Source organism: Planotetraspora sp. GP83 (genome assembly GCF_041262585.1).
In the GTDB taxonomy this organism is placed as follows: Bacteria; Actinomycetota; Actinomycetes; order Streptosporangiales; family Streptosporangiaceae; genus JAOEGB01.
In genome coordinates this window covers 57672-112755 of record NZ_JBGCBZ010000009.1, presented here as the reverse complement: position 1 = coordinate 112755, position 55084 = coordinate 57672, and the positions used below count along the sequence as shown (strand labels likewise).

The 55084-nt window shown below is 69.3% G+C and carries 65 protein-coding genes and 1 tRNA gene (1 of these 66 running past the window's edge); 22 read left to right on the top strand and 44 right to left on the bottom strand.

Annotated elements, in window-relative coordinates:
* Nucleotides 1-53, top strand: partial view of a hypothetical protein gene (locus tag ABH927_RS15035; protein WP_370021878.1) — the 3' end only. Its footprint begins 118 nt before the window's first position; the window shows 53 of its 171 coding nt (coding positions 119-171); the start codon falls outside the window, past its left edge; the stop codon is at nt 51-53.
* 70 nt (nt 54-123) lie between these two features.
* Here ABH927_RS15035 and ABH927_RS15030 read toward each other — a convergent pair whose 3' ends face one another.
* Nucleotides 124-1566, bottom strand: coding sequence for an MFS transporter (locus ABH927_RS15030; RefSeq protein WP_370021876.1), 1443 nt, complete (start codon nt 1564-1566; stop codon nt 124-126).
* Nucleotides 1567-1662: 96 nt separating this feature from the next.
* On the opposite strand from ABH927_RS15030, the gene ABH927_RS15025 reads away from it, so the two are divergent.
* The 4 genes from ABH927_RS15025 (at nt 1663) to ABH927_RS15010 (ending at nt 5246) form a co-directional block, all read left to right on the top strand.
* Nucleotides 1663-2109, top strand: coding sequence for a MarR family winged helix-turn-helix transcriptional regulator (locus ABH927_RS15025; RefSeq protein WP_370021874.1), 447 nt, complete (start codon nt 1663-1665; stop codon nt 2107-2109).
* Nucleotides 2110-2380: 271 nt separating this feature from the next.
* On the top strand, nt 2381-3742 hold the full coding sequence (locus ABH927_RS15020) for a transaminase (RefSeq protein ID WP_370021872.1): 1362 nt from the start codon (nt 2381-2383) through the stop codon (nt 3740-3742).
* A gap of 31 nt (nt 3743-3773) precedes the next feature.
* A complete protein-coding gene (locus ABH927_RS15015) occupies nt 3774-4220 on the top strand; it encodes an Lrp/AsnC family transcriptional regulator (protein ID WP_370021870.1) in 447 nt (148 codons plus the stop codon).
* Between the two features lie 177 nt (nt 4221-4397).
* The gene (locus ABH927_RS15010) at nt 4398-5246 is read left to right on the top strand and encodes an MBL fold metallo-hydrolase (RefSeq protein WP_370021868.1); all 849 of its coding nucleotides are present in this window, start codon (nt 4398-4400) and stop codon (nt 5244-5246) included.
* Between the two features lie 31 nt (nt 5247-5277).
* On the opposite strand, the gene ABH927_RS15005 is transcribed toward ABH927_RS15010, so the two are convergent.
* Together ABH927_RS15005 and ABH927_RS15000 are read right to left on the bottom strand one after the other, a co-directional pair.
* Complete coding sequence (locus ABH927_RS15005) at nt 5278-6369, bottom strand: MFS transporter (RefSeq protein WP_370021867.1); 1092 nt, start codon at nt 6367-6369, stop codon at nt 5278-5280.
* A gap of 137 nt (nt 6370-6506) precedes the next feature.
* A complete protein-coding gene (locus ABH927_RS15000) occupies nt 6507-7382 on the bottom strand; it encodes an NUDIX domain-containing protein (protein ID WP_370021865.1) in 876 nt (291 codons plus the stop codon).
* 726 nt (nt 7383-8108) lie between these two features.
* On the opposite strand from ABH927_RS15000, the gene ABH927_RS14995 reads away from it, so the two are divergent.
* The gene (locus ABH927_RS14995; protein ID WP_370021863.1) at nt 8109-8672 is read left to right on the top strand and encodes a hypothetical protein; all 564 of its coding nucleotides are present in this window, start codon (nt 8109-8111) and stop codon (nt 8670-8672) included.
* Between the two features lie 440 nt (nt 8673-9112).
* Here the strand turns inward: ABH927_RS14995 and ABH927_RS14990 are convergent, their stop codons facing one another.
* Entirely contained in the window at nt 9113-9724 is a 612-nt protein-coding gene (locus tag ABH927_RS14990; protein WP_370021861.1) for a M15 family metallopeptidase, read from the bottom strand.
* 470 nt (nt 9725-10194) lie between these two features.
* On the opposite strand from ABH927_RS14990, the gene ABH927_RS14985 reads away from it, so the two are divergent.
* From ABH927_RS14985 to ABH927_RS14965, 5 genes are all read left to right on the top strand, one after another.
* Nucleotides 10195-11058, top strand: a complete 864-nt coding sequence (locus tag ABH927_RS14985) for a prolipoprotein diacylglyceryl transferase (RefSeq protein ID WP_370021860.1) — start codon at nt 10195-10197, stop codon at nt 11056-11058.
* Nucleotides 11055-11633 carry a hypothetical protein gene (locus ABH927_RS14980; RefSeq protein ID WP_370021858.1) on the top strand — a complete coding sequence of 193 codons (579 nt, stop codon included), beginning with the start codon at nt 11055-11057 and terminating at the stop codon, nt 11631-11633. The genes ABH927_RS14985 and ABH927_RS14980 overlap by 4 nt, the downstream gene beginning before the upstream one ends.
* A gap of 5 nt (nt 11634-11638) precedes the next feature.
* Nucleotides 11639-13195: a radical SAM protein gene (locus tag ABH927_RS14975; protein WP_370021856.1), complete on the top strand. Its 1557-nt coding sequence runs from the start codon at nt 11639-11641 to the stop codon at nt 13193-13195.
* Complete coding sequence (locus tag ABH927_RS14970) at nt 13192-13590, top strand: hypothetical protein (protein WP_370021854.1); 399 nt, start codon at nt 13192-13194, stop codon at nt 13588-13590. The genes ABH927_RS14975 and ABH927_RS14970 overlap by 4 nt, the downstream gene beginning before the upstream one ends.
* A gap of 594 nt (nt 13591-14184) precedes the next feature.
* On the top strand, nt 14185-15366 hold the full coding sequence (locus tag ABH927_RS14965) for an ATP-binding protein (RefSeq protein ID WP_261584582.1): 1182 nt from the start codon (nt 14185-14187) through the stop codon (nt 15364-15366).
* 101 nt (nt 15367-15467) lie between these two features.
* Here ABH927_RS14965 and ABH927_RS14960 read toward each other — a convergent pair whose 3' ends face one another.
* Nucleotides 15468-16316, bottom strand: coding sequence for a MauE/DoxX family redox-associated membrane protein (locus tag ABH927_RS14960; RefSeq protein WP_370021852.1), 849 nt, complete (start codon nt 16314-16316; stop codon nt 15468-15470).
* A gap of 6 nt (nt 16317-16322) precedes the next feature.
* On the bottom strand, nt 16323-17261 hold the full coding sequence (locus ABH927_RS14955) for a hypothetical protein (RefSeq protein WP_370021851.1): 939 nt from the start codon (nt 17259-17261) through the stop codon (nt 16323-16325).
* A 498-nt stretch (nt 17262-17759) separates the two neighbouring features.
* Here ABH927_RS14955 and ABH927_RS14950 point away from each other — a divergent pair, with 498 nt between their 5' ends.
* Entirely contained in the window at nt 17760-18305 is a 546-nt protein-coding gene (locus tag ABH927_RS14950; protein ID WP_370021849.1) for a SigE family RNA polymerase sigma factor, read from the top strand.
* A gap of 53 nt (nt 18306-18358) precedes the next feature.
* Here ABH927_RS14950 and ABH927_RS14945 read toward each other — a convergent pair whose 3' ends face one another.
* Both ABH927_RS14945 and ABH927_RS14940 read right to left on the bottom strand, forming a co-directional pair.
* Nucleotides 18359-19309: a thermonuclease family protein gene (locus tag ABH927_RS14945; protein WP_370021847.1), complete on the bottom strand. Its 951-nt coding sequence runs from the start codon at nt 19307-19309 to the stop codon at nt 18359-18361.
* A gap of 227 nt (nt 19310-19536) precedes the next feature.
* Nucleotides 19537-20016, bottom strand: coding sequence for a MarR family winged helix-turn-helix transcriptional regulator (locus tag ABH927_RS14940; RefSeq protein ID WP_370021845.1), 480 nt, complete (start codon nt 20014-20016; stop codon nt 19537-19539).
* A gap of 104 nt (nt 20017-20120) precedes the next feature.
* On the opposite strand from ABH927_RS14940, the gene ABH927_RS14935 reads away from it, so the two are divergent.
* Nucleotides 20121-20684, top strand: coding sequence for a YceI family protein (locus tag ABH927_RS14935; protein WP_370021844.1), 564 nt, complete (start codon nt 20121-20123; stop codon nt 20682-20684).
* Between the two features lie 238 nt (nt 20685-20922).
* Nucleotides 20923-21012 (top strand) — tRNA-Ser (locus tag ABH927_RS14930).
* A 653-nt stretch (nt 21013-21665) separates the two neighbouring features.
* Here ABH927_RS14930 and ABH927_RS14925 read toward each other — a convergent pair.
* Both ABH927_RS14925 and ABH927_RS14920 read right to left on the bottom strand, forming a co-directional pair.
* Entirely contained in the window at nt 21666-22391 is a 726-nt protein-coding gene (locus tag ABH927_RS14925; protein WP_370021842.1) for a hypothetical protein, read from the bottom strand.
* 152 nt (nt 22392-22543) lie between these two features.
* A complete protein-coding gene (locus ABH927_RS14920; protein ID WP_370021840.1) occupies nt 22544-22906 on the bottom strand; it encodes a replication initiator in 363 nt (120 codons plus the stop codon).
* Between the two features lie 55 nt (nt 22907-22961).
* Between ABH927_RS14920 and ABH927_RS14915 the strand changes: the two genes are divergently transcribed.
* Complete coding sequence (locus ABH927_RS14915) at nt 22962-23297, top strand: EamA family transporter (protein ID WP_370021838.1); 336 nt, start codon at nt 22962-22964, stop codon at nt 23295-23297.
* Nucleotides 23298-23896: 599 nt separating this feature from the next.
* On the opposite strand, the gene ABH927_RS14910 is transcribed toward ABH927_RS14915, so the two are convergent.
* On the bottom strand, nt 23897-24877 hold the full coding sequence (locus ABH927_RS14910) for a helix-turn-helix domain-containing protein (RefSeq protein WP_370021836.1): 981 nt from the start codon (nt 24875-24877) through the stop codon (nt 23897-23899).
* Between the two features lie 1984 nt (nt 24878-26861).
* Between ABH927_RS14910 and ABH927_RS14905 the strand changes: the two genes are divergently transcribed.
* Both ABH927_RS14905 and ABH927_RS14900 read left to right on the top strand, forming a co-directional pair.
* Nucleotides 26862-27077 carry a hypothetical protein gene (locus ABH927_RS14905; protein ID WP_370021834.1) on the top strand — a complete coding sequence of 72 codons (216 nt, stop codon included), beginning with the start codon at nt 26862-26864 and terminating at the stop codon, nt 27075-27077.
* Nucleotides 27078-27238: 161 nt separating this feature from the next.
* Complete coding sequence (locus ABH927_RS14900) at nt 27239-27376, top strand: hypothetical protein (RefSeq protein ID WP_370021832.1); 138 nt, start codon at nt 27239-27241, stop codon at nt 27374-27376.
* A 193-nt stretch (nt 27377-27569) separates the two neighbouring features.
* Here the strand turns inward: ABH927_RS14900 and ABH927_RS14895 are convergent, their stop codons facing one another.
* The gene (locus ABH927_RS14895; RefSeq protein WP_370021831.1) at nt 27570-27791 is read right to left on the bottom strand and encodes a winged helix-turn-helix transcriptional regulator; all 222 of its coding nucleotides are present in this window, start codon (nt 27789-27791) and stop codon (nt 27570-27572) included.
* Nucleotides 27792-27886: 95 nt separating this feature from the next.
* Here ABH927_RS14895 and ABH927_RS14890 point away from each other — a divergent pair, with 95 nt between their 5' ends.
* Nucleotides 27887-28234 (top strand): MFS transporter, encoded by a 348-nt coding sequence (locus ABH927_RS14890; protein WP_370021830.1) that lies wholly within the window; start codon nt 27887-27889, stop codon nt 28232-28234.
* Between the two features lie 298 nt (nt 28235-28532).
* Here ABH927_RS14890 and ABH927_RS14885 read toward each other — a convergent pair whose 3' ends face one another.
* Nucleotides 28533-28943 carry a hypothetical protein gene (locus tag ABH927_RS14885; protein ID WP_370021829.1) on the bottom strand — a complete coding sequence of 137 codons (411 nt, stop codon included), beginning with the start codon at nt 28941-28943 and terminating at the stop codon, nt 28533-28535.
* Between the two features lie 78 nt (nt 28944-29021).
* Here ABH927_RS14885 and ABH927_RS14880 point away from each other — a divergent pair, with 78 nt between their 5' ends.
* Complete coding sequence (locus ABH927_RS14880) at nt 29022-29651, top strand: hypothetical protein (RefSeq protein WP_370021828.1); 630 nt, start codon at nt 29022-29024, stop codon at nt 29649-29651.
* A gap of 258 nt (nt 29652-29909) precedes the next feature.
* Nucleotides 29910-30422 carry a DUF4142 domain-containing protein gene (locus ABH927_RS14875; RefSeq protein WP_370021827.1) on the top strand — a complete coding sequence of 171 codons (513 nt, stop codon included), beginning with the start codon at nt 29910-29912 and terminating at the stop codon, nt 30420-30422.
* 112 nt (nt 30423-30534) lie between these two features.
* Here the strand turns inward: ABH927_RS14875 and ABH927_RS14870 are convergent, their stop codons facing one another.
* Together ABH927_RS14870 and ABH927_RS14865 are read right to left on the bottom strand one after the other, a co-directional pair.
* Complete coding sequence (locus ABH927_RS14870; protein WP_370021826.1) at nt 30535-30657, bottom strand: hypothetical protein; 123 nt, start codon at nt 30655-30657, stop codon at nt 30535-30537.
* Between the two features lie 245 nt (nt 30658-30902).
* Nucleotides 30903-32099, bottom strand: a complete 1197-nt coding sequence (locus ABH927_RS14865) for an esterase-like activity of phytase family protein (protein WP_370021824.1) — start codon at nt 32097-32099, stop codon at nt 30903-30905.
* Nucleotides 32100-32197: 98 nt separating this feature from the next.
* On the opposite strand from ABH927_RS14865, the gene ABH927_RS14860 reads away from it, so the two are divergent.
* The gene (locus tag ABH927_RS14860) at nt 32198-32383 is read left to right on the top strand and encodes a MaoC/PaaZ C-terminal domain-containing protein (RefSeq protein WP_370021822.1); all 186 of its coding nucleotides are present in this window, start codon (nt 32198-32200) and stop codon (nt 32381-32383) included.
* Nucleotides 32384-32511: 128 nt separating this feature from the next.
* On the opposite strand, the gene ABH927_RS14855 is transcribed toward ABH927_RS14860, so the two are convergent.
* The 29 genes from ABH927_RS14855 to ABH927_RS14715 all read right to left on the bottom strand — a co-directional run bounded on the left by ABH927_RS14855 (nt 32512) and on the right by ABH927_RS14715 (nt 54451).
* Nucleotides 32512-32766, bottom strand: a complete 255-nt coding sequence (locus tag ABH927_RS14855) for a hypothetical protein (RefSeq protein WP_370021820.1) — start codon at nt 32764-32766, stop codon at nt 32512-32514.
* Between the two features lie 71 nt (nt 32767-32837).
* A complete protein-coding gene (locus ABH927_RS14850) occupies nt 32838-33206 on the bottom strand; it encodes a hypothetical protein (protein ID WP_370021819.1) in 369 nt (122 codons plus the stop codon).
* Nucleotides 33203-33550 (bottom strand): hypothetical protein, encoded by a 348-nt coding sequence (locus tag ABH927_RS14845; RefSeq protein ID WP_370021817.1) that lies wholly within the window; start codon nt 33548-33550, stop codon nt 33203-33205. Before ABH927_RS14845 ends, ABH927_RS14850 begins: the two co-directional genes overlap by 4 nt.
* Nucleotides 33547-34623: a hypothetical protein gene (locus tag ABH927_RS14840; protein ID WP_370021815.1), complete on the bottom strand. Its 1077-nt coding sequence runs from the start codon at nt 34621-34623 to the stop codon at nt 33547-33549. Before ABH927_RS14840 ends, ABH927_RS14845 begins: the two co-directional genes overlap by 4 nt.
* 588 nt (nt 34624-35211) lie before the next feature.
* On the bottom strand, nt 35212-35379 hold the full coding sequence (locus tag ABH927_RS14835; RefSeq protein WP_370021814.1) for a hypothetical protein: 168 nt from the start codon (nt 35377-35379) through the stop codon (nt 35212-35214).
* Between the two features lie 102 nt (nt 35380-35481).
* Nucleotides 35482-35736 (bottom strand): hypothetical protein, encoded by a 255-nt coding sequence (locus ABH927_RS14830; protein ID WP_370021813.1) that lies wholly within the window; start codon nt 35734-35736, stop codon nt 35482-35484.
* 81 nt (nt 35737-35817) lie between these two features.
* The gene (locus tag ABH927_RS14825; protein WP_370021811.1) at nt 35818-36297 is read right to left on the bottom strand and encodes a hypothetical protein; all 480 of its coding nucleotides are present in this window, start codon (nt 36295-36297) and stop codon (nt 35818-35820) included.
* Nucleotides 36284-37300: a hypothetical protein gene (locus tag ABH927_RS14820; protein WP_370021810.1), complete on the bottom strand. Its 1017-nt coding sequence runs from the start codon at nt 37298-37300 to the stop codon at nt 36284-36286. Before ABH927_RS14820 ends, ABH927_RS14825 begins: the two co-directional genes overlap by 14 nt.
* Entirely contained in the window at nt 37297-38670 is a 1374-nt protein-coding gene (locus ABH927_RS14815; RefSeq protein WP_370021808.1) for a hypothetical protein, read from the bottom strand. The genes ABH927_RS14820 and ABH927_RS14815 overlap by 4 nt, the downstream gene beginning before the upstream one ends.
* 97 nt (nt 38671-38767) lie before the next feature.
* A complete protein-coding gene (locus tag ABH927_RS14810; RefSeq protein WP_370021806.1) occupies nt 38768-39241 on the bottom strand; it encodes a hypothetical protein in 474 nt (157 codons plus the stop codon).
* Between the two features lie 232 nt (nt 39242-39473).
* Nucleotides 39474-39758, bottom strand: a complete 285-nt coding sequence (locus ABH927_RS14805) for a hypothetical protein (protein WP_370021804.1) — start codon at nt 39756-39758, stop codon at nt 39474-39476.
* Between the two features lie 82 nt (nt 39759-39840).
* The gene (locus ABH927_RS14800; protein ID WP_370021802.1) at nt 39841-40137 is read right to left on the bottom strand and encodes a holin; all 297 of its coding nucleotides are present in this window, start codon (nt 40135-40137) and stop codon (nt 39841-39843) included.
* The gene (locus tag ABH927_RS14795; RefSeq protein ID WP_370021800.1) at nt 40116-40895 is read right to left on the bottom strand and encodes an N-acetylmuramoyl-L-alanine amidase; all 780 of its coding nucleotides are present in this window, start codon (nt 40893-40895) and stop codon (nt 40116-40118) included. Before ABH927_RS14795 ends, ABH927_RS14800 begins: the two co-directional genes overlap by 22 nt.
* Nucleotides 40896-40984: 89 nt before the next feature.
* Complete coding sequence (locus tag ABH927_RS14790) at nt 40985-41536, bottom strand: hypothetical protein (RefSeq protein ID WP_370021798.1); 552 nt, start codon at nt 41534-41536, stop codon at nt 40985-40987.
* Nucleotides 41533-41898, bottom strand: coding sequence for a hypothetical protein (locus ABH927_RS14785; protein WP_370021796.1), 366 nt, complete (start codon nt 41896-41898; stop codon nt 41533-41535). The genes ABH927_RS14790 and ABH927_RS14785 overlap by 4 nt, the downstream gene beginning before the upstream one ends.
* A 212-nt stretch (nt 41899-42110) precedes the next feature.
* Nucleotides 42111-42428 (bottom strand): hypothetical protein, encoded by a 318-nt coding sequence (locus tag ABH927_RS14780; protein WP_370021795.1) that lies wholly within the window; start codon nt 42426-42428, stop codon nt 42111-42113.
* 11 nt (nt 42429-42439) lie between these two features.
* Nucleotides 42440-43582, bottom strand: coding sequence for a hypothetical protein (locus ABH927_RS14775; RefSeq protein ID WP_370021793.1), 1143 nt, complete (start codon nt 43580-43582; stop codon nt 42440-42442).
* A gap of 191 nt (nt 43583-43773) precedes the next feature.
* A complete protein-coding gene (locus tag ABH927_RS14770; protein ID WP_370021791.1) occupies nt 43774-44493 on the bottom strand; it encodes a hypothetical protein in 720 nt (239 codons plus the stop codon).
* A 66-nt stretch (nt 44494-44559) separates the two neighbouring features.
* Nucleotides 44560-45072 (bottom strand): hypothetical protein, encoded by a 513-nt coding sequence (locus ABH927_RS14765; protein WP_370021789.1) that lies wholly within the window; start codon nt 45070-45072, stop codon nt 44560-44562.
* 2 nt (nt 45073-45074) lie between these two features.
* A complete protein-coding gene (locus ABH927_RS14760) occupies nt 45075-46079 on the bottom strand; it encodes a hypothetical protein (RefSeq protein WP_370021788.1) in 1005 nt (334 codons plus the stop codon).
* On the bottom strand, nt 46079-47413 hold the full coding sequence (locus ABH927_RS14755; RefSeq protein WP_370021786.1) for a hypothetical protein: 1335 nt from the start codon (nt 47411-47413) through the stop codon (nt 46079-46081). Before ABH927_RS14755 ends, ABH927_RS14760 begins: the two co-directional genes overlap by 1 nt.
* Nucleotides 47414-47416: 3 nt before the next feature.
* The gene (locus ABH927_RS14750) at nt 47417-50428 is read right to left on the bottom strand and encodes a hypothetical protein (protein ID WP_370021784.1); all 3012 of its coding nucleotides are present in this window, start codon (nt 50426-50428) and stop codon (nt 47417-47419) included.
* Nucleotides 50429-50485: 57 nt separating this feature from the next.
* A complete protein-coding gene (locus tag ABH927_RS14745; protein ID WP_370021783.1) occupies nt 50486-50680 on the bottom strand; it encodes a hypothetical protein in 195 nt (64 codons plus the stop codon).
* 35 nt (nt 50681-50715) lie between these two features.
* Nucleotides 50716-51309, bottom strand: coding sequence for a hypothetical protein (locus ABH927_RS14740; protein WP_370021782.1), 594 nt, complete (start codon nt 51307-51309; stop codon nt 50716-50718).
* Nucleotides 51310-51318: 9 nt separating this feature from the next.
* Nucleotides 51319-51663, bottom strand: coding sequence for a hypothetical protein (locus ABH927_RS14735; RefSeq protein WP_370021781.1), 345 nt, complete (start codon nt 51661-51663; stop codon nt 51319-51321).
* On the bottom strand, nt 51660-52241 hold the full coding sequence (locus ABH927_RS14730; protein ID WP_370021779.1) for a hypothetical protein: 582 nt from the start codon (nt 52239-52241) through the stop codon (nt 51660-51662). Before ABH927_RS14730 ends, ABH927_RS14735 begins: the two co-directional genes overlap by 4 nt.
* Nucleotides 52232-53053: a hypothetical protein gene (locus ABH927_RS14725; RefSeq protein WP_370021778.1), complete on the bottom strand. Its 822-nt coding sequence runs from the start codon at nt 53051-53053 to the stop codon at nt 52232-52234. The genes ABH927_RS14730 and ABH927_RS14725 overlap by 10 nt, the downstream gene beginning before the upstream one ends.
* Nucleotides 53050-53754: a hypothetical protein gene (locus ABH927_RS14720; protein ID WP_370021777.1), complete on the bottom strand. Its 705-nt coding sequence runs from the start codon at nt 53752-53754 to the stop codon at nt 53050-53052. Before ABH927_RS14720 ends, ABH927_RS14725 begins: the two co-directional genes overlap by 4 nt.
* Nucleotide 53755: 1 nt before the next feature.
* Entirely contained in the window at nt 53756-54451 is a 696-nt protein-coding gene (locus ABH927_RS14715) for a hypothetical protein (RefSeq protein ID WP_370021776.1), read from the bottom strand.
* Nucleotides 54452-54552: 101 nt separating this feature from the next.
* On the opposite strand from ABH927_RS14715, the gene ABH927_RS14710 reads away from it, so the two are divergent.
* Entirely contained in the window at nt 54553-55035 is a 483-nt protein-coding gene (locus ABH927_RS14710) for a hypothetical protein (protein ID WP_370021775.1), read from the top strand.
* Nucleotides 55036-55084 lie beyond the last annotated feature (49 nt).

The following is a 55084-nucleotide window of genomic DNA, read 5'->3' as shown; positions in this document are numbered from 1 at the left end:
GGATCGTCTGCTGGGCTGTGATCATCGGCCTGGCCCTGTGGCTGCTGGCGTAACACCGCGTCGCTGCGGTGCCTGGACCCCGCGTCGTGGGGCGGTGCCTGGAACCCGCATCGCCGCCACGACCTAACGCTGAGAGTTGTCCCGGCCGGTGACGAGGAAGACCGCGAGCGCGGCCAGGCAGAGGAACCCGGCCGCGCCGAGGCTCGCCACGTTGAAGCCGTGGACGGCCGCCTGGGGGGCTGATGCGGGATGCGTGCGGAGGTACGCGGCGGCGGCGGTCCCGGCGATCGTGCTGAGCAGCGCGGTGCCGAGAGACGCGCCGATCTGCTGCGAGGTCATGACCATGGCGCCGGCCACGGCGGTGTCGGCCCCGGCGCCGAGGGTCGCGGTGCTGTTGGCGGTGACCAGCACCCATCCGCTGCCGAGTCCTATCAGCAAGAACACGGGGAACACATGCGGCCAGTAGCCGCTGTCGGTCCGTACGAGACCGAGCAGCGCGAGCCCGGCCGCGATCGTCAGCAGTCCGGGGACGAGCAGCGACCGCACCGGCGCGCGCATCAGGAGCGGGCTCACCGCCCGCACGCCCACCATGAGCCCGGCGGTGAGGGACAGGAAGGCCAGGCCGGACCGGACCGGCGAATAGCCGAGCACGTTCTGCAGATAGAAGGTGAGGAAGAACAGCGCGGCGAACATGCCCACCGCCAGGCTCAGCACCGCGAGATAGGACCCGCCCCGGCGCCGGTCGAGGACCACGCGCAGTGGCAGCAGCGGCCCGGCGACCCGGCTCTGCACCCACACGAAGACGACCACTGCCAGGACGCCGACGGCCAGCGGCCCGACGGTGATCGCCGCGCCCCAGCCGTCGAGCTCGGCCCGGGCGAAGCCGAAGACCAGGGCCATCAGGCCGATGGTCGCGAGCAGCGCCCCGGCGAAGTCGACCCGCACCCCGGTCGCGCGGGGCGCGGGACGGACGGCGTAGAGCACTCCGGCTCCGGCGGCGACCGCGATGGGCAGGTTCACGTACATGCACCAGCGCCAGTCGAGGTAGTCGGTGAGGAGCCCGCCGAGCACGACGCCCAGACCGGACGAGCTGCCCATGACGGTGCCGTAGATCCCGAACGCCTTCCCGCGCTCGGCGGGTGTGGGGAAGGTGGCGGCGAGGGTCGCCAGCACGGACGGCGTGAGCAGCGCCCCGAAGACGCCCTGAAGGGCCCGGGAAGTGAGCAGCATCGCCGGGGTGACCGCCGCACCGCCGAGCGCGGAGGCCAGGGCGAACCCGGTCAGCCCGATCATCATGCTGCGCCTGCGGCCGATGAGGTCCGACAGGCGGCCGCCCAGGAGCAGCAGGCCGCCGTAGCCGAGAGCGAAGAGCGTGATCACCCATTGACGGTCGGGGTCCGACAGGTCCAGTGATCTCTGCATGGACGGCAGCGCGATGTTCACGATCGTCAGATCGATGCCGATCATCAACTGGGCCGTCGCGACCGCGGTGAGCGCCCACCAACGCCGGGGGTCGGGAGCGGCGTGGTCGGAGGAGAGCCGGGCGGAGCCGACTGTTGTGGTCATGTCCATCCTCGAAATTGATTGGCCGAGCCAACGTTGGCTCGACCAACGGTATATCGAAATCATTGGCCATGCCAATGGATTGCTAGACTTTCCCCCATGGAGATAGGGGCCACCCGCCTGCGCGCGAAGGCCAGCTGGCTGATCAACAAGACCTCACTGCACGCGCATCGGCTGGTGGCCGAGGGGTTGGGCTCCGTTGACGCCCGTGGCTACCACTTCGCGATCCTCGCCGCGCTCGATGAGTACGGCCCGGCGAGCCAGGCGGCCCTCAGCCAGCGCACGGGGATCGACCGCAGCGACACCGTGGCGATGGTGAACGAGCTCGTCGATCAGCACCTGGTCGTCCGGGAGCCTGATCCGGACGACCGCCGCCGCAACGTCATCACCATCACTCCCGCGGGCCGGCGACGGCTCGAGCGACTCGAGACCGTGCTGTCCGAGGTGCAGGACGAACTGCTCGCCCCGCTGTCAGCGGCCGAACGCCGGCAACTGGTCGGCTTGCTTGCCCGCGTCCTCGACCACCACACCTCGCAGGCCGGCTAATCGCGAAGCAGGCGGCCATCGGCTCCAGCAGTGAACTGCCGAGCAGGGTGAGTTCGTATTCCACCCTCAGGTGGCGCTGATCGACGAGATCGAGGCCCCCAGGCACCACCGCACGCAGGTCGCCGTCGCGCCCTGACCCCCGCCCAGCACCACCACCCACACCCACGCACCCTCCGATCGCTGACGCCCGGGGTGAAGGATCGAACGCGGTGGTGTACGTTGACTTCAGATTTCGTCATAAAGACGGATTTGTGCGATCTTTTCTGAGGCAGTGAACGTGATCGACCGTACCCATCTCGCCGGCCTCCTCGACCGCGAACGCCGCACGTTCCGGGAGCGCAACCCGCGCTCGGCCGCCGCCTACGAGCAGGCGCGGGCCCACCTGTTCGGCGGCGTGCCGATGACCTGGATGAACAAGACCGCCGCCGGCTTCCCGCTCTACCTCGCCGAGGCGCGCGGCGCGCGGGTCACCGACGTGGACGGCCACGAGTACGTCGACCTCTGCCTGGGCGACACCGGCGCCATGGCGGGGCACTCCCCGCAGGCCACCGTGGACGCGGTCGCCGAGCGGTTCGCCCGCCTCGGCGGCGCGACGGTGATGATGCCGACCGAGGACGCGACCTGGGTCGGCGCCGAGCTCGGCCGCCGCTTCGGCCTGCCGTACTGGAGCTTCTCGCTCACCGCGACCGACGCCAACCGGTGGGCCATCCGCCTGGCCCGGGCGATCACCGGGCGGCCCAAGATCCTCGTCAACAGCTACTGCTACCACGGCAGCGTCGACGAGGTCCTTCTCGTGGTCGGCCCGGACGGCGAGCAGGTCTCCCGCGAGGGCAACGTCGGCGCTCCCGTCGACCCGACCGTGACCTCGCGCGTCGTGGAGTTCAACGACCTGCCGTCCCTTGAGCGCGAGCTGGCCTACGGCGACATCGCGGCCGTGCTCATGGAGCCCGCCCTCACCAACATCGGCATCGTGCTGCCCGAGCCCGGTTACCTCGACGGGGTGCGCGAGCTGACCAGGCGGCACGGCACACTGCTGATCAACGACGAGACCCACACGTTCTCCGCCGGCCCGGGCGGCTGCACGGGGGCGTGGGGGCTGGAGCCCGACATCGTCACGATCGGCAAGGCCGTCGGCGGGGGCATCCCCAGCGGCGGGTACGGCCTGTCCGCCGAGGTGGCGGCCCGGATCGAAGGCATGAGCGGCCTCGACCTGATCGACATGGGCGGCGTCGGCGGCACGCTCGCCGGCAACGCGCTCTCCGTCGCCGCCATGCGGGCCACCCTGGAGCATGTGCTGACCGATGACGCCTTCGCCGGCATGACCGAGCTGGCGACCCGCTTCACCAAGGGCGTCCAGGCCGTCATCGACTCCCGCGCGCTGCCGTGGTCGGTCACCCAGCTCGGGGCGCGGGCGGAGTATCGCTTCACGAACCCGGCGCCGCGCGACGGCGGGGAGTCGAACGCGGCGGGCGACCCCGACCTGGACGACTACCTGCACGTCTATCTGGCCAACCGGGGCGTGCTGCTGACGCCGTTCCACAACATGGCGCTGATGTGCCCCGCCACCAGCGCGGCCGACGTGGACCGCCACCACGAGGTCTTCGCGGCGGCCGTGTCGGACCTCGTCGGATGAGCCGTACGGTGGCGCGGAGCGTGGTCGGCCGATGAACCTCGACGAGATCGATCGGATCGTGCTCCGCGAGCTGCAGCAGGACGGCCGGATCTCCTACACCGCCCTGGCCGAGGCGACCGGGCTCTCCGCGCCCGCCGTACGGCAGCGCGTGCAACGGCTGAGGGACGAGGGCGTCGTGCAGATCGTCGGGGTGACCGACCCGATGGCGCTGGGCCTGCCGGTCATGGCCCTGATCGGTGTGCGCGTCCACGACGACGTGCACACCGCGGCGGACCGGATCAGCGAGCTGCCCGGCGTCATCTACGTGGTGCTGACCTCCGGCTCGTTCGACATGTTCGTGGAGGTGGTGTGCAAGGAGCCCGCCGAGCTCCTCGCCGTGCTCAACGACCACCTCAGGCGGGTCCCGGGGGTCACCCGCGCCGAGGCGTTCACGTACTTCGGGATCCACACCCACCGCTTCGCGTGGCCCGGCACATGAACGGATCCGGAGCCGGGCGGGAGACGATCTGCTTTCTCCCAGATGAGCCGCCTTCGTGCCGGGCCGGGTTTACCCCGGAACGGAAATCCGGCGGGGGGCGTTGGTGGACGGCCACCCCCCACTGATGGGGGATTTGTCCGTTTATGCGTAGCCTGATGGTAAGGGGAGGGGGACGCCATGCGCGATCAAGCAGACGCGACCGTGTTCTTCGTCGGAAACGCCACCATGATCATCAGGTCTCACGGCTTCACCCTGCTGACCGATCCGAACTTCCTCCATCGCGGCCAGCGGGCGTACCTGGGCTGGGGCATCACCACCCGGCGCCGCACCGATCCCGCGATGGACGTCAGCGAGTTGCCTCCGGTGGACGCCGTGGTCCTGTCGCACATACACGGCGACCACTGGGACCGGATCGCCCGGCGCGGCCTGGACAAGGGCGTGCCGATCATCACCACGCCCCACGCCGCCCAGCGGCTCAGGCATCAGGGGTTCCACAACGCCCTCGGCCTGGAGACCTGGGACGATCATCATCTGCGTCACGGCGATCGCACGCTGACGATCATCGCCACGCCGGCGCGGCACGCGCCGGGCCCGGCGCAGATGCTGCTTCCACCGGTCATGGGCAGCGTCCTGGAGTTCGGCGAGAGCGGCCAGATCAACCTCCGCATGCACATCAGCGGAGACACGATCATGGATCCGTGCCTGTCCGAGATCCCGGAGCGCTTCCCCGACATCGACGTGGGCGTCGTCCACCTCGGCGGCACCAAGATCTTCGGGATCCTCGTGACCATGGACGGCATGCAGGGCGCCGAGTGGCTCAACCTGATCAAGCCGGATTCCGCCATCCCGGTGCACTACGACGACTACGAGGCGTTCAGCTCCGGGCTCGAGGACTTCCGGCGCCATGTCAGCCGGGCGGGGCTGTCGCACCTCGTGCACTACATCACCCGCGGCGAGACCTACCACCTGCCCGTACGGCGAGCGGGCACCCAGCAACAGCGGCCCTCACCCGGCCCGCCGCGCTAGTCGACCTAGTCCCGGATGCGCCTTTGGCGCCTCAGCGCCCTCGGCCTCGCCGCCTCAGCGCGAAGGCGATCAGCAGGTACGGCAGAGCCGCCACGGTGAAGATCAACCATGGTCCGGCCCAGAGCGATCCGACGGCGTAACCGGCGAAGACGAGTATCGCCACGACCTCCACTCCGAGGCCGGCCATCGAGGTGACGGTCGCCCGGGATCTGTCAGCGATCTGTTCCTGCAACCGGGCCTCCGTGGTGGCGACGGCCCATCGGAAGATTCCGTACGCGACGGCGACGAGGACGAACCCGGCGGGCCGCCCGCTCGACGCCCCGGCCGCGAGACACACGGCGGCGACGGCCAGAGCGGGAGCGACCGCGTGTGACCCGCGGCCCGCGAACCACCCGCCCAGCGTGACGCCCGCCGTGACCAGCAATTCGAGCAACGGCACCGTGGGGGTCGTCACCCCGGTCGCCTTCGCGAGCAGCGGGAGGTACTCCTCCAGCGCATCCGCCACCGAGATGACCGAGATCAGCAGGACGGAACGGCGGACCAGGGGCGCCTGCCGTACCTCACGGAGACCGTCGCGAAGCACCCCGAGATAGGAGGTGTCCTCCGCGTGCTCCTCTGGGCGGGTTCTGGTCTCGGGCAGCGACCACCCGACGGCCGATCCCAGCAGAGTCACCAGAACGCTCGCGACCCCTGCCGCCGTGTATCCGCCGGCGGCGAGCACCGGCGCGGCCACGCCGGTGGCGGCCATCACCGCCGTCGTGCCGACCGCTCCTGAACGGCCGATGAGCCGGGCGTAGCCGTCCGCCGCCCCGACCCGGGCGAGCTCCTCGTAGACCAGCGCCTGGAGTGTGCCGGACCGCAGCGCGCTTCCCGCGCCCCACAGCACGAAGCCGGCCGCGAAAGCGGGATAGGACGGGACGAAAGTCCACAAGGCGTATCCCGCACCCGTGACAAGCGGGGCGACGGCGAGCAGCCACCGACGGGAGACGACATCGGCCCACAGGCCGGATGGAACCTCCAGCACGATCCCGGTGATCGACCAGATCACGAACAGGGACGAGATCTCGCCGGGAGACAGCCCGGTCTCCGCGAACAGCACCGCGTATACGGGATACAGCAGCACGAAGTCTTCGAGGAACGCGTAGGCGTAGAGCCGGGCCGCGAGTCGTGACTCAGGTGAGCATCAATGTCGCCATGTCATGCCCCGCACACTACCCAACGATCGACGACCGGGACAGGGGCTTCCCGGCGCGCGCCGCATCAGAGCTGGTTGAGCAGCCAGCGGGGGCCGGTGACCAGAGCTCCCAGGGCGGTCACGCGCTCACGGAGCTCACGGTCAGCCGTGATCACGAGCACCTTCTCCCAGGGTCTGGTGTCGCGGACGGCTTCCACGATCGCGTCGTCACCGCTGCCCGGTGCGACCACGGCCATGATGCCGGGCCGCGAGGGCCCCTCGTCGGCGCCCCGGGCGGCGGCGCCCTCCAGCACCGCGACGATCCGGGGAAACCACCGTGTCAGCTCCGGCAGGCCATCGGGGGCCACGCCCAGGCCGTCCGACGCGAGCGGCAGGAGCTCATTGAGCAGCCGGTTGGCGGCCCCCGCCCGGTCCTTCCACCAGCCGTGCTCGGCCCGCGCGCCGATGATGTTGGCCACGTCGAGGACGACGATCAGGGGGCTGAGCGCGAGCCGGATCTTCGGCCAGGAGTCGGCGAACCCCGGATGCAGCTTCTTCGACGTCACCTCGTCGGCCGCGACCCAGCGCATGTCCGTGCTCTCCCCGTTGGCCGGGGCGGCGTCGAGCAGGCCCTCCGCCTCGGCGATCACGGTGTGGAAGGACCAGCCACCATGGTCGTCGATGTAGACCCCCTGCACCCGGAGGAGGTCGGCGGTCAGCGCCGCCTCTTCCATCGCCTCACGCAGCGCGCCGGCGACGGCGTCCTCGTGGCTGTCACGGGCGCCCCCCGGCAGCCCCCATGTCCCCCCGTGATGGCTCCACCAGGACCGCTTCTGCAGCAGGACGTACGGCATGCCGTCGAGCGTGTGATGGACCGCGAGCAGGCCTGCCGCGCCGTGGAGCCCCCAGTGCTGGTGCCCGCGGTCGCACAGCGCCCAGCCGTCCCCGTCCTTCGCCGCCATGGCTCCAATCCTTCCGTATGCGGCCTGGCCAGGCCGATTCTCCGACCGCCCGGCCTCCAGTGGCGTACGGGACGCAGTGGCCTGCCGTACGGGGAGAGGCCGGGCGACGTGATGCGGCCGATGGCCGATCGTTATCAAGTGGTAAGCGATCCTCCGGAGGCCGGACCCGTAGGCCCGTTAACGTGTGACCCCTCGCTCGTCATTCCCCTCCTATCCCAGCAATCTCAGAAGTCGACATGAGATCGCGCGATAACACGGCTGAATCACGAGATGTCATAGCAAGGACAGATACGCCCGCTTCGTTCGGTTGAGAAGCGGGCGTTGTTCTTTTCCGGGCCGGGATTCGCTCGCGTTCCGGCGCGAGTTCGAGTGGCCACCACGTTGAGAGCGAGACGGAACACCCCGGCGTCGGCCAGGCGCTCTCAACCGACTTGATCAGCGCGCCGTCCACGCCATTGCTCAGGGCGCGGGGAAGCGCCGAAGGCGTCTCGATGACGCCTACCGCCCCGTCCAGGGTCCACGTCGCTCCCGGCTCACCCGGCTCAGCAAGCTCACCGGGCTTACCGGGCTCACCCGGCTGAACGCGCACGACGGCATTTCAAACGCCGAAGAAGCCCGTGGCGTTATGGCCCATCTTTGACCGGACACTGATCATTCGGGCCGTCATCGTCCGGTGTGTGGCGCTTACCGTCTTTCCTGTCAACTCCACCACTTCGGGGGAATCTCATGCCTATATGTACCGCAGTACTCGCCGCCGCGCTCCTCTCCGGACCGGCGGCCACGCCCGTTGACCAGATCCCGCAGCCCGGGAACGGCACCGCGACCACCACAGGCAAGCAGCTCGCGTCGGAAGCGATGAAGCACCCGGACGACCCGGACCTGATCGCAACCAAGGCGATGGACATCCTGAAGGCGAAGGGCACCAAGGCGGGGCCGATGACGGAGGACGGCGGATCGTCGCCTCAGGACGTCTCCCTCAACGGGGACAACGCCGCCTCGGGCCTGAAGGGCAACGGGGACAACGAGGGCAACGGGGGCAACGGGGGCAACGCCATCTCGGGTCTCAGGGGCAACGAGGACAACGCCGCCACCGGCCAGAAGGGGACGGGACAGCCCGCCGGCATGCCGGCGGGCATGTCGGGCCTCATGCCGGCCGGCATGCCGTCCGTCCGCGGTCACCAGTCGGACGACTCGGCCGCGGACGCCTGGGCCTATCCCGCTCCCACGCGTCATAAGGCAAAGGCAGCACCGCACCGCGGTCGACACGCGAAGCCGCGCGACTGGCGTTAGGTCGTGTTCTGAGAAGTCATGCCCCGCTGCGCGCGGTCCAGATGGCGCCTCGCCGCGTTGTCGCCCCACCCACGAAATTCCTCGCACGCTCGGAATTTCCGCGGGGCCCGGGTTCGTCGGCCGGAGGCTCCAACTCCGACCTGCTCCTCCGCTTGCGACGCATCCGTCTGGATCCGTGCTCGCGGCGGGCAGCCTGTATCAGACACTTCCTAAGGCGCTGTGCGTGGGACGGCACGAGCCGGACCGCAGGCGGCTTCGTCCACTCCCCCCGCTCTGCGCGTCGCGCGCAGGCCCACGACTGCGCGCGACGTAGCGCAATCCCTCGCTCGCCAGGGGAGCCGCGCTCATTCTGATCAAAGGCCGGTCCCGGTCCCGGCCGTCTTGTGCGGCTCCTCGGAGGTTCGTGCTTGTGCGGACCCTCGGGTTCGTGCGCGGCAGGATCAGCGTCCGGACGCCGAGAAGTGCTGGTAGTCCTTCGCGCCCGACCACAGGCCGCCCCAGCCCCAGCCGATGTCCTCGAAGGCTCGCACTACTCGATCGCCCTCGTTGATCACGCCCGGCTTCTTGAGCGGGCGCTCGACGAAGGCGTCGGCGTTCCTGTGAGCGTTGGACCCGTCCGCGTAGACGTACGGATTCTCCCGCGGATTGATGTCGACGGCCCGGCCGTACGCGTGCTCCGACCAACTGCTCGACCCAGTGGCGTTCCGGCAGTTGAAAGCCGACGTGTTGTCCGCGTCGATGGAGTCGTTGTCGCTGCCCTTGTAGGCGTCGACCAGCTCCATGCGGCGAATGGGGAAGCGGAAGTCGTAGAGCTTCTTGAACACCGACACGACATCCTCGGCGACGGCCGCGTTCACCGCCAACTCGCCGGTGTGCGCCTTGTCGTCGAAACCCCAGTAGGTCATTGTGATCTTCCGCAGCCCGCTCAGCGGCACCGGGCAGCCCGGACGCCACGAGTACGGCGCCTCGCCCCGCGAGAGCCTGCCGATCGTGGCCGTGAACTTCGGCGGCCCGGAGGGAGTAGGCGCGGGCGGAGTGGGAGTGCTGGCCACGGGCGGTGCGGCGGACGGCGAGACAGATGAACCCGGCGACGACACCGGCGCCCCGGGGGATGCCGCTGACGCGTCCACCGGAAACGCGGACGGAGTGGCGGGCGGCGCCCCCGGGGACGATGCGGCGTCGTTCGCTCCGCCGCAGGCCGTCAGGCTCAGCAGAGCCACCGATACCACCGCTGACCTGGGGTTCCATCTGGAAGCCATACGCGCAGAGTACCCGCGTCACGCAAATGTGACGGTGCTTTCCGCCCGGTTGGCGGCCTGTATACGCGAAGGCGAAATCGCCCGAGCCCGGCAGCCCCTCGATCGACGGTCGCGCTGTGGCCGGTCACCGCGTGGCGGCTCTCTCCCTGACGCTCTTCGGCAGCCCCGGGGGCGTGACGGTGCGGATCAGCCGAATTCCGGGAGCGAAAGCCGTACAAGGTGGGGATCGGAAATCGTCGGGGGACGCGACTATGGTGTCGATCGTGATTCCCGAGCTGCGCATCGGTGGGCTGGCGGTGCCGACCCACGGCTTCTTCGTGGGTCTCGGGGTGATCCTCGCGAGCGTGGTCTTCGTCCTGGAGGCCCGGCGCAGAGGCGCGCTGCGGGAGGAGTCGCTCGTCGCGGTGACCGGCGCGCTGGTGGGGGGCGCCATCGGGATGCGCCTGTCCGGCTGGGCCGAGCATCTCGATCCCTCGTTGAACCCGAGCCTCCTGGAGGCGTGGATGTTCGGCTCCCGGAGCATCCTCGGGGGTCTGACGGGCGCGTACGCGGGTGTGCTGATCGCCAAGCGGCTCATCGGATATCGAGAGAAGACCGGCGACCTGTTCGCGCCTGCCGTGGCCCTCGGCATGGCGGTCGGCAGGATCGGCTGTTTCCTGACCGAGGCCCCGGGCCGTCCTACGAGTCTGCCGTGGGGGATTCACGCGCCCGCGTCGGTGCCGGAATGCCCCGGATGCCTGGCCGGTCAGGCCATGCATCCCTCGTTCCTCTACGAAATCGCCTTCCAGCTCGCCGCCTTCGGGGCGCTGCTGTGGGCACGAGGCCGTGTCAGCCGGCCTGGCGAGTTGTTCACGCTTTACGTGGCGGCCTATGCGGTGTTCCGGTTCGCCGTCGAGTTCACCCGGGCCAACGAGACGGTCTGGCTGGACCTCACCCGCCCGCAGTGGTTCATCATCCCCGGTCTCGTGCTCGTCGCCATCAGGCTGCGGTACGGCTACCGCCACGGGTTCTACGACCGGTTGCTGGGCAGATCCCCGGAAAGCCCAGACAGCCGGATCCATCACGAGGAAGAGAGCGCCACCCCATCGGCTTGGACGCCGGCGGCTCCGCGCCAGGAGATCTCATGAGCACACCCCCCGAGCCGCCCAACGGATCGCCCGACGAGTCTCACAACGAGTCTCACAACGGGTCCCAGAGCGAGCCCTCCGAGCCCCCGGCGAACGGGCAGCCGCCCGAGCCCCAGCCACCGGCACCCCAGCCACCGGCCGGGCCCTCGGGGCCGTCCGGGCCTCCCGGGCAGTTCGGGCCTCCGGGGCAGTTCGGGCCTCCGGGGCAGTTCGGGCCTGGTGGGCCGCAGGGGTGGGGGCCGCCTCCGCCCCCGCCGCGGAACACCACAGGGATCGTCGTCGGAATGACGTTCGCGGGCATCGCCATCTTCGTGGTCGTCAACCTGCTGGGGTTCATCGCGACGCTGAGCGCGGCCGACAGCGTCGGAAGCGGCAAGAACCTCATCGTGGGAATCGGGGCGCTGATCCTCGCGGCGGCCGCGCTCGGCGGAGGGGCTGTGCTGATCATGCTCCGCAAGCCGTGGAGCAGGGGCCTCGGCCTGGGTCTGATGATCGGATGGGCCCTCATGTCCATCGTCTCCGTCGGTTTCTGCACGGGCATCAACCCAGCCATCTATACGGATGGGGCACTGTGACCGGCATGCCACTGCGTGGGGATCGCATCCTCCGCTACGTCAACGCGTTCTGCCCGCGGTGCCACGACGAGCAGCCCGGCCGTCCGCTTGCGGACGTCCCACGCCTGTCCGGGTGGCTCGCCGCCCGGAACGACCGCGTCTACCTGGAGCGCGCCTGCCGTACGCATGGCATGGTCCGGACCCTCTACGACGAGGACCCCGAGATCCTCGCCTATTTGGAGGAGTGGACCGCGCCCACGAAGGCCCACATTCCGGATGTCGCCGGAAACTTCGACCCGGTGCCCATGGCGTACCTGCGTGGCCTGCCCGAGATGCAGACCCAGCACACGTGCATCCTGCTCCAGGACGTCGCGGAGACCTGCAACCTGCGCTGCCCCACCTGCTTCACCGAGTCCTCACCGGACCTGCGGGGCATCGTGCCGGTGGCGGAGATCCTGGCCAACGTGGACCAGCGGCTCGCCCGCGAGAACGGCCGCCTCGACGTCCTCATGCTGAGCGGCGGCGAGCCCACGCTGCACCCCGACCTGTCCGAGCTGCTGGCCGAGCTCGCGGCCCGGCCGGTCACCCGCATCCTGATCAACACCAACGGCATCCTCCTGGCCAGGGACGACGCGCTGCTCGACCTGCTCACCGAGCATCGGGAGCGGGTCGAGGTCTACCTGCAGTACGACGGGGTGTCGGCGGAGGCGTCCCGCCACCACCGGGGCGGTGACCTGCGGCGGTTCAAAGCTCAGGCGATCCAGAGGCTGTCGGAGCGGGAGATCTTCACGACGCTGGTGATGACCTGCGCCCTCGGCGTGAACGACGGCGAGATCGGCGATGTCGTACGGCTCGCGCTGGACACGCCCTACGTCGGCGGCGTCTCGATCCAGCCGCAGTTCGGCTCGGGACGCTCGGGGCTGATCGACCCGATGGACCGGCTGACGCACACCGGCGTCCTCAAGCGGCTGGCCCCCCAGACGGACGGGCTCGTCAGCTGGCGCGACCTGACCGCGCTGCCGTGCTCGCATCCCCACTGCTGCTCGGTCGGCTACATGATCCGTGACGACGCCGACCAGTGGCGGTCGCTCACGGCCCTGATCGGGCACGATCGACTGAAGGAGAACCTGGGCCTGGTCGCCAACCGGATCGCGGACACGGAGATCCCCCGCGAGTTGCGCCTCGCCGTGCAGGAATCGCTCCTCGGCCTTCTGTCCGAGCAGTCGTCGCTGTCTCACCCGGAGATCGGCAAGCTCTGGCGGGACATCTGCGAGAACTGCGACCTCGGCCTGTCGACCCTGCTGACGCTCGCGTCCTCGGCCCTGCCCGGCCGGAAGCGGCGGCTTCGCCGGCTGCTCGGCGAGCGAGTGGTCCGGATCACGGTCAAGCCGTTCATGGACATGTCGACCATGCTGGAAGAGCGGCTGATCCAGTGCTGCGTCCACGTCGGCACCCGTTCCGACCAGGACCAGTGCGCGCCCTTCTGCGCCGTGCAGGCCTGGCCCGCCCTCGCCCGGCAGCGCCTGTCGGCCGTCGCCTCCGTCGACGCCGGGGTACGGCTGCCGCTCGTAGAGATCACATGACGCCGGAGCCGCCGAGAGGAATCGCCTACGAGGAGGCCGTCGCAGCCCAGCGGCGCCGTGCCGCCGAGCAGCGCAGTGCGGCTGAAGAGCCTCGTGCGGCCGAGCAGGGCAGTGCCGGCGCGGAGCGCGATGCCGCCGAGGGCGGGCCCGCTCAGCCGTACGACCCGTTGAAGTTGTGCGTGTACACCACGGTCGCGCTGCTCGCCTGGCTGCTCGGCCCCTGGGCGGTGCTGGGCTTCGCGGTCCTTGGCCTGGTGGGCTACTGGCGGGCTCGCCGGGCGGGCCTGACCAGGAGCAAGTGCCTCCTCCGGGACACCCGGCTGGTGCTGGCCTATCTCGGCCTGATCGCCGTCGCGGCCATCGTGGCCCTGGTCCTGGCGTACGTCCCTCGGTAATCACCCCACGCCGGACCGCCGTGATCATGCACGGATTCCCGGGTACGGCCACCGCCTCCCACCACCCCGCTCGTGATCATGCACGGATTCCCGTACGTCGCCCTTAGCTGCACGTACGTGCTCGGTGATCTGGCAATTGCATGATCACGATCGGCGTCGGGCCAGGTGAAGAGCGTGGCCGTGAACCTGTGCATGATCACACTGGTGGTGTGGCGGGGTCTGGCGCGACGCGAGGCTGAAGCTTTTCATCGAAAAGCTCGCGCACGTGTTCGATGCCGCGCTACAGTCTTGGCCATCGGATCGAACAGGGGTTCGGTCCCCGTCTCGGCAGGTGAGGGGTGGGCCATGGCAGCGTTCGCGGCTGAGGTGTCCCTCGATGTCCCGCCGGTCGCCGGGATCGCCCCCTCCGGTGAGCGCTTCAGTGAGCCCTCCAGCGGGCCCTCGGGTGAGGCCACGCCGGTGCCGTCTCCCCGGCCCCCGGCCGACGCGCCGGTCCCCGCCCGGTGTGTCCCGCTTCGATCGCGAGCGACACGCCGTAGCGCTTTCTACGGAAATCTACGACGGCCGCTATATCCCGTCATAAAGTCCGAGAGCGTGGACCCCGTGCGCAATCCCTACGCCCCCGGTGCGGGTCAGCGACCCCCGGAGCTCGCCGGGCGCGATCGCGAGTTGCAGCAGTTCGAGATCGTGCTGGAGCGGGTGGCCCGCGGCCGTCCGGAGCGGAGCATGGTTCTCACCGGCCTTCGCGGCGTCGGCAAGACCGTCCTGCTCAACACCTTCAAGTCGATGGCCATGCAGCGGCTGTGGGGCACCGGGAAGATCGAGGCCCGGCCCGACCAGTCGATCCGCAGGCCGGTCGCAGCCTCGCTGCACATGGCGATAAGGGAGCTGGCCCCCCGCCACCGTGCTCCCGAGCGGATCGAGGAGTTCCTCGGCGTGCTGAAGGCGTTCGCGATGCGTGACCCGGCGGCGGCGAAGGGCACGTCCCACTGGTCGCCCGGCATCGACGTCCCGGCGTCGCGCGGCCGGGCCGACTCGGGCGACCTGGAGATCGACCTGACCGAGCTGTTCGTCGATGCCGCGGGTGTCGCGACCGACCTCGGCGTGGGCATCGCCCTGTTCATCGACGAGATGCAGGACGTGCAGGCACCGGACATCTCGGCCCTGTGCGCCGCGTGCCATGAGCTCTCGCAGTCCGGCGGCCCGTTGATCGTGGTCGGCGCCGGTCTGCCCCACCTGCCCAGTGTCCTCTCGGCGAGCAAGAGCTATTCCGAGAGGTTGTTCCGCTACGCCCGGATTGACCGGCTCGACCGGGACGCCGCCGACCTCGCGCTCATAGCCCCGGCCGAGCGGGAGGACGTCGAGTTCACGCCGGAGGCGCTCGACGCCCTTTACGAGGCGGCCGACGGTTACCCCTACTTCGTCCAGGCGTACGGCAAGGTCGCCTGGGATCTCGCTCCCCGGAGCCCCATCACGGCGGACGACATCAAGGTGTCGGCGCCCGAGGCCGAGGAGGAGTTGGCCGTCGGATTCTTCGGCAGCCGATACGAGCGAGCCACCCCGGCCGAGCGTGACTACATGCACGCGATGGCCCAGCTCGGCGACGACCCGGTGCCGACCGCCGAGGTCGCCGACGTGCTCGGCCGCAAGCCGTCCAGCCTGTCCCCGGCGCGGGACAGCCTCATCAAGAAGGGCCTGATCTACAGCGCGGAGCGCGGAGTCATCGGTTTCACCGTCCCCCACTTCGGGAGGTTCCTGCGTGCCCAGCCGCTGTAGCCGGCCATCCCCATTGACCTCTCTACGGCTTTCTAGAGGGGAAGCTAGAGAGCCGTAGAGAGCTGAACATCGGTGTGCTCGATGCGGGAATCTATGCCTGTCTAGGGTGAGACCGATACAGGCATAGATTTTTGCAGAGTGATGAGCGGACGCCCGTCCGGATTGACGATCGCGGCCCGTACGGGCGGCCTCCGGCCGCTCAGATAGACCGCGAAGACGACGTCCGTGCCGTCGTGGGCGGGAAAGACGAAGAAGCGCCAGCACAGCTCCCGCCACATGTCGGCGGGCTCGTCCGACTCCAGCATCGACGCATGCGACCGCCATGCCGTACTCGCCCGGAGCCGGGAAAGGGCCCGTTCGACGGGAAGGGGGCGCTGCTCGCAGGGGGCTCGGTAGCGCAGACGCGCCACGGTCTCCTCGATCTCCGGCGAGAGGAGCAGCAGCAGGGCGACACCCCCGCCGAGCCAGGCCGCCGTCTGCCAAGAGCGGCTGGACAGAGCCGTGGAAAGGGCGCTGGACAGGGCCTCGAAGCCGGTGACGCCGTCCAGCGCCACGACGACCGCCATGGCCGTGAGCAGCACCACCCGGCCGATCGACCGCAACCCCACCGGGGCCGCGCTCACTTCTCCGAAGCACCCGCACCCCACGTCCGGCCGGCGACGGTGCAGATCCCACAGGACGTACGTCGAGACGGAGAAGAACGCCACGGGCAGCCAGCGCGCGGCCGGATGGCCGGCGAACAGCAGCACGGCGATCAGCGCGAACTCCCCGGCCGCGCAGACGATCATGGCGGACTTCCGGAACCGGTCCGGAACCAGCACGGCGGGCCCGAGCCGCCCGAGCGCGCCGGGTTCGGTGTCACTCCCGGCCGTGGCCAGCTTGGCGCCGCCGCCAAGGGCCAGCATCACCACGAGGATCGGCAGAGCCGCTACCGCGATGGTCGAGAGCACCACCATTCACCCCAATCCGACGCGGGCGTTGAAACAGCCCTTGGTCAGGTCGCCGCCAAGCTCGACGTATGCCGACGCGGACAGCTCCACGATCCGCCCGCGCGGGGAAGTGCCGCACTCCAGGCACCGGTCGCAGAAACGGCCCGCGATGCAGCCGCAGCCGACGATCGGCAGCGCGTTCGCCCGGCCGTCGCACACGTTGCGGACGGAGAGCATCGACCCCAGCGCGAGGTACGGCAGGCCGGTGCACGAGACGCCCGCGTCGTCGCAGCCGGTGTCGGAGGTCTCCAGCATCGGATAGGCGACGCCGTACTCCTCGAAATCCGCCCACACGGCGGTGCCGGAGATCTTCGATTGGACCCCGCGGTACGCCGGGGGAGGGGGCGGCACGGCCTTCGCCCGGTAAGGCGGCTGGGAGGTCGGGGTGATCTGGGCGAGCGCGGTGCCGCCTTCGATGACGCCGATCGCGTCGAAGAGGTAACCCGCCTCCAACTGCGGATGCCGCACCCGCATCCGGCCGGACGACCGGTATGGGATGACGACCGAGCGCCTCCCGCGATGAGGGCCGCTGTCGAGTTCGACCGTGAGGTCGCGCGTGCCCTCAACGCTGAGGATGATCCCGGTCATCCGGGTGATGTCCGCCCAGATGCGGTCGACGACCGTGCCCGAGCGCAGCGCCCGGATGACGACCCGCGCCCCGAGCGACAGATCGGCGGGGGAGACGCGGGCGCCGCGCCAGGCGGTCGCCCACGGGGCGATGACCAGCCGCCGCTCCTCGCCCTCGTCGTCCTCGATGATGATCAGGTGAGGGCTCACGTCGAGAATCTGGCCGCTCAGGGCGTCGAGGGTCACGCCGTCGTCGGCCGTGAGCCGTGGGGGCTCCGCCTCGCGGCCGAGCGCCGCCGCCGCCAGCACGCGCCTTCGCTCGACATTCCGGTCAGGCATCGCACTCCGGTCCGACATGGCACTTCGGTAAAGCATCGCACCCCTGTACGGCCCAGCGCTCTGGTACGGCACCGGACTCTGGTACGGCACCGGACTCTGGTACGGCTCCGCGCTTGAGCCTGGCACACCAGTCCAGTGCGGCATGGCGCCGGGGTTCGTCATGTCACTGGGGTCTGACATCGCGCTCCGGTACGGCATCGGCCCTCCCACCTGTCTAGCCTCACATGCGGCCTGTGTCGACAGGGGTGGGAATAGCGCTGATGGTGAGCTGCGGGAGCAATATTCCCACTCCGGGTGGAACGCGTTATCTCCCACTATGAGGCAAACCCGCGCCTACGCGGCGAGAGCCGTACGGACAACGGGGAAGAGGTTCCCGCTACCGGGCTTGTGGGGTCTTTGCCGTTGACTGTACGAAACCTGGATTTCGGTTCAGCCGGATTCTGGCGGCAGGCTGCCATTCTGGCACGAGATGCCCTCCCAGGCCAGGCTGGTGATCGCGTGATCGTGAACCATGAGGAGTTTCACACATACGTCGTGTCCCGTGGGGCGGCCCTTTTGCGGGTCGCCTATCAGTTGACCGGGCATCCCTGCGACGCCGAGGACCTGCTTCAGGCCGCCCTCGCGAAGACCTACCTCGCGTGGGACCGGATCCAGGATCGGTCCTCGCTCGACAGCTACGTGCGGCGGGCGATGGTGAACATCAACATCTCGTGGTGGCGGCGGCGCAAGCTGGAGGAGTACCCCTCCGAGGAGCTTCCCGAGGTCGCGACCAATCACGACCCGAGACACCGGTACGACGAGTTGGAACAGGCCCTCGACCGGCTGCCGGCACGGCAGCGCACGGCCATCGTGCTGCGCTACTACGAGGACATGACCGAGCCGGAGATCGCCAGGACGCTCGGCATCAGCGTCGGCACGGTCAAGAGCACGGTCTCGCGCGGCATGGCCAAACTCCGGGGTGACCTCGTGGTCTCCACCCCCCGCGAACCGATTGCCCGCGAGTCGATTGCCTGCGAGCCGATTCCCCGGGAGCCGGTGAACTGATCGCTGCCCGCCCACCGCTCGACGGACCCGCGGCCGGGCGCTGCTGCGCGCGGTCAGAACTCGCAGACGATGCCGTCGTGGTCGCGGTCGTAGTACCAGCCGTACTCGATGTCGACGCCCCTCCGGTAGTTGCCGTAACCGTGGCGGTTCGCCTCGGCGCAGGTCTGGAACCTCGGGTCAACCCCGTCCCCGGCAGTGGGGCTCGGGCTGGGCGTAGCGCTGGGACTCGGGTCGGCAGTGAGATCGGTGCCCCACTCTGTGCCAGGGTCGGTGCTCGGGTCCGTGATGGGGTCCATGCCCGGCTCGGTGTTGGGGTCCGCGCTGAGGTCCGTCTCTTCCAAGCTCGGCGAGGGGTTGGGCGATGAGCTTGACGACGGGCTCGGGGTCAGGCCGCTTCCCAGATTCAGTGACGGGACGGGCTGCGGGGTCAGAACCGTCACCGCGCCCGGGATCTCAGTGGTCCCGCGCTTGTCGTAGGTGTCGGCCGCCCAGCACAGGCCCGACCACATCCCGCGGCGCTCCGCCCGGGCCGTGGCCTGCTGGGCCAGCAAGGCAGTGGTGTACCTGTGCTCCGGCAGGGACACCTCCGCCTGCGCATAGCCGTACCTCACCAGATCGCCGTTGACGAACACGCCCTTGGCCGACCAGGCGTAGAGCAGATATCGGCCGTCCGCGTCGCGTGACTCCTTGTCGCGCAGGAAGTACGCGGTCTTGCCGGCCGGAAGCAGCGCTGACGTGCGCGCCCACGCGTCCGCGAACCAGCACTGACCCTTGTCCGGAGCGTCCACGTCGAGGAGCCGGACCCGTGCGGTCCCGCCCTTGACCGTGACGTCGATGGTGTCCCCGTCCAGGACCTTCTTCACCTTCACCGCGACCGCGTTCGCCGGCACGCTTTTCGGTCTGCTCTCCGGCGCGGTTCCGGCCGCGGCAGGCCAAGCCGGAGCGAGGGAAACGGCGAGGGCGGCGGCTCCGAGCATGGCGAGTGCGCGGGGGATGAAACGCACGGGCGCTCCAGGGGCTAGGGGGACGGCGGGGCCACTGACGCGTCTTTCGACTTCGATCAAGATACGTCGGATGTGTGACGCTTTGTGTGCCTCACCGCTCTACTGTGACCGCAAAGGCCACAAATATTCACCCGTTGGGTGCTCTTCTGTCCCCGTACAGCCTGCCGCCCCGCCGTACATGCCGGGTTGGACGCGTGATGGCTTGGGCCTCATCAGTCCGGTACGGCTCAGCTTGTCCTGACGCGATCGACCCCCGCCGTGGCGCAGGGCCGTACGACATCGCGGATGACGCGGAGCGCCGCGAGGAAGTCGGCCAGTTGCTCCGGCGTCAGGAGACCGGTGAACCAGGTCTCGATGTCCTTCAGATGCTGCGGCAACACCCTTATAAGGCGGTCCGCGCCGGCCTCGGTGAGGACGGCGTAGGACGCGCGGCGGTCGTGAGAGCAGGCGCTGCGCTCGACCAGGCCTTCGCGTTCAAGCCGGTCGACGACACGGGTGATCCCGCTTGTGGAGAGCGATGTCTGGCTGGCCAGGTCGCTCATCCGCAGCTTCCGCTCCGGAGAGCGCGCCAGCCGGATGAGGGTCTCGAAGTCCACCTCGGAAAGGCCGATCTCGACAAAGGCCTGGCTGTGCTTACTCCGTATGCCGCTAAAGACCTCGGCAAGCAGGCCCATGGCCGTGAGCCGCGGGTCGTCGAATGGGTCCATGCCTAAAAGTCTACGCGACCATAGTTGACGCGGGGAATACTTCTCCGGTAGACATTTGTTGCGGCAGACATCCACCAAGCAACTACCTCTGGAGCACAGCAGCAATGAGCATTCGTGAGTGGGAAGGCCTCAAGATCCCGGCCGCCGGCGACTTCGCGCTGGACGTGGCTCACACGCGGGTCGGCTTCGTCGTCAAGCACATGATGGTGAGCAAGGTTCGAGGCCACTTCGGTGAGTTCGAGGGCAAGATTGTGATCGCCGAGAACCCGCTGGAGTCCAGCGTCGAGGCTGTCATCAAGGCCGCCAGCATCGAGACCGGCGCTTCCGATCGCGACGCGCACCTCCAGAGCAACGACTTCCTCGGTATCGACAAGTACCCCGACATCACCTTCCGCAGCACCCGCGTGGCCGGCCACAAGGGTGACGAGTTCACGCTGGTCGGCGACCTCACCATCCGTGACGTCACCCACGAGGCCACCCTCAAGCTCGAGTTCGGCGGCGCGGCCACCAACCCGTGGGGCCAGGAGATCTTCGGCTTCTCCGCCGAGACGGAGATCGACCGTGAGGCCTTCGGTCTGACCTGGAACCAGGCCCTCGAGACCGGCGGCGTCCTCGTTGGCAAGAAGGTCAAGATCGAGATCGAGGGCGAGGCCGTACGGCAGGGCTGAGCCTTGCGAGCGCGGACACCTTGCACACAGCCCTTGTCCACAGCCTGTGGACAAGGGCTGTGCACTATCAGATCCGGAGCGACGGCGTGTCTCGCTTGCATGGTCTGGTCTGGTCTGCGCATATGGTCGTCGAGGGCGGTCTTCGGCCGTCCTCATCCGGGGCGGCGATCCTGGCTGGGAATCCGCTTTGCCGCCTCGCACGATCGCCGGTACTCTGTGCTGAGCCACTCGGCAACCAGGAGGCTTCGCCTAGTCAGGTCTATGGCGCCGCACTGCTAATGCGGTTTGGGTCTTAAGCCCATCCGGGGTTCAAATCCCCGAGCCTCCGCACTTCAAAGCCCCTCTCGCTGTCACCGCGAGAGGGGCTTTTGCGATCTCTAGAGGGCTCGTAGTTGCAGTTCTAGTTGCAGTTGTCATTGATCGCCGGTTACTCGTCGCCCCAGAGGGCGGCCCCCATACGCTCGCTCGCGTCCTTCACTTGAAGGCTCGCCACGTGGGTGTAGCGCTCTGTCGTGGTGACGCGGGGCGTGGCCGAGGATCTCTTACACGACCCGGATGTACGCCCTGCTCGACGAGGAGGGTTCCGGCGGTGTGGCGTGCGTCATGGAGTCGGGCTTCCTTCGGGCAGCGGTCGGCGTGGCCGGTGCAGTCCTTCGGGCACGTCCTCGTGAGGCAGACGTGGCCGCGCCGCTTGCAGTCCTGTGGACAGTCCGGGTCGTGCTTGTGGGTCTTGCACCGCGGCTTGCACGGCCATCGGTGCCACTCCTTGCCACACTCGTGAGGATTCGTCGCAGCCGTGCCGCCAGGGGGACCGCTGCGCCTGGTACCAGACTTTGATCACTCCGGTCTGGAGGTCGACGAAGGATCACCGGAGGCCGAGCGCTATATCCTGACGGATACCGAGGGCAAGAGCCACCGACCAACGAGCGGCGTTCCTGCGCGACTTGGCGGCCTCTAGGATCTTGCGCACCTCGTTCCGCGTCAGCGGCTCCAGGTCGGATCAGCCGCAACAGGGGCGTCAATGAGCGTGGCGACGTTCTTCGTCACCTTGTTCCGGCGTACGGCGATCTTCAGAGCGCGCGACAAGATCCGATGGAGAACCGTGCTCGACGACCGGCCCTGCTCCAGCATCGTCGCGTACGCCTTATCGAGGTGCTCAGGCGCGAGCCGGTCGAGGCGGTGACGACCGAGCAGCGGAATGACCCAGTGAGGGGTCTTGGACAGGTAGTCGTCGAGGGTTCGGGGCGCCATCTTGCCCGACGCTACGAGCCGGTCGCAGATCACGTCGAGATATTCGGTCATCCACTCGGCGACAGTCGGGACCTTGCCCGGCTTGGCGACCTGCCCAGTCTCGCGCTTGCCCTCCAACTCCCGGACCTTGCGGGTGACCTCCGCCTCCGTCTTTCCCATCCGGTGACGGCGATCAGGAGAGCCGTCCGGCTTGATCCCCACAGTGACCCAGCCGTGCCAGTAGCCATCCTGACCGAGATAGATCGACGATCGCCCGTTCGGCTTGCGGTCGGCCATCACGCCGCCTCTGCCAGTCGCCGGGCAAACTCCTGAAAGAGCGTCAGCGGGGACGAGGCGATACCCCTCGTACTTCACCGAGCGAAGCTCACCGCTCTTGATCAGCCGGAAGACCGCCGCACGGCTCATGCCGAGGACGACCGCCGCGTCCTCGGGCCGGTAGAAGAGTCTGTCCATCACGCTGCCCTCCCTTCAGTTGCAGAAAAATCTTGTCCGTCTGCACGGGCCTGGAGCTGGTTCATGTGGTTGCGCCAGCGCTGGCGTTTGTGAACCGAGCGCAGGAGCCGTACGCCGATCGGGTCAAGGTCCGGGTCTGTCGGCTTGACCGGCTTTCAGACGTAGCGGTGGGGGTCAACCGGCTCGTCGGAGACGCCGAGGGCCTCCAGGACCCAGGTACGGCGGTCCTGCTTGTGCTCGATCAGCGTCTTGTTCGACCACTTCCGCGACACGAGCACCCCGCCGGCCCGCGTAACCGAGGTGATCGGTTTTGTGCGTCTTGCCCTTGCACCGGCCGGGAGCCATCCCGGCTTGGCGCCCTTGGGCTGCACGCCGTACCGCAGCCAGTTCGGGCAGGTAGGCGCGCACGGCTCGAACCGCAGGGCGTCAAGGAGTCGTTCGGCGTGCTGGCACTGTGCGGGGTTGTCGGTGCCGAGGGCGTCGCCGAGGGACTTGGTCAGGTACTTCCGCTTCGTCATGCGCGCCGACATGACTGGCCTGCTGTACGACGTGCCGGTGGAATGAGTCGGGTACGTGCCGGAGGTCTCTTCCGCGTGGGCGCGCTTGCTCTGCTCTGGGGGAGCCGGTTTCCTCTGGATCAAGATTGCGCTACGCGGCTTCTCGCCCACTCAGGTCACCCTGATCCGCCTTGTCCTCGGAGCACTCGTCCTGACGGTTGTGGTCTACGCCCAGGGCCGACGATTGCCCCGAGGCTGGAAGCTATGGGGGCACCTCACGGTCGCAGCCCTGCTCGCCAACGCGGCTCCCTATCTACTCTTTGCGATAGGTGAGCGGAGCATCTCATCCTCTGCGCAGGCATTATCAACTCCACGACACCGTTGTGGACGATGCTGTTCGCCTAAGTCGTAGGCCATGACCGTAGAACCTCGCCTCCCTGTGTCGCAGCGCTCCTGCTCGCATTCGGAAGCACTCTGCTGATATTTTCCCCGTGGTCAATCAATACCAGGTCACTAGCTGGGGTGGGCTCGCATGTCTTGTGGCGGCAATTTGTTATGCGATTAGGTGCATCTATATCGACCACTACTACTTGGCAAAAGGGAGCTCTAGGATCCGTGGTCCTTTCAGCCAGCCGACTGATGGCGGCCTCAGGGTTGCTGGTGACGTTTCCCATGACCACCACACAGCCTCCGAAGCTTCCGTCTAGATGCGTTGATAGCCCTAGGCATCCTTGGGGTCCTGGGCGCCGGGGATTGCTTACGTGCTCAACTACAGGATCATGCAAGACGACGGAGCCGTAATAGCTTCAGTGATGACTTATTTTACTGCCAGCAGTCGCAATAGTTGCTGGATGGCTGATACTCAACGAACGATCCACGGTTACTGCAATCCTCGGATTGGTAGTTGTGCTCGGAGGGGTTGTGCTGACCCGTATAGGCAAGATGTTCGCGACGTGGCAACATGAGGCCACCATAGAAATGTGCGGTTCACTTCAGTGGATGCTCCAACGTTCAAACAGAGTCGCGTGCCCTCCGCTCGCTAACGATGTGCTCCACAATATCCAAGATTTCCCCGGGGTCTTGATCGGCGGCGAGGTTCTCCAGCAGATACTTGGCGGCTAGGAGAATGGTGCTCCAGCGCCTGACCGCCTCCACCGTTAATTTTCTACTTGACAAGGGGGCCGACACTGCCCTTACGTCCCGGACCACCAGGTCAACGACCGTGATCTCGGGAGCGTTGGGAGGCTGATGGGTATCGAAGTCCACGATCTGGCCCCGCAAGAGAACATCCTGTACTACGACGGGAAGCCGCTCGAACGCTCTCGCTGAATCTCTCTGTCCCAATATAAATGGTTCGACTTGTGCTGCAATGTCATTGAGTTTCGCCGATATTTCCGCCAATGCGGGGGCGGTTTCAGTGTCGGCTAATGCAACGCCAGACGTGGGCATTAAGGCGCCGAGGCCTAACGATAGTCTCCGAATTCGCGGACCGTCTCTTACGTCGTCGGGGTTCCATCCATAATCTTGGAATGTCTCGAGGATCTTCTGGTCTACTGAACTAGTTAGATCCAAGCGCGGGGCGACCATCCCTGCAAAATCCATGAGTATGTGGCGTTCGGACCCTTCGAATGTACTGCCTGAGCGCACAGATTGTAGGAATAGCATCATGCGGTCAGCGAAACGCCGCGCATTCTGGTCATCGTGTGAACGCTCCTCAATCACGAGATCTAGAATGCGCTGAAACAGCACATCGTCTATGACCGCATATCGGTCTGCTTTGACAAAGTTAGCGTCTGTCAGATGACTCGGATCCAGCCCGAGAGCTACCAAAACATCAGTCACAGTCCGCGACTCGGGGTCTCCCCGGCCGTGTTCCAGGTTCGACAAAGTTGTTCGGGAGATTCGAGCCAACCATGCCAAGTCCGCCTGTGAGAGACGCAACTCTGCCCGCCTTAAACGAACAAACCTGGCAAAGGTCATTTCCTCCGGCACGACTTCCGCAATCCTCTCGTTTTGTGATCAAGCGCATACGGGCTGCCACCATCTCGTTGTAGATCGATCGTGGTGCGACGAGCCCCCTCAGTGCACGTCTATCCCATCCATCGAGTACTATGCACGATCCTCAACATCATGTCCAGTCTTGTTCATTGCTGTACAACGCTCCACTGTGCTGTACAGCGCAACTGATCGAACAGGCGCGATCATCGCCCGCCGTTACGAACGACACTCATAGCACCCATAAGTCCTAATGGGCCGAGCCTTTAGGGTCTCTGGTGAAGACATTAGCCACAACGTGGTCTACGGCCCACCTTGCCCCCCCGGACCTGACTGAACATGGACCAAGCGGGGCGAGTGGACAAGGCGGCCATGACCTACGGTATGGTGGACGTGCGCAGGGTGACCCCCACGCGACACGCATGACGCTCCACCCACTCCGGCCAAAAGCTTCCCGGAGGCCCCGCAAGCCCCCTATCTGCTGCTCAGCAGCGAAGGGCAAGAGCAAGATGCCCCCGCCGTGTGACCTCCCGGTTGCACCGCGGTCGACCGAGGGTCGGCTCGGCCGAAGCACATCTCATAGAGAGGGCTTGGCCGGAAGCTTCCCGCAAGGGACAAGCCGAGAAGGGGGCCGCCGTGTTTCGACGACGCAATGCGTGTGGCGAACCGGTAGACGCCGGGAAACCAGGAGGCTGGCAGGTACTGCAAGCCTTGGCTAGCACGGGTCGATTCCTCGTGGAATTGGCGCGTTTCGTGCTGGACTGGTTCGACGGTGACGGTGGTCCTGGACCCCTCACCGCGTAAGCGGGAGGAAAGTCCAAGACCACCACCGCAGGAGGGGCGTTCATGTAGGTCAGCCGGACCAGACGCCATCTCCCTCTAGTGTGTGGGCTGGCGTATCCAGCGTCAGTCCACACACGTAGCGTACATACGTAATTACTGAAACGCAGTAGCTTTGCATCAGAAGGTAGATTCGACGGCGTGTCGTTCTTTCTTCGGACGAAGCCTGCTACATAATGCCCGACTTACGCACGTTGTTGCTAGTCGCGATTCGAATCGAGACTCTTCCGTGCGGTACACGCCCGGTTGATCCCTTCGTGGGCAGTCGCTCAACCGCTCAGTCGGCCCGTGAGCACTTTTTCTACTCCTTCAAGGGCGCGCTCTCACGCGCCGCGCGGGCTGGCCGCCGCACGTCTTGCGCACGAGGAGATGGGCGGCTGACCACCGCGGCGCAGGTGGCCGACCGCCATCGGCTGAGGTACGTGGGGGAGTCGCGGCGAACGTTGGGCGTGGTTGCCGGCCGCGCTTTGGCCCTCGGGGGCCACGCGTGCCAGCACCGCGCAACGCCTCACCCCCGCACCGCGCCGTAGCTCGCGAGCGCCGTGACGTCCGCCGCGCGGACTCGCGTGTAAGAAGGGGCCACGCCCCCGGGCGCGACAGACTCAAGCCGAGAAGGATCACTGTCAAGGCGCTTCGCGTACCCGTGATTCCCTTCGGTCACCCTTGACAATGATCGTTCTCGGAAGTGCCCGGCGCCTATCGGGGGGATAGCCCTGCATGGGTGCATGGCGAGGGAGCGGCGCGCGTGGTCTCACTTCTGGTCTCAGTTCGCTGACGTCCGATGGTGTTCGAGGCGGTAGCTGTACGAGACGAGACCCAATGTCCGGACGGATACGGACGCCAGCGATCAAGCTTGCAGGTAGCTGCTAATGCGGTTTGGGTCTTAAGCCCATCCGGGGTTCAAATCCCCGAGCCTCCGCACTTCAAAGCCCCTCTCGCTGTCACCGCGAAAGGGGCTTTTGCGATCTTCAGCGGGGTCGTAGTTGCAGTTGGCCTGCTGTGGCTCTTGCGTTGCCGAAAGACGATGCCGCCGCCCGTGCACTTTCGGCACCGGCCCGCATCACTGGTGCAACCCTTCGGGGAGAACGAAGGAGTTGCCGGCGCCGTGGACCGAACTCGCTGTCGACCCTACGCTCCCTGCATGGAGATCCGGATCATCATGCCCTTCGACCCCGAGTTTCATGATCCAAAGAGCGTTGCCGCCACCGAGCGGTGTTGTAGCCAGCACGGCAAGGACCACTGCGATGAGCCGCCCGTGGCCAGCGTTCATTACCCTCCCAACGGGAGGGTCTCAGCCTGTGCCAGAGCTCTGCATGGAATCATCGACGACGCTTTGAGCAAGATTCCTCAGCAGTAGACCGCTGTTGGGTCGACGTTCTTCCGCTTCTCCGTCGCGAGCGTTGTCACGGGCGGCACATACTGGAGGGGATGAAGCCAGCTAGCGGCGCGCCCCGTCGTCACATGCCCACAAGTCCCTTCAAACCCCCGCCACCTGCCCCGCCTGCCGAGCGGTTCAGTGTGGACGACCAGGTGACCCATGATCGATATGGTCTTGGCGTCGTCATCGGTGTAGAAGATGAGGTCGCCGTGCTCGTCGACTTCGGATCGCGGCAGGAGCGAATCACGACACCATTCAACAAGCTGTACAAACTCTGAGCCCGCTGCCCCGCGGGGAAGCTCCTTCTCGAAGCTCTGGGTGACGTGTATCCTCGGCCGCCCCGAGTTCCTGGAGGCTGCCGTCTGAAGCCGCGGTCAGGCTCCGGCCGGCCCGCGCCCTGATGCGGCTCCGCAGTGGTCGGCCACGAGCGATGCTTGGTGGCTCGCTCCGGCCTGTACGGCTCGGCTGCGGCTATCCGGCCGCGAGGTGGCTGTGCTCGTTGTCGTAGGCGATGCGGGCGGCGGTGATCGACGTCCGGTGACGCTCGGCCCACCCGGTGAGCGTCGCGAGGGACTCGTGTAGCTCACGTGCCATGTCGGTGAGCGCGTACTCCACCTTGGGCGGCACGGTCGGATACACGGTGCGGACGAGGAGGCCGTCGCGTTCGAGCTTGCGCAGAGTCAGAGTCAGCATGCGCCGGCTGATGCCCGCCACGGAACGCTCGAGCTCGGTGAACCGGAACCTCGTCCACCAGTCGCTGGACCGCGCTGATCGTGCTCTGCGCGGGGATGCTGATGGTCATCCTCGACGGCACCGTCGTCACCGTGGCGCTGCCGGCCATCCAGAGCGACCTCGGCTTCTCCCCGTCGGACCTCGCCTGGGTGGTCAACGCGTACATGATCGCGTTCGGTGGCCTGCTGCTTCTCGCGGGACGGCTCGGCGACCTCGTCGGCCGCAAGCGCGTCTTCCTCGGAGGCCTGGGCTTGTTCACCGTCGCGTCCTTGCTGTGCGGTGTGTCCGGGAACCCGGAAACGCTGATCGCCGCGCGCTTCCTCCAGGGCGCCGGTGGGGCGATGGCCTCCGCCATGGAGACGCAACGGCGAGGTGGCGGACTCGGAGGACCTGGCGACGCCTGAGCACGACATGGCCGCCGGATAGCTCAACCTGGTCACCTGGGGTCGTACGGCTGGCCGGAGACGTGGTGTTCGTCGCTCCGGCGGCCGGCCGTACGGACATCGACTCGGAGCGCGGGCCGGGGAACCGCAGCGGAACGATCCGCCGGGTCGCTTGATCCGTCTTGTGGCGGCGCCTCTCATTGATCGAGGTCACCTGTGGTTCTTTTCGGCGATGACGACTCCCCGCCTCTCGTCTTGGACGCTCGGCGTGCCCGCGAACGCGGACATCGGATCTACGTCGCTCGGATCCAGTGCCGGCTCAGGAACGCCGGTTCTCCTTGCGGCGGACGAACTTCAGCCCGGACCAGTCCTCGCCGAGCGCGGCGACCTTCACGTCCACGACGCCCAGCGGCAGGAAGAGCTCGCGCAGCGCGTTCTCGGTGATGTCGCTGTCATGCCCGGCCGCACGGCGGGGCCACGCGATCCACAGCATCGCGTCATCCGCCAGGCCGTTCACCAGTCCGGGCGCTTCGGAGGCCAGATCACCGTGGGAGCGGTAGAAGGCGACGGTGACGTGAGCGCCCTCGGTGCCGCCGTCCGCGATCACGGAACCCTCGGGCAGGTTCGGGATCTCCCAGTCGTCCGGGCGATGTGTCAGCCGCACCTGCCGGCCCGGCTTGATGCCGATCTTCTTGGCGAGTGGGGTGCCTGAATATCCGGTGGTCGCCACGCGCTCACAGTAGCCGGGAGGGGCCGGCCCTCGTAGGTGCGCCCTTATGACGGGCGCACCCGCGAGGAGTCCCGATCTATGCGCTTGGAGCCGCTGATGCTCATGTTTGACCTGACATTGAGCGCACGCTACGTGATCATCCGGACATGGCCCCCTTACCGTCGTCTCGTACCCGTCCATGACCTCAGGGGGAGCCTCATGTTCGCCTGTACCGCACTTCTCGCCGCTGCCCTGTTCGCCGGGCCCGCCGCGCCGGCTGACCCGACTCCGCCCGCGCCGAACGACGCCACGAACGGCAAGCCGTGGGCACCGGGGCAGTTCGACCGGAAGAAGCCCGTCGCCGGCCCCGCGCAGGAAGATTTCATGGCGCAGTTTGACAACTTCACCGACCCGTCCGGGCTTCCCGAAGGTTGGGCCGCCGCCTATGGCGTCGACCTCGCGAAGAAGATGAAGCTTTCCGAGAAGCCCACTCCGCAGGATGTCCTGATCACCGCGGCGCCCACGGACGGCGGATCCACAACCGGATCTCCGGCCGGATCGACCACGGGATCCCCTTCCAAATTCACAGCCGGCTCGGAATCCACGTCGGCACCCGAGGCCAAGCCGTTCAGCCTGCTCGCTCCGAATCCTCAGCGGCCGTCGTTCACGCCGCCTGAGTGGCACACGAAGACGGATCACCATCGCCAGGTGCCGCACATCGAGGACTGAGTGGTCCGGGCCGCTCGGCGAACGCCCCGCTCCCGCCCCCGCCCTTGCTCTGAGGACGGGGGCATCTGTTCAGTACGGCTCTTAGCGCGGCTCTTTGTACGGCTCTTTGTACGCCTGTGGTCCACTGACCGACGTGCTGGTCTTTGCGGTTATCCGCATGGGATGCGGCGCTCCCGGGGTATGAGGCGTATGTACTGCTGTGTCCGGGTTTGGTCTCGGTGTCCCGGCGACCTCCCGGTAAGAGATCCGGGGGGTCTCATGGTCAGACGGATCATTGTCCTGCTGGCCGTCATGGCGGTTGTGCTGGTGGGCAAGACCGCCAGTTTCGCCGCGGCGGCAGGCGTCAACGAGCAGGATCGGACATTCCTCATACAAACTCACGAGGGGAACCTCGGTACGATCCGCGCAGGACGGCTCGCCGAGAAGGAGGGCCACAAGAAAGCGGTGCGCGAGTTCGGGACGCGGCTCGTCGCCGACCACACCAAGCTGGACAAGGTCGTACGGCAGGTCGCCCTTCAACTGGGTGTGAAGCTGCCGCACGCACCCAGTGCGAAGCAACAAGCGGAGATCAAGCAGATCGCCGTGAAGCAGGGCGCCGAGTTCGACCGGGCCTGGATCGCCGCGATGATCGAGGACCACAAGAAAGATCTGGCGGCGGGTGCCCAGGAGCTGTCCAAGGGCTCCTCGGAGCAGGTCAAGAAGATCGCCACAGACTCCAAGCCGGTCGTCCAGGAGCATCTCCAAATGCTGCAGAAGCTCCAGGGCAGCTGACAGACCGTCTCAGGCCGCCGAAAGTCGCCGAATGTCGCTGAATGTCGCCGTGGTCCGGCGCCGCCGGACCGCACTGCCCCGTCGAGGGGCTCCGATCAGGTGAACAACTCGATCAGGTGAAGAGCTTGATGAGCGCCCAGATGATCAGAGCCCAGGACGCGACGCCGACGAGGGTGATGGCGATGAGGCCGCGGAGGCGGTAACGCTTGCCGGGCCGGTCGGGCTGCTCGCTCACGGGGTCCTCCACGCAGGGTGGATGGCGCCTACACCTCTGCGACCGGGTGATACCCCTTCGTGGCCGCGAGTGTCGTGGCGAACACCCATAGTGCATGGAGGTGTAACCGTAACGACGGATTCAGTGAGCATCAAATAGGCATTTATATATGCGCCTAAATCCTGCTCTACACCCTTGGCGTACGGACGAAGTCGTCGCGGTCGCGCACGCTTCGCCGTACGCCAGGGATTGACTTGCGCCGTTGATCAGAGGAACGCGCGCGGGTCCGCGTGCAGGCGGTGCGAGAGCCGTACGGTGATGAACTCGTCGTTGTCCGCCTTGCCCGGAGTGCGGCCGGAGGAGAACGGGAAGTTGTTGTCGTTGACGACGGCCAGCGTCCGGTCGTCGAGCAGAGTCACGTCCTCGATGGTCTGGAACGGGAACCGGAAGGTCTGCCCGAAGCCGCCGAGCCCCTTCGGGTTCGCGAGGTTGAGCAGGTCGGCGACCAGGGTCTTGTCCATGGCGCCGTCGCCGTCACGGTCACGGGTGTCGACGAGGTAGATCCGCTTCAAGGCCGCGGCGTCGCCCTGGTTGTTGTCGCGCTCGATGATCAGGAATCGGTGCCTGTCCACGGTGATGGCGTCGCCGATGGAGTTCGACGGGGAGTCGAGGCGGTAGGTCCACCGGTCGCCGGTGTACTGCCCCTTGCGGACGTCGAAGTCGTAAAGGCGCAGGTCGCCCGGGGTGTCACCGTCCACCGTGCCTTCGAGCAGAGGGTAGAGGTGGCGGCCGTCGACCGAGCGGGCCATGCCCTCGAAGCCCTTGCTGCTGCGGATGTTGGGCTGGCCGCCGTTCAGGTACGGGTTCTCCGGGGCCTTGACGCCATCGAGGGCGATCGGAGCCTGGAGGAGCCGCCCGGACGGCGCGAAGTGCAGCAGGAACGGGCCGAACTCGTCGCCGATCCAGTACGTGCCGTCGAAGGACCGCACGATCGACTCCACGTCGAAGTCCGCGCCGGTCAGCGTCCGGTCGGCCCTCGTGAGCGGGAACGGCACGCGGTGGTCGGGGTCGGTCAGGTTGAACCCGCCGACCACTTCGACCTTGCCGGTCGCGACATTGGGCTTGATCCGGTGGACGCGGAGCAGGAAGTCGGCGCTGTTGGCCTTGGCGCCGTAGCCGTTGTCGGACAGCACGTCGAAGGTGCCGTCATGCCTGTTGACGATGCCGCTGAAGCCCTGGACGGGCTGACCCGCGAAGGGCGCGGCGATGCCATTGAACGGGCCGGCCCCGATGGCGGAGCCCGACGGCTCGCTGCCGGGCACGAACGTCTCGGCGGGAAGGGATGCGAAGCCGGTCAGCGTGGCCTGGCCGAAGCCCCCATGCTCAGGGTCGGCCATCGCGGCCGGCGTCGCGAGCCCGAAGGTGAGGGCGGCCGCACCAAGCATGATCGAAAATCGTTTCATGTCACGCACGTTAGAGATGCCGGATTACGGACGCTCCAACGCAAGGCGACAGGACGCGGAAGCCGTACGAGCAGTCGCCGGGATTAAGGTGCTGTGGTATGCGGATCTTCAAGGACCTTGTCGAGCTGAAAGCAGCCAAGGGGGAGCATCTCGGGCACACCGAGTGGCGGGAGATCACCCAGGGCCGGGTGAACCTGTTCGCCGACGCGACGGACGATCATCAGTGGATCCACGTGGACCCCGACCGCGCCAAGGACAGCCTGTTCGGCGGCACCAATGGTTGAAATGTACATAGGTGGCGGGTGGGTCCGCACGGCTGTGACGTCCACAGGTGCGGCGACGCCCGCGCCGGGCCATGCCCAGCGCGGGCGCAATATTTGACGCCGCAGCGCAGACGGTCAGCGGCAGCGGGTCAGCGGGGGCACGTTGCTTTGCGCAGGTCGGGCCGCAGCTTGCCGCACTCCAGGCACCCGTCCGCGCCCGGGTAGTAGAAGTGCCCGAGCATCGCCCAGCACACGATCCGCCGCCACGGGCGCGGCAGCGGCGGCATCCGCCCATCCAGCGGCGCCGCCAGGCCCGGGGCGGCGGAGACACCGCCGGGCACCAGCGTGTCGGCCACGATCACGGGGATGACGTCCGTCGGGGCGTCCTCAAGGCGGGGGCTCACAGCACGACCGTAGTCGCACACCGGCAGTGGCAGCGTCGGCCACTCGCCCGGCGTAAAACGCTCCACCGCGATCACCCGCGCCTGCGCCGGAACGGCACCACCACGCCGCCACCGGCCTCAGCCCGAGCCTTGGCCCGCCGCCGGGCCGGGGCGGGCGCGTCGAACCCGGGCAGCGCCTCCTGCGTCCCGGCCTTGCGCTTGCGGCAGGTGTCGAAGTGCGGCATGAACCTGGTTTCCAGGGGGTGCCGCTCGTGGTGGTCGATGTCGCCCGGCACCGTGCGGGCCAGCCACCACCCGCCCACGCCGCGCCGGGCCAGCACCGGCCCCCGCGGGTTCGGCTCGGCGTCCAGCGGCTGGCGTGCCCCGCCCACGGTGACGGCGAAGAAGATCTCCGCCCCGCAGTCGTCGCAGCGGGTGATCTCTCGGCTGTTCGGCCTCACTCGCCCACCCCCAGCAGCAGGCCACGGTGGAGGCCGGGGTCGAACGGCGCCCACTCCACGGCGGCCACCGCCGCAGCGTCCGGCCAGTGGGCGTGGCAGCGCTGGCCCAGCAGCCGCGCCGCCAGGTCCTCATCGGCCAGGCGGATGCCCATCACCCGCCCGCCGGGCACGTCGACCGGCTCCGGGGCGCCGGGGATGCCGTGCGGGAAAGTCACCTGGCGGCAGCGGACGTCGCCGCGCCGCCGGTTGCCGGGGTGCACCTTGGCGACGCATCGGGCCGGCCAGTCCTCGAACACCGCGACGACCCCGGCGGGGTCGACCAGCACCAGCATCCGGCCGCTCACGACCCCACCCCCAGGGCCAGCGGGTGGCAGTCCGGGCACCGCCCAGCGTCACCGCCCGTCTCGGGATCCTCAAGGCGGCGGGTCTTGTTGTTGCAGCGGCCGCACCACGGCGGTGCGCCCGGTCCCGTGCCGTCGGCGGGTTGGTTCCACCACGGGCCGTCGGCGCGCAACCGGCCGGGGGCGTGCGAGTCGGGGTCGCGGGCTACGGCCAGCGCCGCCGCCCGCACCACCGGCCACGGGCGTTCGTTGATCTCCGGGTCGGACAGGATGCGGCGGATGCTGTCGCGCCGCCACCCGGGCCGCAGTTTCTTGATGTCCTCCACGAGCGTGGTCACTTCCGGGTTGGCCGCCCCCTCCCCCTGGCGCGCGGTCGCGTCCGGCGTGGCGCGCGGGTGGCGCGCGGGGGAGGAGGGGGAGGTGGTTTCTCTTCGGGTGGTTTTTCTTTCAGGTGGTTCCCCCCGCATTTTTTGGGGGTCGCGACCCCCAGTTTTTTCGGGGTCGCGACCCCGGATTTTTCCGGGGTTCGGACCCCCAAAATTTCCGGGGTCCGGACCCCGAGTTTTTTGGGGGTCCGCTTGACCTGTGGTTTGCTCCGTCATGGCCTGCAGCAGACCGGGCAGCTCCTCCAGACGGAACGGCGCTCGGTCGTTGCTGGGGGTGCCGTCGCCGTCCGCGCCGACGTGCTTGATCACGGCGTACAGCTCGGCCAGCGACAGCGCGCCCGCGTACCCCTCGGGCGGGGCCTCGTGGACGGTGTAGATGATCCGCTTGCGCATGCCCTTGTGGTAGCGGCGGTACTCGACGTCAACCGCGCCAATCTCCCGAAGCGCCTCGGTGTACGGCTTGACCTGGTCGCCCCGCTTCAGGTCCAGCAACAACGCCAAGATCACCTGTTTGGGCCAGACCCGGTTGCCGCCGCGCTCGCGGTTCACGTGCGCCCGCAGAATGAAGTACAGCGTTTTGGCGGCGTTCGGGATCGGCGCCAGCAGCATCCACTCGCCGCCGGTGACGTATGGGTACGACCGGCCGCCCCGCACCTCGACCTCGTCGAACGGGAAGTCGTCGGCAGTCACCTGCGGCCCCCGCCTGCTGCTCGGCATGGACGACGGGCCGCACCAGCCGGGGCGGGGGCGGGCGGCGGGGCGGCGCGGTGGGCGCGCTCGGGCATATTGTGATCCCCCATGCGGGTGAAAGGGCGTGGCAGACCGGCCGCCCTCGGGCGGCGCGGGACAGGAGCAGGCGGAAAAGACTCCGCGTCCAGGGCCGCGAGATCGGGGCAGTCGGGCGGGGGACCGCACGCCGGCGGCGGCAGCACCCGGGCCTCCGCCTCCAGGGCTTCCATCGGCCCGTACCGCTCCGCATACAGCTGGCACACCAGCTCGAAATGACCCGGTTCGTTCACGCGGTTCCCCTGCTTCCGGGGGGCGTGCGCGGGTAAAATGAAGCGCATACGCGCGACCTCCAGCTCAAAGGTCGTTGTGGAGCCCCGCCGGGATGTGGCGTCCCATTGGCGGGGCTTCTGCGTGTGTGGGGCTGGTACGCCGCCGACCGAACGCAGACGACTGCAAGCAGACGACCGGGCGACGTACCAGTGGGGGCAACTTACTACGGCACCTGTACATAGGTCGGCCAAACAGGGCCGACCCCTCCCACACCCGTGCTCACGGCGCGGCCGGCGACAGGTACCGCACCTTCTCCACCTCGTTGCGGAACGCGAACGGCCTCGCGTGGCGCTGCTTGTTCGCGGCCCGGATCGCCCGCCGGTTGTCCAGCGGGATTGCCCGCCAGTGCGGTTGGCAGAACAACACCCACGGGGGCAGGCGCACCACGCAGCCCTTCATCGGGCAGCGGTGCGTGCGGTACGGCCCCGCCCCCCGGGCCGGGCCTCGAACCACCCTCGGACATGCCGAAACGCTCCTTTGTGCAGGGAGTTAGAAGAGCAGGCCGTTCACGATCGGCAGCCCCGGTTCCATCTCCGACAGGGCCGGAAGCCAGCCGTCCGCACGGCGCTCCGCCATCCAGGCGTCGACGATCTGCCGGGTCTGCTCGACCGCCAGCTCGAACCCAGCGCCGTGGTTGGTGCCGCCGCACACGCACTCGCACCGGGCGTCAGCGCCGTCGTAGCAGCCTGCGTCGCACCGGCCGGCCACACCCCGGCCGGTGCGGTAGGTGAGCAGCGTGACCATAACCCCTCAGTGTGACCCGAGGAATGCGCACGTGCAGGTAACTTCCACACACCGCACCCCCCGCCCACATCCCGGGCAGGGTCAGGCCCGCGCCGGCCGGGGACGCGCCCCCCGCCTGGCGGGCGGCGCGGGCCGGGCGGGCGGTGCCGGCTTGGGCCGGACCGCCGCCTCCTTGCACGCCTCCACCGCCGCCTGGAAGGCGTCCCAATTCTGGAAGCGGCGCCGCTGCGCCGCCCAGTACCGGTTGCGCACCTCGTTGGGGACCCTCCACCAGTGCGGCCCGCACATCAGCATGTGCACCGGCACCTGCTCGGCGCAGGCGTCGATCACGCACTTGTGCGTCCTCACCGGCCTGCCCGCACCGTCGGCGGCCTGGCGTCCCTCGATCGCCGCCAGGATCCGGCGCGCCACCTCCGCCGCCGCCACCGGCACCGGGCACCGGCAGTTGCCGTGCCCCTGCCGGTGGGTGTGCGTCTCCGCCACCACGGCGGCGATCTCCGCCTTGGCGCGGGTCAGCGCCGCCACGGCGGGGCTGACCCGCTCCTGCTCACTCGTGCCCATCCTCGCCCTTCTCCTCGGGGCCACCCTGGGGCGGCACCTGGTCGGCACCAGCCGCCGGGGCGGCGACCGGCGGGTCCAGTGCGATGCGGCCGCGCAACTCCCCGGCGCGCCAGGCGGCGACCAGCCGCTCCCGGCCGCCGGGCACGTCACGCTTCGCGCGGGTCCAGCCGAAGCGGCCCCTGCCCGTGGCGTCGACACGCTTACGGCTGGCGACGGTGACGAGCTCGCCGGTCTTCGGGTCGGACAGGCGGCCCTGCTCGTCGAGCTGCTCCTCCAGCAGCTTCAGGTAGGCGGGCCGTACGGCCTCGCGGACCAGCCCGGGGTGGGTGAGCTTGATGAACTCCACGACGTCCGGGTAGTTCAGCGCGGCCCCGCTCACGTCGTCGTACACGTTGTGCTTTGCGCCCCGCCGCGTGAACTCCAGCACCGCCGGCTCGTCCCACACGACCAGCACCTCGGGCTGGTCCAGGTTGTACGTCCCGACCTGCGTGCCGTCGGGCAGGGTCAGGTCGATCTGCTTCTCCCCGCCGAGGTTCGCGGCGGCGGCGAACAGCGGCGCGCTGTCCTTCTTCGCCTGATCCAGCTCGCCGCCGATGAACTTGTGCAGCGCGTCGAGCATCGCCAGGTGCTCCGCGGTCTGTTTGACGGTCTCCACGTCGGGGGCCTGCGGCGGGTCCTCCCCATCCGGGTCGGCAGCCTCCCCGTCCGTGGCGGCAGCCTCGCCGTCGGCCGCGCCGGGCTCGGCCATGTCGTGCGCCTGCGCCCCGGCGTCGTCCCCGCCTCCGTCGGCGTCGTCGCCCAGCCCAGCCTCTTCGCCGTCCTGCTCGCCCTCGCCGTCGTCGGGCAGGTCGGCCAGCGTGGCGAACATCGCCTCGATCTCCGCCGCGTCGGCCGGGTCAAGATCGCCGAAACCGCCGAACAGGCCGAACCCGGGCTCGATGTCGCCGGGGGAGGCCCCCGCCTGCTCGGCGGGGGCCTCACTCGTACGGTCGCTCGCGGTCACGCCGCAGCCTCCTGTCGCCTCTTCATCGCCTGCCCCATGACGGCGGCGAGTGCCTGCTTGGGGTTCTTCTTCTGGGCGGCCGCCTCGGCGAGCCTGCCGACGCGGACCACGTCCTGCCGGGTCAGCTCCTCGAGCTGTGCGACCTTGCGGCCGGTGATGGCCTGCACGGCGGCGAGCTGCGCCGGTCCCGCGCTGGTGCCGCACTGGGCCAGCACGTTGCGCAGCCTCTCGACCATGTCGGCGGGTGCCGCCTCGTCCGGCGACGACCCCGCGTCATCGGGGGCAGCCGGGACGGCCCGGTCCTGCTGGGCGCGGGCCTGCCTTTCCCGGTAGAACCGGTTGCTGTCCTGGTCGGGCCACTTGCGGGGCTGTTCCGGCGCGGTCTGCCCGGTGATCTCCTTGCCGCGCCGGACGATCAGCTCGGTCAGCAGCTCGACCTGCCCGCGCTCGTTCTCCACGGTCATCCCCTCGAACGCAGGGTGCGCCGCCTCAACGAACAATTCCAGCAGCCGCTCCCGGTCGGTCGCGGCCAGCGCGTCGTCGCGCACCTGCTCGGGTGTGCGCTCGCGACCCAGCTCGACCAGCTCACGCGGCTGGGAGTCGACCGAGCAGCGCAACTCCTTGAAGATCAGCTGCTCCAGGGTGAGGCTCGGCACGATGCGGGCCTGGTCCTCGTTGCCGTGCCGGATCTGCAGGTACTTCGACCGTACCCCGACGATCATGGGGTGGGCGTCGCGGGACAGCCTGATCCACGCGGTGGCCTGGAACGGCAGGTCCTTGTGTGTCTCGACCTTGTACCTGGTGACGCCGTTGACGACGTTGCCGTTCTCGTCGACGACGATGGACTCCTTGCCCCTGGCCGTGACTACGCAGATGCCCGGGAAGGTCATAAGCAGCTGCATCAGCCGCTTGCGGCGGGCGTGGATGTCATCCCAAACGTTCGGCGGGATCTTGACCTCGGCGTTTGGGTCCATCGCCAGGCGGCGCTTGTTCGCGTTGGAGCCCTTCGCGCGTTCGCCACCCCAGTCCTTGAGCATCTCCCAGATGAACGTGCCGGAGTCGATGCCGAGGCAGACCGGCTTGTCGCCCGCTTCCCGGGCGCGGGCCGCCTCGGCGTAGACCTCCTTGACCTGCTCGATGATGCTGGCCCACGACCCGTCGTGGATGATCACCTCGTAGGTGATGCGTCCCGAGATGTCGCCGTACTCGTCGGCGGACCCTTCGCCCAGGTCCAGCCAGAAGCTACGGCCGACGAGCTCACTGGCCGTCAGCTCCGCGAACATCCAGCTCTTCCCGGCCTTCTCCGGCCCTTCCACGAGGATGAGAGGCCACGGGACTTTGCACGTCGGGGGCCTGGTGTTCAGTGCCATTCGTTCCTCCACTGGCCGTGGTGTGTTCGCTGCACATGCTCTGCGCCCGCATAGGTGGCGGGCAGTCGTCCGCCCAGGTCTTGGGCGAACGATGGTGTTACTTGGTGCCGCGCGGCCGTGATCGGAGGGCCGGGCGGCCCCCGCGTTCGGGCGGCGGGTCGTACGGGCGGTGCGTGGCCTCCGCGAACGGGCGCCAGTCGTCGGGCAGCCAGATCGGCGTGTAGGAGATCACCCACCGTGGTTCCGGCGGCCGGGGAGTGTCGTCGTCCGAGTCCCGAGTTCGGAGACTCCACTTCTCAACCGCGTTGACCTTGACGTCGAACGCCTTCGCCACGTCGGCGATGCCCATCAGCGGGGGTAGCGGCGGCCGCTCGCCAAGGTCTATATCTCTGTCGTTGCCGGGGTCGCGGAACCGGTTGGCGTACCAGATCGCCTTTCCGGCGACCTCGGCGTCCGGCTGGCCGAACTTCCCTCGTCGTTTCCACGAGTAGATCGTGTTCGGCGGCTTCTGGTAGAACTCCGCGATCCCGTCGAGACCTATCAGCGCAGGTTGCTGCCTGGTTTCATTCATTCTCACCCCCCCTCGCACACTGCAAGGCCAACCGTACAGGTGCACATGCGCAGTCTGCAAGGCAGTCCGGACATGGGGGTTGGGGTAGGCGAACCGGGCCTCGCCGCGTACACTCCAAAACGCACGCTGCAGCCCCGGCTCGCCCGCGGGCTCGCGATCTTCCACTGGCCGTGGACGTGCACAACGGCGCCCTTGCTGTCCCGAGGCGGGGGCGCCGTCGCAGGTCAGGTGGTCAGTCGACCACGTACTCGACCCACCAGTTGCCGTCGTCTTCCCGCAGGACCAGCTCCAGCGCGGGCCCGTCCGCGCGCCCCTCCGCGACCTGCTGCTCGGTGGCGCCGGCGACGGCCACCACGTGCCAGAACCACACGTGCAACCGGCCGGGGGTCGAACGGTCGAGTTGCTTCCACCACTCGCGGGCCTCACACCACGGGGCCTCCACCACCTGGGCGACGACCGCGTCACGGTCGCGCCATGCCACGCGGACAGGCCGCAGCCCGCCGTCGACCTCCGGCATAGCCTCCACCCGGCAGGGCTCCCCGTACCACCGCACCGCACCAGCCTGCCCCACACCGGGACCGGTCCGCACACCTGTTCGGTCACTCCGGCGGGTCGGGGCGGGTCAGAAACGCCGCCGTCGTCTTGTCCCCAGTGCCGCCCGCGGCGATCGACACCAGCAGCGACCCCACCCCGAACGCCCCCGCGGCGGCGGCCGCCGTCCGCCAGTCCGCGAACGGCACCACCGACAGCTGCTTCCCGGCGAGCACCCCGAGCGCCCCGCCGGCTGCGGCGCGGGCCGCCCGCTCCACCGCGTCGACCCACCACGCCCGCGACAGCAGCCACCCGCCCCCGCCCGGCGGGTGGCGGTGGCGGCCTACGTGATCGGGCTGGTCCACGCCGCCTCCCACGTCGGCCGGTCCACCTGGCCCACCATGGACGGGTTGACGTGCAGATCCTTCTTCTCCAGCTGGAACTGGCGGCAGATCTCCCGCGACCGAGGCCCGTACTTGCCGTCGACAGTGATGCGCCACCCCCGGGCACGCATCCGGGCCTGCCAGGTGCGGACGTCGTCGCCCTCCAGCAGCGGCGGGTACGACAGCACCCGATGCCACGGCGGCACCGCCACCTCGTCCGGCTTCCCGCCGCTCCCGTCGTCGGGGCGGCGCGCACCCCGCTCGATCCACGCATACAGCGGATCGCCGGGGCAGTCGGTCTGGTAGCCGTCGCGGTGGCCCTTCACCTCCCGGCCGGCGCCCTCCCGGCGCAGCCACTCGATCGCGTCGACCAGGGCGTGCAGCAGGCCGGGCGGTGGTACGACCAGTCCGGAATCGCCGAGCAGCGCCAGGACCGCGTAGTGGTCGGAGTTGAGCCCAGGACCATTGGCGGCGGGCACCCGGCCGGGGCCGCGGCCCACGAACACCTTCCGGTGCGGGCATGCGCAGCCGGTGTAGCCGATGTCGGCCCACAGGTTGACGTCCATGTGCTGCTTCTGCACGGACTTGACCAGCTGAACGCACCGGTTGTGGTCGTCGACGATTTCGGGATCGACCCGAGCACCCATGTAATGGACCTTCACGCCGCGTGGCGGCGCCTGCAGGTAGGTGATGCTTTTCGGGTCGCGCGCCCGCCACTGGTGCCGTTCGATCAGGTTCACGCCGCCCCCTCGGGGTGGTCACCTGCGCCCGGCCCACAACCAGCGGCTACGGCCCGAGTGTAGCCCGCACCCCAGACCTTCCCCGGGGATCAGTCGCCGGGCGGGGCGGGCTCCTCGCTCGCCGGTGCGGCCTGTTCGGGGCCCGGCGGCAGGTGGCCCAGGCGCATCGCCGTCGCCGCGTCCACCGCGATCAGCTGGGTCCGCAGGTCGGCGATGGTCTGCGCCATCTCCTCCACCTGGGTCTCCAGGGCGCGGACCCGCTGCCGCAGCTTGTCGCTGATCGACTGTTCTTCGTTGACCTGCTCCCGCAGGCGTTGCGCGATCTTGCGGGTGTACTCGATCTCCTCCGTCAGGCGGGCGATGATCCCCTCAAGGTGCACGCGCAGGTGCCGCACCGTCTCATCCAGCAGCTCCTGGCGGCGGGCAGCAGCCTCCCGCTCCTCCTTCTCTTCCTCCCGCTCGGCGGCTCGCGCGGCGGCGTCGATCGTCGCCTGGTTGGACTTCACGCTGGCCCGGTACGTCAAGTAGCCGGTGACGCACACCCCCACCAGGGTGATCAGCGACCCCAGCACCGACACCCACGACGCCGCGTTCCACCCCGACTCCTGCGCCGCCTCCAGCGCAAGCACGAAGGTGTTCACGTCCGGCAGCCCGTCTCGTCGGTCGGCTCCGGCCAGTTCGCCACGTTGTAGACGACCAGCGCGGCGAACACCCACAAGGCGGTGGCCCAGTCACCCTGCGGCAGGCCGGCGAACAGCCAGCCCAGCAGGTTCACCGCCGCCCACACGAATTTGAGGACCATCGCGGCGGTGAACGCGATCGCGTCGCGGACGCGGAACGCGCCCCACCCGCACAGCACGCCCACCACGCCCCACATCAGCGCCCAGACCGGGCCCGGCGCGATGCCCGTCAGGTAGGCGTACAGGGGGCTGGTCTGCAGGTGCGGGTCCGGCCACGCCAACCGGCGGGCGTACGCCACATCCAACGCCGCCAAGAACAGCAAAAACGCACCGCGATGCCCAATCCTGTGGCGGAGCGACTGCAACCAGCTGCGGACCAACGCGGCCTCCGTGGTGACCAGGACAGGCCCGGCCCACAACCAGCGGCGCTCACGGCGAGTGTAGTGACCAGCCCACCAGCAGCAGGGCGGCCAGCCCCGGCGCACCCGGAACCAGCCGCCCTGGCGCCCGCGGGCCGCGCATCGCGGACTGGCCGTTACCCCCCGCCGTTGCTGCCCTCGGGCGGCAGACCGGCCAGGCGGCGAGCTGTCGCCTCCGGCAGACCCAGCTGGCGCAGCGCCGCCAGGTCCTCCGACTGCCGCTGCTCCTCCTCCTGCCGGACCTGGTCCTGCCGCGCCTGCTCGGCCGCGTCCACCTTGGCGCGTTCGGTCGCGTACTGCTCAGCGGTGAGCTCGACCCAGCCCTCCGGCACAGGCGGCACAACCACCTCGCCGTTCGCGTCACGCTGCACGGTCACCGTGCGCTCCACCAGACCCCCCACCGCGGTCCGGTAGTACAAGGTCTTCTCTTCCATCGGTCCCCCGGTCACATGTTGAAGACGAACGCCCTCATGAAGCTTTGGATGCGGTTCACGGTCGCGCCGCCGCTGCCCCTGGCCAGCGTGATGTTCAACGGCTCGTTCAGCACGCCACCCGGAGGGATCACCCGGTTGTAGACCTTCGTCGTCTGGCAGTGCACATCGAACGCCGTCGTGCTGCCACGGTTGGCGAAGTAAGCCATCTCGTCGGTCTGGATGCCGTACGCCCCGCCCGAGCTGCCGGGCAAGTCGAAGTCGATGTCGACCTCCACCTCGGCGATGACGAACGCCTCCCTGCACGGGTCGGGATTGACGATCGTCAGGGTGCGAGTCTCGATGACGTTGTTGGACCCGGTCGGCACCGGGATGGACAGGCCGGTCTCGTTGAGGGAGTCCTGCACGAACGTCGCCCGAGACGGCGGCTCGCCACGCAGTGCCCCGGTGCTGTCGCAGTACACGCTGCCCGCGTTCGCGTCGACATCGCACGGATACGGCCACGCCTGCACCGCCGCCGCCAGCGGGGCACCGGCCGACCCGTCACCGGTCAGGCCGCAGTCCGTCACCAGCGCCGGCACCATCAGCCCGCCATCCGACCCGATCTCGAGCTGGTTGCCCGCATTCGTGCTGGGCCTGGCGGAGATGACGCCGGTGGTGGCGTCGTAGTCGATTCCGTCGCCCTCCGACAGACAGGACCTCACGTCGGCGCATTCGACGTACAGCCCGTCCGGCCCCTCATGCATGAGGTTCGACCCGCCGCCGGGTGGGGTGGCGTCCAGCTTCACCACGGCGGTGACGTTATACGGGTCCCCGGTGGTCCCGCTCCCGGACAGAGTCAGGTCGATGCTCGGGGTATCGGTGACCTGCAGCGCGGTCGACCCGCCGGGCGGGACCATCAACCCGCCATCCGTGCCGATCTCCAAGGTGTTGCCAGCGTCGGTGCTGGGCCTGGCCTCCATCACCCCCGTGGCGACGTCGTACGCCAGGCCATCACCGGCTGAAATGCAGGGGCGCACCTGGTCGCAGGACACCGTCCCGTCGCCGGTGGCGCTGATGACGTAAGGGGCCGCGGTGGAACCGTTGCCGTCGACGGCGATGCCGTCGCCCGCGGTGATGACGCACGTGCACCGGGTGCCGCAGTCGCATCTGGACAAGGCCGTATCTCCGTGGATTGGAGTGCTGCCCGGCCCATAACCAGCGGCTACGGCGAGTCTAGAGCCGCGCCCCGGCGAACGCCCTGGTGGCGGGCACAGCCGTGTACGCCCCGGGTGATGCGAGGCACCGTCCTCCGGCCGATGGTGAACCCGACGCAAGCGCGAGGCAGGACCGAACGGGACATCCGCCGCTAGCCGTACAGCTCCACTATTACGATGCCGTCGCCGCCCGCTTCGCCGGCCATGGCGCCCCCCATGGACAGCGGTCCGCCGGCGCCGCCGCCGTACCCGCGTGAGGCGGTCCCCGGCCCCTCCGACCCCCGGGCGAAGCCCCCATGTCCCAGGAACGACTCGCCGCCCTGGCCGCCCATGCCTTCGGTGGCGTTCAACCTGATGGCGGCACCGCCGGGGCCGCCGCCCTGACGGAACTGCCCGGTGCCGGCCAGCGGGCCGGGCACACCGGTCGCGGTATTCGGTGTGGTCGCTGAAGCCATGGCGGCGGTGCCGCCGTCGCCGCCGGGGGCGACGACCAGACCACCGAACGAGCTGGACCCTCCCGCCCCGCCACCGTTGTTGCTGCTGCCGGCCGAACCACCGGCGCCGACCGTGATGGCCTCCGACGCGCCCAGCGTGCCCACGCTGATCAGCGACTCGCTGTATCCGCCGCCTGCGCCGCCGGGGCGGGCGATCAGTTGGTTGGCGGCGGCGTCAGCACCAGCCGACCCGCCGCCACCGCCCTGCACCTTCACCCGGACCCTCGCCAACCACGGATAGGACGCCTTGGTGAACTGGAAGACGCCCGGATCGTTGAAGTACAAGATTTGACGAAGGCCGAGGCTGCCGGGGATCACGCACAGCTCACCCTGAGCGTTGACTGTCAGCCGGTCGGCGCAGACGCAGGCGCGTGCCATCGCATACCACCCCCATGGTGGGTTGCAGGTGCGCCCGGCCCATAACCAGCGGCTCCGCCCCGGATTCTACGGGCGAGGGGTGGCGATCATGTGGACCTCGACCCCGGCCCCGGCGGGCACGGATGGCAGGAGGCCCAGCCCGAGCAGCGCCCGGGTACGCCACACCCGCACGACGGCCTGGGTGGTGGTGACCTGCTCCAGCGCGACGGTGACGGTGGTGTCGTCACCCGGCTGGCCGTCGACGGGCAGCGCGCCGATGATCGGCGGCACCGCGAACGGGGTGGTGAACGGGAAGGTTGCCCGCCCATCCGCCGTAGTGAGGATGACGGCGGCGGCAGGGGAGGGGCCCGCCGGCCCCGGTTGGCCCTGCGGCCCGGGCGGGCCGGGCTCACCCTGCGGCCCGGGTTCGCCCTGCGGGCCAACCTCTCCGGGGGGACCGGGCGGGCCGGGCTCACCGGGCGGCCCCTGCCGCGAGGTGCGGTCGTTCTCCATCGACCGGGCGCGCTGCGCGAGGTCGCCGACAACGCCCGCCATCGGCCCGTGCGGCGACCTGCGGGACGCGCTTCCCCTGGCCGCCATCGTCACGCCCCCGCCGGGGCCAGCTGCACCGACACGGTCTCCCCCGAACTGTTCTCCGTCACCTTCACCGCCATGATCTTCAGGGATTGGGCGACGGCCCGGCATGTGCGGGTGGAGGCCACGTCGACACACCAGCCTGGCACCAAGCTCGGGACGTCGACCGCCGCGTCAGGCGACAGGGTGGCCTGCTGGGAGGCGATCCACACCGGTGCTGGCAGCGACGCCCGCAGCCGGGACCGGGCGGCCGCCGCGGCGGATGCGTCCTTGAGGATCGACGACTCGTCGGCGACCCGCTCCAGCAGCCCGTAGTACGGGTGGATGCCGCCGGCCTCGCCGACGACCTTGTCCTTGCCGTGCACCACCCAGCGGGTGGCCAGGGCCGCCCCGTCCTCCGACACGGTCAGCCCTTCTGGGAAGTCCGCGTCCGACAGCGACCCGACGCGGGTGGTGTGGTCCTCGGGCAGGATCAGGATGCGCGACCCGACGGCCGTGTAGTCGATGCCGGTGTCGGCCAGGTCCCGCAGGTGGTCACCGGTTTGCCCCACGTCTTTGGTGTAGGCGCGTCCGCCGGTGATCCCGGCTGGGCCGATGATCTGCACGCTGTGGCCGGGGTCGTCGGGGGCGAACCCGTCCTCGATCAGCCATTCGGCGATGTCGGCCAGGTCGGTTTCCCCGAACTTGATGTCCTGGTGCGGCACTCTGCGGTCCAGCCACGCCAGCACGTCGCCGGCCTCGACCTCGAACGACCCGTACTTCCAGTCGGCGCCCAGCACCGGGCCTTCCCACACCATGCGGCCGTCCCTCCAGATCACCAGCTTGTGCCGCCATGAACGCACGTTGTCGACGGCCTGGCAGCAGTCGCCGGACGGCTGGATCGTGGCCCTCGCGGTCGACATGTTGTTCAGGACCCGCGTCCACTCCACCTCCATCAGCGTCTCCGCCGGGGTGATCATCGCCCCGTTCCGGTCGTAGATCGCCGCCTGGTGGACGCCGCAACCAACCGCCATCACGACCCCCTGGCGGACAACGAGATCGACACCGTGGCGTCCGCGGCCGGGGTGAACAGCGGGTCGGAGCTGATGCACACGCAGAACGCGTTGCACTCCAGCAGCCGCCACGACGGCGGCGCGCCGTCCCGGCCGAACACGTCCGGGCTGGTCTCGGTGACGCCCTGGCAGGTGACGGTGGCCCGGCCCACCTGCCCATCCAGGGTCAGCGTCCCCCCGCCCGGGACGTACGCCGCGTGATACACGCTGTGCGGCGCGCACCGTCCCGCGTCGGCGATCTGCGCGCAGGTCATGCCCGCCTGCGCGGCGGTCCGCTCGTAGAACGTCACCGTGAGGCGGCGCAACGCTGCCGCCCCGGCGTCGATCACGATGACCGGGGCGTCGGGGAACCACCTGGCCCTGCTCGACCGGTCCAGGTCGAAACACTGCACGTCCGGCGCGAGCGCCTGGCAGAAGCATGTGTCCGGCGGCGGCGGGCTCGGCGGTGTCGGGGTGCGGCACGTCGGGTCAGAGCACAGCACCGGCGGCTCCGGGCACGCCGCGAGCGCGCACGGGCCGGGGCAGTTCGCGGACGGGTGGACGCACCACTGGATGCAGTTGTTGCTGCTGTCCCTCGGGATCGCCGCGTCGAGGATCGGCACCGGGTCGGCCCACAACCACGGCGTCGCGGCCGTCAGGGTGAACTCCACCGTCAGAATGTCCGCCCCCGTGGAGCAGCCGTCGCCGGTGGTGCAGCCGTCCCCGGCGCGGGCGACCACCGTCGGCCCGTCGACCAGGGCGACCCGGCGCAGGGTGCGGCGGTGGCGGGCCGTGAACTCCTCCACATCCAGGCTTTCGGACGGGCAGCAGTTGTAGACGGTCAGGTCGGTGCCGCCGCACGCCGCGCTCGGGCAGTCGCCGCACTTCGGCGTGCCGCAGCCCTCCAGAGCGCGGGCCAGCCAGTTCAGCCCGTAGTCCACCCCGCAGCATGTCGACCCGAGCACCAGCGCCGTCACAACGATCGTCCGCGGTTGCACCCTGGGCGGGCCCAGCGCGGCCCCGCCGGCGACCGCCGTGGTCACCGTGCGTTTGACCGGGTGGTCGCCCAGGCCGGCGACCTCCAGCACCATCAGCCCGGCGAACTCGGCGGAGGCGGGGACGTTCGGGTCCCACCACGGCGCCGCATCCGCCTGGGGGGTGGTGTACGGCTGGTCGCCCACCAGTTGCGCGGTGAACGTGGGGCAGCCGCACGCCTCCCGCGTGGTCAGCGGCGACCCCACCGACTGCAGGTAGGCGTCCAACCGTGCGTGGTTGGCGATCTCCGTGTCGCCGAGGAGCAGGTAGGTGTCGAGCACGGGTCACAGCCCTCCGCCGGCCAGGGCGAGCCGGTTCACGACGCGCTGCGCCGTGGTCTCGGCGTCGCCGACCTCGTACAGGTTCCAGGTGTGGTACGTGTCGCCCCCACCACCAGCGGCCGCGGCGCGTGGGGTGGCGCGGGTGCCGAGGATGCGGGTCAGCCCGGACTCGGCGGCGAGCTGCCGCGCCCGCTCCGGCTTCGTCAACGGGATGACGACCTCGCGGCGGTTACGCTCACCGAGCAGCGCCACGGTGGGCGAGTCCACGATGCCGCCGTGGTCGTAGGCGGGCAGCCCCCGCAGGTTCACGTTAGCGACGATGCCGATGGTGACGCTGCGCTGCACGTCGGCGATCACGCTGTTGAGGTTGCGGATGCGCCGCTCGGCGGCCTCCGCACCGACGACCTCGACGTTGGCCCGGTAGTTGCCCTGGTAGTCCTCGGCGGCCCGGCGGGTGTCGTTCAGCGCATTCTCGACGTCGCGGATCTGCCCCTTGGTCAGGCCGGCAGCCTGCAGCACCGCCCGCATGTCCGGGGTGAGCTTGCCGGTGAAAGTGTCGCCCAGCCCGGCGGCGGCGTTCTGCAGGTCCAGGCTGGCGCGGGCCAGGTCCAGCGACGCCAGCTGCGCCTCCCGGGACTTGGCCCCCGATTCCGCGACGGCGTTCTTGTACGCCGTCTGCTTTTCGGCCACCCCCTGCAGCGCCTGCTGGAACGCGAACGCAGGGTCGACCTGGGCGCGCAGCAGGTCCGCCTGCTCCTTCATCGCCTGCGTGGTCAGCTGCACCGCCGTGGCCGTGGACTGCTCGGCCACCTGCAGGTTCCTCGACGCCTCGATCTTCAGCAGGGCGTCGCTGCTGGCGGTGCGGTACGCAACCGACAGCTCTCCGACCGACTGGCGCAGGGTGTCGGTGTTCAGCAGCTCCGCCTGCAGCTGGCTGGTCATCTCGATGCCCGACCGGGACTGGGCCGCCTGCACGTTGGCGTCCAGGGCGTCGTTCAGCTGGGTGACCGCGCCCGCCTCACCCAGCACCGCGGAGGTCAGGAGAGCGGTGTCGATGCCCATCCGCTTGGCCAGGTCGAGGATGCCGCGCTGCTGCAGCTCGGTGGCGACCCACTGCCGGGTGTTCTCCGTCAGGCGGCCGGTCTGCTCGTCCAGGGTGGAGGTCAGGTCCGACACCTTCTGCGCCGCCTCCGACTGCCGGTCACCGAACAGCGACAGGGCGGTGACTCCGGCGGTGATGGCCAGCCCCCACGGCCCGCCGAACACCCCCAGCAGCCCGGTCAACCCCGACCGGAGCAGCCCCAGGCCGCGGGTGGCCACGCCCATCGCCCGCGCCGACAGCTGCGCGGGCAGCTGCGCCAGGGTGGTGCCGAACTCGGCGACCCGGCCCCGCAGCGCCACCATCGTGCCGAGCGACAGCACCGCCGCCTGCAACGGGCCGGGCAGGCTGTCGAACGCCTCCGCGACCGCGGAGATCACCGCCACGACGGGGGTCAGGACGGCGGCGAGCAGCGACGCGGCCGGGGCCAGCTTCCCCAGCCCACCCGCCACATTGATTACCGCGGGGAGCAGCGGGGCCAGCGCCTCCAGCAGGTCACCCGCCCCGCCGGCAAGGTCGGTCAGCGCCCCCGACGAGTTGGCCTGGCCGATGGCCTCCTGCAGCCGCTCGAACACCACCACCACGCCGGGACCGATCGCCGACAGGGCGGTGCCGAGGCCCTCGAACGCCCCCACCAGTGTCCCTGACACGGAGTCGGCCAGGTCGGCGATGATCGGCGCGATCCGGCCGAGCAGCACTAGCAGGCCGGAGATGACCGGGCCGAGCTGAGAGCCGACCTCCTCCAGCGACTGGAACACCGAGACGATCGTCGCCTGGCCCTCCGCGCTGGCCAGGAACTCCCGCACCCCCTCCAGCACGGCGGTGATCCCGCCCAGGGCGTTGTTCCCGCTGGCATTGACGATGTTGAACACGTCGAAGATCAGGCCGAAGGTGTCGGCGATGACCGTGCCGAGCTGCCGGAACACCGCGACGGCATCGTTCACCCAGATCAGCGCGTCACCGGAGATCACGGCCTCCTCCAGGAAGGCCGACAGCCGGTCAAGCGCGGTATCGATCGCTGTGCCGAGATCATCAAAGGCGGGGAGCGTGGCGGTGACAAACCCGCCGACCGCGACGAGCAGCCGGTCGATCGTGTCCGACCGGATCGACGCCAGCGTGCGCTGCAGCGTGTCGAACACACCGGTGATCAGCCGCACCCCGGCGGCCGACCCGGCGAAGCGGGTCACGGCCAGCGCGAGCCGCCCGAACTGGGACGCCACGCCGACCATGCCCGTCTGCAGCGGGCCGCGCAGCACGCCGACCAGGCGGGTGATCTCCCCCTGCAGGGGCGCGAACAGCGCCTCCTGCACGCTAAGCCGCAGCGCCTCCAGCTCGGGGCGGACGTCCCGCAGTTCGGTCACCATCGAGCGGGCCGCCGGCGACAGCCCCTGCATCGCCTTCTGCAGGTCCTCCAGATCGCCGGAGAACGCGGCCTCGATCGCGTCGGACACGCCGACCAGGCCCAGGCGGAGGGTGCCGACAGCAGCGGCCAGCTGCAGCACCCCCGCGGGGAGGGCGGCGACGATCCCCGCGGCGGGGGCCAGGGCGGCGGCCAGGCGGGTGGCGTTGACCGCCGTGTTGGCCATGGCGATCGACAGGGCGGTAACCGCCCCGGCGCCGACGCCCAGAACCAACAGGCCCTTCCCGGCCACCGACAGCGCCTTGGTCAGCAGCTCGGCGCCACGGGCCGCGCCCTTGCCCACGGCCTGGCCGAGCTCCTCGCCACGCTTGGCGAACCGGCCTTTGGAGTCACGCAAACGGCCGTCGGCGTCGCGGAAGAACCCGTTCCCCGCGTCCTTGCCGGACTGCTGGAACGCCTTCTCTACACGCCGGGCGGTGGCGCGGGCCTGCCGCTCCGCCGCGTCGCCGTCCAGCTCGACACGCAGCCGAGCGCTACCGACGATGTCGTCCGCCACCAGGCAACCTCACGAACAGTGCAGGTTGCCCGGCCCATAACCAGCGGCGATCCCAGACTAGCCCCCGCCGCCCCCGCCGACCTTGGCGTCCTCGGCGGCGATCTGCCCCAGCAGCGCGGCGGCCTGCGCCCGGGTCATGCCGACCCGACCAGCGCTGGCCCGTCCAGCGGCGGCGGCGCGCCGTTCCTCAGGGGGCGGCGCGTACAACCGGGCCCGGTTACGCTGCCACTCCGCTTCGTCTTTGGCGGCCATCCGCATCATCACCTCGGCCGCGTTCAGCAGGCGGGTCAGCGACCACGCGCGGGGGTCGACGCCCTGGAGCGCGAGCTGCCCGTCGATCTCCTCCCACTGGGCGGCGACGCTGTGGCAGATCCGCTGGACAGCCCAGTAGGGCGGCCCCCGCTGTACACCTCCGTCACCCAGTTGGTCAGCGCGAGCAGCACCCGGTCCGGTAGGGCAAGCCCGGCCTCGACCACCTCCGCGCCGTCCACCTTGGCGGCGTGCCGCTCCGCCTCGGCCGGGTCCCCAGCCGACAGCACGGTCTCGCCGTGGGGGTCGCGGACCTCCCACCGGGCGAACACCTGCGCGGAGTCGGGCAGCATGAACCCCCGCAGGAACAGCTTCACGGCGACGTTCGCGATCCGCGCCTGCTCCGCGACCGACCGCTTCTCTCCGTCGTCGGTGTGCAGCTGCGACTGGGCCTGCTGCAGCCTCTCGTGCGCGGCAAGGAACTCCTCACCCGTCACCTCCGGCTTGAACAGCAGCTCGATGTCGTCGCCGATCTCGGCGACGTGCGGCTCGGTGTTGAGCGCGAACTTCTGGCGTGCCACGGCGGTCCCCCTCGCCCGTACAGCGGGTGCCCGGCCCACAACCAGCGGCACGCCCGGAGCCTAACCCAGGACCTGCCGCATGGCCTTGACCAGGAACGGCCTGGCGCCTGCGCGGGCGAACACGATCCGCCCGGACCCGCGCCGGTACTCCCGGTACCCCTTGTGGATCCACGACGCGTACGCCACCGGAGCCACCACATCCCACTGTGTGCGCAGCCCGACCATCGGCCCCTGAATGTGGATTTTGCGGCGCAGGTTCCCCGTGTCGACCGGCGCGTACACCTTGGCCAGCGCCTCGATCTGCACGACCTTGCGGTGCACCTGCCGGCCGATCGGCCCGCTCGGGCTCACCGCCAGGCGGAGCAGCTTCAACCGGTCGATGCGGACCGTCGCCCGCACGCTCACGGCGACTCGTCGGCGGGGCAGGGGGCGCACCCCGGCAGGGCGACGATCACCCGCTGCTCCACCCCGACGCAGCCGCCCATCGGCCCGATGATCGTCTGGCTGCCCATGACGAACCGCCTGCCCCGCGGCCCCGCCGTCGTCGGCAGGCAGCACATCACCGCGTTGTAGACCGTCACCGCGTCCACGTGAGCGACGCGGGCGGCGGTCACGAGCTCTTCCGCCGACGGGGGACACCCCCGCTCGTTCACCATCGGCGCGCACCGCAGCAAGGTCACGACCAGCTCGGCCGCCGTGGTGTTCGCCGGCTGGCACGACGTCAGCCCGCGCACTTCCCGGTCCTCCTCCGGGAACCGCGGCGAGGGGTAAAGACGAGCGACGTGGACGGTGAGCTGCCCACCCTCCTCCCCCGAGCAGGGGTCGGCGCACTCGTCCCAGGCGGGCGCCCCGGGGGAGACGAACGTGCGGCAGGGGCAGCCAGGCTGGCCCACCACCTCCAGGGCGGTGCGGTCCAGGGCGTGGCACACGCACCCGAGCAGCGCGGCCGCCAGGTCGTGCAGGCTCAGCGAGGTCAGGGCCATATCGTCACCCTCGGCGGCCGTACGTCGGGCGACAGGACGCGAGACGCGGAGTGCAGCCGGTCCGGGTTGGTCGCTTGTAGCCACAGGTCAACCAGCGGCAGGCCAGTCCTGCCCTCGGCGAAGATCGTGGTCGGGTCGGCCATGTCGACCTGCACCCCCTGCCGGATGACGCGGGTGACGTTGCCGGGCAGGCGGCAGGTGCCGCAGCCCTTCGTCCCCGGCGGCAGGCACGCCAGCACCAGCTGGCACGTCAACTCGCTGACGGCGGCGACCGCAGCCTCGTCCAAAGGGAGGCCGGTGCGGTAGGTCACACAGAATGTCCCCGGCTCGGTGCACGGTGCGGCCATGTCCTGGCATCGTGGCCAGCAGTCGCCGTCCGTGCGGACCAGCAGGGCGGGGGAGTCGACCCGGTACGCCTCCGGCACCAGCTCCTGGCCGTCCACGGTGACGGAGACGATGTCGTGCACCGGCCCCTGCAGGCGCACCTCGCACAGCTGCCCGCACGAGCAGTCCGACCCGCAGCCGCAGACGCTGGCGTTTCGCCACAGCCCGTCGAAGCCGATGTACGGCACCCACGGCCCGGCAGTCCCCCACCGTACGGTGATCGGCAGGCCCGGCCCTTCCAGGCACGAGCGGCGGCACGGTCTCACCGTCACGGGGCAGGACGGACCCCAGCGCCGGCCGGACAACGCCCACAGAACCTGCGTGGCGACCTTCTGCCACCGCTCGACGATCGCGGGGTCCAGGTCGTCGGGCAGCTCGCAGCACAGGTCGACCGGCCACGGCGCGCACGGCCCGGGGTGCAGGCTCATCCCCGGCTCCTCTCGTACCAGCACCGGTCGGGGAACCGGGTGCGGATGAACGCGCCGACCTGGCCGTGCGCGAACGCGTCCGGCATCGTCGACAGGAACGCGGCGTCGCGGTCGAACCGGGGGCCGCGCGTCAGCACCTTCACGTCCGGGATCTGCTCCCCTCCGAGCCCTGCCAGATTCCCGTACAACGTGCGTTTATGCAGGACGGGGAGGTTGCGGCCCTCGTCCAGCGCCTCCAGCATCGCCCCCTTGGTGACGGGCAGGGGCACGTGCAGCTCGTACGACAGCGGTGCCGCCACCCCCAGCTGGGCCAGCAGGGTGCGGGTGTCCCGCATCCCCGCCAGGTACGCGCTCGACGCGCGGGCCGCGTAGTGCGCCTCGACTTGGTCGACCGGCCCACGGTGCAGCACCGGCATCTCATCCAGCGGGCGCATGACGAAGAAGTCGTCATTGCACAGCAGGAACTCCTCCGCCACCCCCGGATGGGTGCAGGCCGCGCGGACGGCCGCCGTGGTGTTCTCGTACTTGCTGCCGTTCTGCACCAGCGGGATGTGCCCCATCCCAGTCAGCCACGCGGGGCGGCCGCCAACCACCCACACCCGGGCGTGGGGCAGGTTCGCCGTCCACGAGCGGACGGCGTACCGCAGCTGCTCGTTGGCCGGGCCCTCCCGCACGGGCACGACCAGATCCGGTACACCCACGTCAGGACGCGTCGCACAGCACCGGCTGGTAGGCGCACGTCTGCACCGGCGGCGCGACCGTCGTGATGAACGTCCGCCGGTGGCAGGACGAGCCGATCGGCGTCAGCATCGGCCCCGGCGTGCCGGCCGCGTTCTGCGACACCACGTTGTACGGGCCGGTGCCCCACTTGCCGCCGGCGCGGGTGGCGCCGGTCAGCTGCAGCGTCACCTGCTCCGACCCCACCTCCAGGTCGCCGATCAGGCCGTTGCTCACCCACGGCAGCAGGAAGTAGATCCACGCACCCGTGCTGGTGGCCTCCTCGGGGCATACGTCCTCGCCGAGCACTTCGGCCCACAGCTCGATCGCGAAACCGGAGTTGCACGGGATGGAGCAGGAGTCGTACCCGATGGGCTTGCCCGCGTAGTCGTACACCACCGGCGACCCCGTGGTGATCTCGATGAACTCCGGCGACACGGCGAAGAAGTTGAGCTCGACATCGTAGCCGCGGAAGGTGGGGCAGCCCCGCTTGAAGCCACAGACGCGGCCGTTCGCGGCCTTGTACTCGACGTCGGTGCCCTCGTCGGAGTTGACGTTCATCGCCAGGCTGGCGAAACAGTCGAACACGAAGCCGTTATCGTTGCCGCAGACGGGGCGGCCGCAGCCGTCCACGCGGGTGACCCGGATGACGCTCGCGTTCGCGATCAATGGGCAGGACACGGGGCCTCCAACATCACGTTGTTGGCCCGGCCCATAACCAGCGGCTACGCCGTGATTCTAGCCGCGCACCCACCCCGCAACCCGGTGGCAGGCTAGGCCTCGTGATTGGCTGCCACACCTCATTCGCCGGCGTCCCACCGTCCCCGGATGGGCTGCACGTCTACCCGTTTCGGTGCCCCTCCTGTGAGGGCGAAGGCCGGTGGGACGACTACGACCGGTGCCACCTGTGCCTGGGGTCGGGCGCGGTCACCGCCCAGCAGATGCGCGACTGGGCCGACGGGGACCCTACCTGCGCGCCGGTGCGGGTGCCGACCCCCGCCGCCGTCCGCAAAGGCCAGTGCGGCGAATGCGCGTTCCGGCAGGGGGCACCCGAGGAGGACGAACCGCCGCCGTTGGACCGGCCGTTCTACTGCCACGCCACTATGCCCGTCGTCGACGGCGAGTACGCCCCCGTCGCCTGGTACAAGGGCATGCCGCTCGGGGCGCTGGTGTGCGCCGGCTGGTGGCGGGCCGTCACCGAACAGCCGCTCGACCCCGCCCCCTACGTCCCAGCTGGTGACGGCTGGGGCGAACGCGCCACCTGACCCCGCCTTCGGCGGCTACCCTCCCCATGGTGCGGCGCCCGGGTCACTG

Excerpts from the sequence above, each read along its gene's own strand:
- ABH927_RS15030 (WP_370021876.1), bottom strand. The coding sequence starts at position 1,566 with ATGACCACAACAGTCGGCTCCGCCCGGCTCTCCTCCGACCACGCCGCT.
- ABH927_RS15025 (WP_370021874.1), top strand. The coding sequence starts at position 1,663 with ATGGAGATAGGGGCCACCCGCCTGCGCGCGAAGGCCAGCTGGCTGATC.
- ABH927_RS15015 (WP_370021870.1), top strand. The coding sequence starts at position 3,774 with ATGAACCTCGACGAGATCGATCGGATCGTGCTCCGCGAGCTGCAGCAG.
- ABH927_RS15010 (WP_370021868.1), top strand. The coding sequence starts at position 4,398 with ATGCGCGATCAAGCAGACGCGACCGTGTTCTTCGTCGGAAACGCCACC.
- ABH927_RS15000 (WP_370021865.1), bottom strand. The coding sequence starts at position 7,382 with ATGGCGGCGAAGGACGGGGACGGCTGGGCGCTGTGCGACCGCGGGCAC.
- ABH927_RS14995 (WP_370021863.1), top strand. The coding sequence starts at position 8,109 with ATGCCTATATGTACCGCAGTACTCGCCGCCGCGCTCCTCTCCGGACCG.
- ABH927_RS14980 (WP_370021858.1), top strand. The coding sequence starts at position 11,055 with ATGAGCACACCCCCCGAGCCGCCCAACGGATCGCCCGACGAGTCTCAC.
- ABH927_RS14975 (WP_370021856.1), top strand. The coding sequence starts at position 11,639 with ATGCCACTGCGTGGGGATCGCATCCTCCGCTACGTCAACGCGTTCTGC.
- ABH927_RS14970 (WP_370021854.1), top strand. The coding sequence starts at position 13,192 with ATGACGCCGGAGCCGCCGAGAGGAATCGCCTACGAGGAGGCCGTCGCA.
- ABH927_RS14955 (WP_370021851.1), bottom strand. The coding sequence starts at position 17,261 with ATGCCTGACCGGAATGTCGAGCGAAGGCGCGTGCTGGCGGCGGCGGCG.
- ABH927_RS14940 (WP_370021845.1), bottom strand. The coding sequence starts at position 20,016 with ATGGACCCATTCGACGACCCGCGGCTCACGGCCATGGGCCTGCTTGCC.
- ABH927_RS14935 (WP_370021844.1), top strand. The coding sequence starts at position 20,121 with ATGAGCATTCGTGAGTGGGAAGGCCTCAAGATCCCGGCCGCCGGCGAC.
- ABH927_RS14920 (WP_370021840.1), bottom strand. The coding sequence starts at position 22,906 with ATGACGAAGCGGAAGTACCTGACCAAGTCCCTCGGCGACGCCCTCGGC.
- ABH927_RS14905 (WP_370021834.1), top strand. The coding sequence starts at position 26,862 with ATGGAGATCCGGATCATCATGCCCTTCGACCCCGAGTTTCATGATCCA.
- ABH927_RS14895 (WP_370021831.1), bottom strand. The coding sequence starts at position 27,791 with ATGCTGACTCTGACTCTGCGCAAGCTCGAACGCGACGGCCTCCTCGTC.
- ABH927_RS14890 (WP_370021830.1), top strand. The coding sequence starts at position 27,887 with ATGCTGATGGTCATCCTCGACGGCACCGTCGTCACCGTGGCGCTGCCG.
- ABH927_RS14880 (WP_370021828.1), top strand. The coding sequence starts at position 29,022 with ATGCGCTTGGAGCCGCTGATGCTCATGTTTGACCTGACATTGAGCGCA.
- ABH927_RS14875 (WP_370021827.1), top strand. The coding sequence starts at position 29,910 with ATGGTCAGACGGATCATTGTCCTGCTGGCCGTCATGGCGGTTGTGCTG.
- ABH927_RS14865 (WP_370021824.1), bottom strand. The coding sequence starts at position 32,099 with ATGAAACGATTTTCGATCATGCTTGGTGCGGCCGCCCTCACCTTCGGG.
- ABH927_RS14860 (WP_370021822.1), top strand. The coding sequence starts at position 32,198 with ATGCGGATCTTCAAGGACCTTGTCGAGCTGAAAGCAGCCAAGGGGGAG.
- ABH927_RS14830 (WP_370021813.1), bottom strand. The coding sequence starts at position 35,736 with ATGGTCACGCTGCTCACCTACCGCACCGGCCGGGGTGTGGCCGGCCGG.
- ABH927_RS14825 (WP_370021811.1), bottom strand. The coding sequence starts at position 36,297 with ATGGGCACGAGTGAGCAGGAGCGGGTCAGCCCCGCCGTGGCGGCGCTG.
- ABH927_RS14815 (WP_370021808.1), bottom strand. The coding sequence starts at position 38,670 with ATGGCACTGAACACCAGGCCCCCGACGTGCAAAGTCCCGTGGCCTCTC.
- ABH927_RS14810 (WP_370021806.1), bottom strand. The coding sequence starts at position 39,241 with ATGAATGAAACCAGGCAGCAACCTGCGCTGATAGGTCTCGACGGGATC.
- ABH927_RS14805 (WP_370021804.1), bottom strand. The coding sequence starts at position 39,758 with ATGCCGGAGGTCGACGGCGGGCTGCGGCCTGTCCGCGTGGCATGGCGC.
- ABH927_RS14780 (WP_370021795.1), bottom strand. The coding sequence starts at position 42,428 with ATGGAAGAGAAGACCTTGTACTACCGGACCGCGGTGGGGGGTCTGGTG.
- ABH927_RS14770 (WP_370021791.1), bottom strand. The coding sequence starts at position 44,493 with ATGGCACGCGCCTGCGTCTGCGCCGACCGGCTGACAGTCAACGCTCAG.
- ABH927_RS14765 (WP_370021789.1), bottom strand. The coding sequence starts at position 45,072 with ATGGCGGCCAGGGGAAGCGCGTCCCGCAGGTCGCCGCACGGGCCGATG.
- ABH927_RS14760 (WP_370021788.1), bottom strand. The coding sequence starts at position 46,079 with ATGGCGGTTGGTTGCGGCGTCCACCAGGCGGCGATCTACGACCGGAAC.
- ABH927_RS14745 (WP_370021783.1), bottom strand. The coding sequence starts at position 50,680 with ATGGCCGCCAAAGACGAAGCGGAGTGGCAGCGTAACCGGGCCCGGTTG.
- ABH927_RS14730 (WP_370021779.1), bottom strand. The coding sequence starts at position 52,241 with ATGGCCCTGACCTCGCTGAGCCTGCACGACCTGGCGGCCGCGCTGCTC.
- ABH927_RS14725 (WP_370021778.1), bottom strand. The coding sequence starts at position 53,053 with ATGAGCCTGCACCCCGGGCCGTGCGCGCCGTGGCCGGTCGACCTGTGC.